General features: G+C 70.1%; 39 protein-coding genes, 2 pseudogenes and 2 riboswitches (1 of these 43 only partly in view). Of the genes and pseudogenes, 27 read left to right on the forward strand and 14 right to left on the reverse strand.

Features of this window, described 5'->3' with window-relative positions; translation table 11 throughout:
- On the reverse strand, positions 1-352 hold the 5' portion of the coding sequence (locus tag FPZ47_RS02185) for a nitroreductase family deazaflavin-dependent oxidoreductase (protein WP_144947374.1). The gene continues 110 nt to the left of window position 1, outside the view; 352 of the gene's 462 nt are visible here — the first part of the coding sequence; the start codon lies at positions 350-352; its stop codon lies beyond the left edge, outside the window.
- Between the two features lie 124 nt (positions 353-476).
- Here FPZ47_RS02185 and FPZ47_RS02190 point away from each other — a divergent pair, with 124 nt between their 5' ends.
- The 4 genes and pseudogenes from FPZ47_RS02190 (at position 477) to FPZ47_RS02210 (ending at position 3,505) form a co-directional block, all read left to right on the forward strand.
- Entirely contained in the window at positions 477-1,160 is a 684-nt protein-coding gene (locus tag FPZ47_RS02190) for a TetR/AcrR family transcriptional regulator (RefSeq protein ID WP_210419810.1), read from the forward strand.
- 136 nt (positions 1,161-1,296) lie between these two features.
- On the forward strand, positions 1,297-1,797 hold the full coding sequence (locus FPZ47_RS02195) for a VOC family protein (protein WP_144947379.1): 501 nt from the start codon (positions 1,297-1,299) through the stop codon (positions 1,795-1,797).
- A gap of 15 nt (positions 1,798-1,812) precedes the next feature.
- A pseudogene (locus tag FPZ47_RS30550) lies at positions 1,813-1,886 on the forward strand (hypothetical protein); the annotation flags it as partial.
- A gap of 119 nt (positions 1,887-2,005) precedes the next feature.
- On the forward strand, positions 2,006-3,505 hold the full coding sequence (locus FPZ47_RS02210) for an FAD-binding protein (RefSeq protein ID WP_144947382.1): 1,500 nt from the start codon (positions 2,006-2,008) through the stop codon (positions 3,503-3,505).
- Between the two features lie 58 nt (positions 3,506-3,563).
- Here FPZ47_RS02210 and bacA read toward each other — a convergent pair whose 3' ends face one another.
- Positions 3,564-5,483, reverse strand: a complete 1,920-nt coding sequence (gene bacA, locus FPZ47_RS02215; RefSeq protein WP_144947385.1) for a vitamin B12 ABC transporter pemease/ATP-binding protein BacA — start codon at positions 5,481-5,483, stop codon at positions 3,564-3,566.
- Between the two features lie 47 nt (positions 5,484-5,530).
- Between bacA and FPZ47_RS02220 the strand changes: the two genes are divergently transcribed.
- The 12 genes from FPZ47_RS02220 (at position 5,531) to gcvP (ending at position 19,192) form a co-directional block, all read left to right on the forward strand.
- Positions 5,531-7,186, forward strand: a complete 1,656-nt coding sequence (locus FPZ47_RS02220; RefSeq protein WP_144947388.1) for an acetolactate synthase — start codon at positions 5,531-5,533, stop codon at positions 7,184-7,186.
- Between the two features lie 105 nt (positions 7,187-7,291).
- On the forward strand, positions 7,292-9,616 hold the full coding sequence (gene secA2 / locus FPZ47_RS02225) for an accessory Sec system translocase SecA2 (RefSeq protein ID WP_144947390.1): 2,325 nt from the start codon (positions 7,292-7,294) through the stop codon (positions 9,614-9,616).
- A gap of 68 nt (positions 9,617-9,684) precedes the next feature.
- Positions 9,685-10,320 carry a CDP-alcohol phosphatidyltransferase family protein gene (locus tag FPZ47_RS02230; protein WP_144947393.1) on the forward strand — a complete coding sequence of 212 codons (636 nt, stop codon included), beginning with the start codon at positions 9,685-9,687 and terminating at the stop codon, positions 10,318-10,320.
- Entirely contained in the window at positions 10,307-11,233 is a 927-nt protein-coding gene (locus FPZ47_RS02235; RefSeq protein WP_144947396.1) for a DUF881 domain-containing protein, read from the forward strand. The genes FPZ47_RS02230 and FPZ47_RS02235 overlap by 14 nt, the downstream gene beginning before the upstream one ends.
- Positions 11,234-11,288: 55 nt before the next feature.
- On the forward strand, positions 11,289-11,621 hold the full coding sequence (locus FPZ47_RS02240) for a small basic family protein (protein WP_144947400.1): 333 nt from the start codon (positions 11,289-11,291) through the stop codon (positions 11,619-11,621).
- Positions 11,622-11,637: 16 nt separating this feature from the next.
- Positions 11,638-12,480: a DUF881 domain-containing protein gene (locus FPZ47_RS02245; protein ID WP_210419811.1), complete on the forward strand. Its 843-nt coding sequence runs from the start codon at positions 11,638-11,640 to the stop codon at positions 12,478-12,480.
- Positions 12,481-12,502: 22 nt separating this feature from the next.
- On the forward strand, positions 12,503-12,901 hold the full coding sequence (gene gcvH, locus FPZ47_RS02250; protein ID WP_144947405.1) for a glycine cleavage system protein GcvH: 399 nt from the start codon (positions 12,503-12,505) through the stop codon (positions 12,899-12,901).
- Positions 12,902-13,197: 296 nt separating this feature from the next.
- Positions 13,198-13,677 carry a glycogen accumulation regulator GarA gene (gene garA / locus FPZ47_RS02255; RefSeq protein WP_425461732.1) on the forward strand — a complete coding sequence of 160 codons (480 nt, stop codon included), beginning with the start codon at positions 13,198-13,200 and terminating at the stop codon, positions 13,675-13,677.
- Positions 13,674-14,414: a transcriptional regulator FtsR gene (gene ftsR / locus FPZ47_RS02260; protein ID WP_144947409.1), complete on the forward strand. Its 741-nt coding sequence runs from the start codon at positions 13,674-13,676 to the stop codon at positions 14,412-14,414. The genes garA and ftsR overlap by 4 nt, the downstream gene beginning before the upstream one ends.
- A 92-nt stretch (positions 14,415-14,506) precedes the next feature.
- Complete coding sequence (locus FPZ47_RS02265) at positions 14,507-15,001, forward strand: bifunctional nuclease family protein (protein WP_144947411.1); 495 nt, start codon at positions 14,507-14,509, stop codon at positions 14,999-15,001.
- 297 nt (positions 15,002-15,298) lie between these two features.
- Positions 15,299-15,931, forward strand: a complete 633-nt coding sequence (locus tag FPZ47_RS02270; protein ID WP_168209334.1) for a MerR family transcriptional regulator — start codon at positions 15,299-15,301, stop codon at positions 15,929-15,931.
- A gap of 135 nt (positions 15,932-16,066) precedes the next feature.
- Positions 16,067-16,164: riboswitch (glycine riboswitch) on the forward strand.
- A riboswitch (glycine riboswitch) is annotated at positions 16,165-16,291 on the forward strand.
- Positions 16,292-16,354: 63 nt separating this feature from the next.
- Positions 16,355-19,192, forward strand: coding sequence for an aminomethyl-transferring glycine dehydrogenase (gene gcvP, locus FPZ47_RS02275; protein ID WP_144947415.1), 2,838 nt, complete (start codon positions 16,355-16,357; stop codon positions 19,190-19,192).
- Positions 19,193-19,210: 18 nt separating this feature from the next.
- Here gcvP and FPZ47_RS02280 read toward each other — a convergent pair whose 3' ends face one another.
- From FPZ47_RS02280 to FPZ47_RS02315, 8 genes are all read right to left on the reverse strand, one after another.
- Positions 19,211-21,301 carry a substrate-binding domain-containing protein gene (locus tag FPZ47_RS02280; RefSeq protein WP_144947417.1) on the reverse strand — a complete coding sequence of 697 codons (2,091 nt, stop codon included), beginning with the start codon at positions 21,299-21,301 and terminating at the stop codon, positions 19,211-19,213.
- A 77-nt stretch (positions 21,302-21,378) separates the two neighbouring features.
- The gene (locus tag FPZ47_RS02285; RefSeq protein WP_144947419.1) at positions 21,379-23,565 is read right to left on the reverse strand and encodes a malate synthase G; all 2,187 of its coding nucleotides are present in this window, start codon (positions 23,563-23,565) and stop codon (positions 21,379-21,381) included.
- Between the two features lie 312 nt (positions 23,566-23,877).
- The gene (locus FPZ47_RS02290; RefSeq protein WP_144947421.1) at positions 23,878-24,930 is read right to left on the reverse strand and encodes a hemolysin family protein; all 1,053 of its coding nucleotides are present in this window, start codon (positions 24,928-24,930) and stop codon (positions 23,878-23,880) included.
- Entirely contained in the window at positions 24,927-26,294 is a 1,368-nt protein-coding gene (locus tag FPZ47_RS02295) for a hemolysin family protein (RefSeq protein ID WP_144947423.1), read from the reverse strand. Before FPZ47_RS02295 ends, FPZ47_RS02290 begins: the two co-directional genes overlap by 4 nt.
- Positions 26,295-26,465: 171 nt before the next feature.
- Complete coding sequence (locus FPZ47_RS02300; protein ID WP_144947425.1) at positions 26,466-27,914, reverse strand: GuaB1 family IMP dehydrogenase-related protein; 1,449 nt, start codon at positions 27,912-27,914, stop codon at positions 26,466-26,468.
- Positions 27,915-27,973: 59 nt separating this feature from the next.
- Positions 27,974-29,437, reverse strand: coding sequence for an NADP-dependent phosphogluconate dehydrogenase (gene gndA, locus FPZ47_RS02305; RefSeq protein ID WP_144947428.1), 1,464 nt, complete (start codon positions 29,435-29,437; stop codon positions 27,974-27,976).
- Between the two features lie 104 nt (positions 29,438-29,541).
- Entirely contained in the window at positions 29,542-30,492 is a 951-nt protein-coding gene (locus FPZ47_RS02310; RefSeq protein ID WP_144947431.1) for a M56 family metallopeptidase, read from the reverse strand.
- 14 nt (positions 30,493-30,506) lie between these two features.
- Positions 30,507-30,923, reverse strand: coding sequence for a BlaI/MecI/CopY family transcriptional regulator (locus FPZ47_RS02315; protein WP_144947434.1), 417 nt, complete (start codon positions 30,921-30,923; stop codon positions 30,507-30,509).
- A 299-nt stretch (positions 30,924-31,222) separates the two neighbouring features.
- On the opposite strand from FPZ47_RS02315, the gene FPZ47_RS02320 reads away from it, so the two are divergent.
- The 7 genes from FPZ47_RS02320 to FPZ47_RS02350 all read left to right on the forward strand — a co-directional run bounded on the left by FPZ47_RS02320 (position 31,223) and on the right by FPZ47_RS02350 (position 36,294).
- Positions 31,223-31,657 (forward strand): PaaI family thioesterase, encoded by a 435-nt coding sequence (locus FPZ47_RS02320; RefSeq protein ID WP_425461731.1) that lies wholly within the window; start codon positions 31,223-31,225, stop codon positions 31,655-31,657.
- Between the two features lie 72 nt (positions 31,658-31,729).
- Positions 31,730-32,032 carry an urease subunit gamma gene (locus tag FPZ47_RS02325; RefSeq protein ID WP_144947440.1) on the forward strand — a complete coding sequence of 101 codons (303 nt, stop codon included), beginning with the start codon at positions 31,730-31,732 and terminating at the stop codon, positions 32,030-32,032.
- On the forward strand, positions 32,029-32,340 hold the full coding sequence (locus tag FPZ47_RS02330; RefSeq protein ID WP_144947444.1) for an urease subunit beta: 312 nt from the start codon (positions 32,029-32,031) through the stop codon (positions 32,338-32,340). The genes FPZ47_RS02325 and FPZ47_RS02330 overlap by 4 nt, the downstream gene beginning before the upstream one ends.
- Positions 32,340-34,073, forward strand: a complete 1,734-nt coding sequence (locus FPZ47_RS02335; protein WP_144947447.1) for an urease subunit alpha — start codon at positions 32,340-32,342, stop codon at positions 34,071-34,073. The genes FPZ47_RS02330 and FPZ47_RS02335 overlap by 1 nt, the downstream gene beginning before the upstream one ends.
- A 250-nt stretch (positions 34,074-34,323) precedes the next feature.
- Positions 34,324-34,959, forward strand: a complete 636-nt coding sequence (locus tag FPZ47_RS02340) for an urease accessory protein UreF (protein WP_144947449.1) — start codon at positions 34,324-34,326, stop codon at positions 34,957-34,959.
- Between the two features lie 10 nt (positions 34,960-34,969).
- Entirely contained in the window at positions 34,970-35,647 is a 678-nt protein-coding gene (ureG, locus tag FPZ47_RS02345; protein WP_144947452.1) for an urease accessory protein UreG, read from the forward strand.
- The gene (locus FPZ47_RS02350) at positions 35,647-36,294 is read left to right on the forward strand and encodes an urease accessory protein UreD (protein ID WP_144947455.1); all 648 of its coding nucleotides are present in this window, start codon (positions 35,647-35,649) and stop codon (positions 36,292-36,294) included. The genes ureG and FPZ47_RS02350 overlap by 1 nt, the downstream gene beginning before the upstream one ends.
- A gap of 23 nt (positions 36,295-36,317) precedes the next feature.
- Here FPZ47_RS02350 and FPZ47_RS02355 read toward each other — a convergent pair whose 3' ends face one another.
- From FPZ47_RS02355 to FPZ47_RS02370, 4 genes are all read right to left on the reverse strand, one after another.
- Positions 36,318-36,599 (reverse strand): hypothetical protein, encoded by a 282-nt coding sequence (locus FPZ47_RS02355; protein WP_210419812.1) that lies wholly within the window; start codon positions 36,597-36,599, stop codon positions 36,318-36,320.
- A gap of 93 nt (positions 36,600-36,692) precedes the next feature.
- Positions 36,693-38,081: an NAD(P)/FAD-dependent oxidoreductase gene (locus tag FPZ47_RS02360; RefSeq protein ID WP_144947458.1), complete on the reverse strand. Its 1,389-nt coding sequence runs from the start codon at positions 38,079-38,081 to the stop codon at positions 36,693-36,695.
- Positions 38,082-38,286: 205 nt separating this feature from the next.
- Positions 38,287-39,204 carry an LLM class F420-dependent oxidoreductase gene (locus tag FPZ47_RS02365; protein WP_144947461.1) on the reverse strand — a complete coding sequence of 306 codons (918 nt, stop codon included), beginning with the start codon at positions 39,202-39,204 and terminating at the stop codon, positions 38,287-38,289.
- A gap of 64 nt (positions 39,205-39,268) precedes the next feature.
- Positions 39,269-39,946 (reverse strand): SDR family oxidoreductase, encoded by a 678-nt coding sequence (locus FPZ47_RS02370; RefSeq protein ID WP_144947464.1) that lies wholly within the window; start codon positions 39,944-39,946, stop codon positions 39,269-39,271.
- Positions 39,947-40,197: 251 nt separating this feature from the next.
- On the opposite strand from FPZ47_RS02370, the gene FPZ47_RS02380 reads away from it, so the two are divergent.
- The 4 genes and pseudogenes from FPZ47_RS02380 to FPZ47_RS02395 form a co-directional block, all read left to right on the forward strand.
- A complete protein-coding gene (locus FPZ47_RS02380; RefSeq protein ID WP_281291736.1) occupies positions 40,198-42,000 on the forward strand; it encodes an NAD(P)/FAD-dependent oxidoreductase in 1,803 nt (600 codons plus the stop codon).
- Between the two features lie 11 nt (positions 42,001-42,011).
- A complete protein-coding gene (locus FPZ47_RS02385) occupies positions 42,012-42,197 on the forward strand; it encodes a hypothetical protein (protein ID WP_144947473.1) in 186 nt (61 codons plus the stop codon).
- Between the two features lie 13 nt (positions 42,198-42,210).
- Positions 42,211-42,405: a hypothetical protein gene (locus FPZ47_RS02390; protein WP_144947476.1), complete on the forward strand. Its 195-nt coding sequence runs from the start codon at positions 42,211-42,213 to the stop codon at positions 42,403-42,405.
- Between the two features lie 109 nt (positions 42,406-42,514).
- Positions 42,515-42,696 (forward strand): annotated as a pseudogene (locus tag FPZ47_RS02395) (alanine and proline-rich secreted protein Apa); the annotation flags it as partial.

Here is a 42,696-nt window from a genome sequence, read left to right on the forward strand (position 1 = left end):
CCCTGACCTGCCAGTACCACCTGGCCAGGTAGCTCCGCAGGACGTCGGGCTTGGCCGCGTCGTCCAACTCGCGCGCAAGGGCGCGCTCCCGGTGCCAGCGCGGGCCCACCTCGACGACGCCCGCGGCCCGGATGTTGCGCGCCCACTGCGTGTTTCCACGCGGTGAGACGAGATAATCCACGCCGTCGACGGTCAAAAGATTGACCACCACCGACCGTGGCCGTCCGGTCTTGCGGCCCCGGATCCGCAGCGCGCGGGTCCCGGCGATGCTGATCCCCATCTCGGCCAGCCAGCGGATCGCAGCGTTGGCGGCGCGGGCGGCCCGGTTCGGCTGCTGGTATTGCGTGACCATGGTGGGTCCTTTCGGCCGGGGTGCCCGGCATTCCCTTGAGAGCACCGCTCTCGGTGTTCGACACGCTGCCACATCCAACGTCGAGAATCAAGAGCGGTGATCTCGGTTGTGCGAGACTGGTCGCGTGGGCAAACGCCAGGAGTCGCGGGAACAGATCGAGGCGCGGATCGTCGAGCTGGGACGCCGCCACCTGGTGGACCGCGGCGCGGCCGGCCTGTCGCTGCGCGCGATAGCGCGCGACCTGGGCATGGTGTCGTCGGCGGTATACCGCTACGTGTCCAGCCGCGACGAGCTGCTGACGTTGCTGCTGGTCGACGCCTACTCCGACCTGGCCGACACCGTGGACCGGGCCCGCGAGACGGGCGGCGAGCTCTGGAGCGACGACGTCGTCACGATCGCGCGGGCCGTGCGGGGCTGGGCGATCACCCACCCGTCCCGCTGGGCCCTGCTGTACGGCAGCCCGGTCCCCGGGTATCACGCCCCGGCGCAGCGTACGGCTGCGGCCGGCACCAGGGTCGCCGGTGCGTTCCTCGACGCCGTGTCCGCCGGCATCGCGACCGGGGACATCCGCCTGACCAATGATGTTGCCTCACAACCGACGTCGGCCGACTTCCAGCGGCTCCGCCAGGAATTCGGCTTTCCCGGCGACGATCGCGTTGTCACCAAATGCTTTTTGCTGTGGGCGGGGGTGCTGGGCGCGATCAGTCTGGAGGTGTTCGGCCAGTACGGCACCGACACCCTGACCGAACCCGAGGCGGTTTTCGACGCTCAGCTTCAGTTGCTTGTCGACGTGCTGGGCCGGCCCTGACCGGCGGCCATCGCGCCCGTCACCGCAGCTGAATTAGAACGTGTTCATCCGGCACCGGAGGACTCGACTAGGCGGGCCGCGGCAAATGCCCCGCGCCCTTTCTGGCGGTCGGCACGCTGGGCTATCCTGCGAGACGATGACCCCCTCCGTTTCAGCGCCCACGCAGATCGCCTGGGTCACCTCGGACCTGGACGCCACCGAAACGGCCCTTACCGGCCTGTTGGGCGCCCGGAAATGGATCCGGATTCCGGACGTACACTTTGCCCCGGACAGCTGCAGCTACCTCGGCGCGCCGGCAGATTTCGTCGCCAGCATTTCCCTGAGCTATCTCGGGGACATGCAGCTGGAGTTGATTTCACCGGTCCGCGGCCCGAACATCTATAGTGACTTTTTGCGCGACTCCGGACCGGGACTGCACCACATCTGCACGGAGGCCGACAGCCCCGAGCAGTTCGACACGGCCCTGGCGCGGGCCGCCGACCGCGGCGCCGCCGTCGTGCAACAGGGCGTGATGCCCGGCGGCATTCGGTTCGCCTATCTGTCGGCACCCCGGGCGGGCGTGCCGTTTTTGGAGATCGCCTACATCTCACCCGAGATGCGGGCGTTCTACGACTACATCAAAGAGCAGCAGCGCTGAGCCGCGCCGGCGACGATGCAGAGCGCAGCGATGAGGAGGAGCGGCGCCAATGAGCAGCGCCGGCGACGATGCAGAGCGCAGCGATGAGGAGGAGCGGCGCCAATGAGCAGCGCCGGCGACGATGCAGAGCGCAGCGATGAGGAGGAGCGGCGCCAATGAGCAGCGCCGGCGACGATGCAGAGCGCAGCGATGAGGAGGAGTGGCGCCAATGAGCAGCAAGACACCGGCAACGATCAGCGCGGACGACGTGACGTCGTGGTCGGATGACGTCGACGTCATCGTGATCGGATTCGGCATCGGGGGCGGTTGCGCCGCGGTCAGCGCGGCGGCCGCCGGCGCGCGGGTGCTGGTGCTCGAGCGCGCCGCCGCGGCGGGCGGCACCACTTCCCTTGCCGGAGGGCACTTTTACCTCGGCGGGGGAACAGCGGTGCAGCAGGCCACCGGTCATGCCGATTCGCCCGAGGAAATGTACAAGTACCTCGTCGCGGTGTCACGCGAACCCGAACTCGACAAGATCCGCGCCTACTGCGACGGGAGCGTCGAGCACTTCAACTGGCTGGAGGACCTGGGTTTCCAGTTCGAGCGAAGCTACTACCCGGGCAAGGTCGTGGTCCCGCCGGGCACCGAGGGCCTGAGCTACACGGGCAACGAAAAGGTGTGGCCCTTCTGCGAACAGGCCATGCCGGCACCGCGCGGGCATTCCGTGCCGGTGCCCGGCGAGTTGGGCGGTGCGTCCATGGTGGTGGACCTGCTGGTCAAGCGTGCCGACGCGTTGGGAGTGCGGGTCCAGTACGAGACCGGGGCCACCAACCTGGTCGTGGACGACGGGGCGGTGGTCGGCGTCGCCTGGAAGCATTTCACCGAAACGGGCGCCGTCAAGGCCAAAGCGGTCGTCATCGCGGCGGGGGGTTTCGCGATGAACCCGGACATGGTGGCCGAGCACACGCCCGCCCTGGGCCAGCCGCGCCGCACCAAACACCACGGGCTCGTGGCGCCCTACATCCTGGGCAACCCCAACGACGACGGGCTGGGCATCCGACTGGGTGTCTCGGCGGGCGGGGCCACCAAATACATGGACGAGCTGTTCATCACCGCGGCGGCCTATCCGCCGGAAGTCCTGCTGACCGGCCTGATCGTCAACAAGGAGGGCAAGCGGTTCGTCGCCGAGGACTCCTACCACTCGCGCACCTCGGCGTTCGTGCTGGAACAGCCGGACCACACCGCATACCTGATCGTCGACGAAGGGCACACCGAGATGCCCGAGATGCCGCTTATCCGGTTCCTCGACGGCTACGAGACGATCGCCGAGTTGGAGACCGCGCTGGGCATCCCCGCCGGCAACGTCGCGACCACGCTGGACCGCTACAACAAGTTCGCGGCCGCCGGCGAGGACCCCGATTTCCATAAGCAGCCGGAATACGTTGCGCCACAAGACAACGGCCCGTGGGCGGTGTTCGACTTGTCGCTGGGCCGGGCGATGTACTCGGGGTTCACCGTGGGCGGCCTGGCGGTGACCGTCGACGGGGAGGTGCGACGCGGCGACGGCACGGTGATTCCGGGGCTGTACGCGGTCGGGGCGTGCGCGTCCAACATCGCGCAGGACGGCAAGGGCTATGCCAGCGGCACGCAGCTGGGTGAGGGTTCGTTCTTCGGGCGCCGCGCCGGAGCGCACGCGGCCCACGGGGCGCTGGGCGCGCAGGAGCGTTGAAACCCCGCGCCGAGACTGTGATTCTGCAGAGCAAATACAAGCAGAGGTCTGCAGCCGGCTAGACCTGCGCGGGCTCCTTCTCCACCGGGCCCAACCGCCAGTCACCGCCGCCGAGCAGGTGCAGCTTTCTTTCGTGGTGCTGTTCGACGGCGGGCCGATGACTGACGCTGACCAGCACGCAGTCCGGCAACTCGGCGCGCACCAGCTGATACAACGCAAACTCCAGCCCCTCGTCGAGCGCCGAGGTCGCCTCGTCGAGGAAGACCGCCTTGGGCTTGGTCAGCAGGATGCGGGCAAAAGCGACGCGCTGCTGTTCGCCGGGGGAGAGCACCTTGGCCCAGTCCTGCTCCTCGTCGAGCCGGGCGATCAGTGGGCTCAGCGCGACTTTGCCCAGCACGTCGCGCAACTCGGCGTCGGAGACCTCCTCGGGCGAGTTCGGATAGCACACCACGCTGCGCAGGTCGCCCAGCGGCACATACGGCAACTGGGACAAGAACATCGTCGCGTTGGCCCCCTCAGGGCGGCACAGCGTCCCGGACGCGTACGGCCACAACTCGGCCAGGCTGCGCAGCAGCGTGGTCTTGCCGGACCCCGAGCGCCCGGTGATCACCAGCGACTCGCCCTGGTCCAGCTGCACGTCGAGCGGGTCGATCAGCTGGTCTCCGGCCGGGGTGCGCACTTCCAGGCCGCGGAGTTCGACCGCCGACTGCTCACTGTCTTTGACCAGGATCGTCGGCAGGGCCCGGCCCTGCGTGTTGGCGTCGACCAGCCCGTGCAATCGGATGATCGCGGCCCGGAAGGCCGCGAACGCGTCGTAGTTGTTGCGGAAGAACGACAACGAGTCCTGGATGTTGCCGAAGGCCGTCGCGCTCTGCCCGACATCTCCGAAGTCGATGCGGCCCGCGAACAGCCGCGGCGCCTGAATCACCCATGGCAGCGGCACGATCGCCTGCGACATCGAGAAGTTCCATCCGTTGAAGATGATGGTGCGGCGAACGAACCTGCGGTAGTTGTCGATGATCGGGGTGAAGCGCCGCCACAGTTGCACCCGCTCGATCCGCTCACCACGGTAGAAGCCCACCGCCTCGGCGGCGTCGCGCAACCGCACCAGACCGTAACGGAAGGCGGCGTTGAGTTTCTCGTTGTTGAAGCTGAGCCAGATCAGCGGATGACCCAGCCAGATCGCGACGACCGTCGCGATCAGCACGTAGACCAGGACGACCCAGAACATCGCGCGCGGGACGGTCACGCCCAGCACGTCGAGGTCTCCGGACAGATTCCACAGGATCGCGGCGAACGAGATCACCGAGGCCACCGCGTTGACGGCCCCGAACAACAACGTGCTTCCGGTCCCGTTGGACGGGACGTTCGGTGTGCCGCCGGCATTGGTGGTGAAGATGTCGACGTCCTGCTGGATGCGCTGGTCGGGGTTGTCGATGGTGTTGTCGATGAACAGGTCCCGGTAGTAGGCCTTGCCGGCGAGCCAGTCGTCGGTGAGGTGGGCGGTCAACCACACCCGCCAGGCGATGATGAAACGCTGCGTCAGATAGATGTCGGTCATGATGCGGATGACGTACAGCGACGCCAGCACGCTGAAGATCACCAGCGACATCCAGAAACCGTGCACCCCGGACTGCCGGACCCTGTCGTTGCCGGCCGCCAAGCCCTGAACCGCGATCTGCACGGACGTGTAGAGGTCGTTGCCCTGGTAGCTGAGCAGCACCATGATCCGCACGGACAGCACCACCGACAGCAACAGCACGCCGAGCATCGCCCAGACCCGAACGCTGCGCGCTCCGACGAAGTAGCCGCGGGTGATCCGCCAGAACTGCCGGCCCCAGGGCGTGAAGTACCTGAACGCGACCAGCACGAGCAGCACGCAGACGGCGCTGATCACCCAGGCCTCGGCGACCCAGTGCAACGACTCCACGGGTGCCGTCGACCAATTGATCGACGGCTTAAACGGTTTCGCGCCCAAGCTCGGAGTCTCCTTTGTATCCGGAAGGCGGCGGATAGGCTGCGGTGATGAGCACCGACGCCGTCTCCACCCAGACCATGCATGCCGGCCGGCTCGTCGCGCGGCGACTCAAGGCCAGCGGTGTCGACACCATCTTCACGCTATCCGGCGGCCACCTTTTCTCCATCTACGACGGCTGCCACGACGAGGGTATCCGGCTGATCGACACCCGCCACGAGCAGACGGCGACCTTCGCGGCCGAGGGCTGGTCCAAGGTCACGAGGGTGCCGGGCGTGGCCGCGCTGACCGCCGGGCCGGGCGTCACCAACGGGATGAGCGCGATGGCGGCGGCACAGCAGAATCAGTCGCCCCTGGTCGTGCTCGCCGGCCGGGCCCCGGCCGGGCGCTGGGGGATGGGTTCGCTGCAGGAGATCGACCACGTGCCCTTCGTGGCGCCGCTGGCCCGCTTCGCCGCCACCGCGCAGTCCGCCGACGCGGCCGGCCGACTCGTCGACGAGGCGTTGCGCGCCGCGGTGACCGCCCCGTCGGGCGTGGCCTTCGTCGATTTCCCGATGGACCACGTGTTTTCGATGACCGAGGACGACGGCAGGCCCGGGGCTCTCGCCGACGGGGCATCCGCAACCGCGCCGGCGCACACGGACACCCGGGCGCTGGACCGTGCCGCGACGCTGCTGTCCGCGGCGCGCCGGCCGGTGATCATGGCGGGCACCAACGTGTGGTGGGGGCACGCGGAGGCGGCACTGCTCCGTCTGGCCGAGGAACGGCAGATTCCGGTGCTGATGAACGGCATGGCCCGCGGCGTGGTGCCCGCCGACCACCCGATGGCATTCTCGCGGGCGCGGGCGAAAGCACTGGGCGAGGCCGACGTGGCCCTGGTCGTCGGGGTACCGATGGATTTCCGGCTCGGCTTCGGCGGGGTGTTCGGACCGCAGACCCAGCTCGTCGTGGCGGACCGTGCCGAACCCGGGCGCGAGCACCCGCGTCCCGTCGCCGCCGCGCTCTACGGCGACCTCACCTCGATCCTCTCGGCCCTCGCCCGGGGGGCGGGCGGACCCGACCGCCACGATTGGATCGGGCAGCTGCGCGCGACCGAGACCGCCGCCCGCCATGCGGAAAAGGCCGACCTGGGCGACGACAGGGTCCCGCTGCACCCGATGCGCGTGTACGCCGAGCTGGCGCCGATGCTGGACCGCGACGCGATCGTCGTCATCGACGCCGGCGATTTCGGCTCCTATGCCGGTCGGCTGATCGACAGCTATCTGCCCGGCTGCTGGCTGGACAGCGGACCGTTCGGGTGCCTGGGTTCGGGCCCGGGTTACGCCATGGCCGCCAAGCTGGCCCGCCCGGACCGTCAGGTCGTCCTGCTGCAGGGCGACGGCGCGTTCGGCTTCAGCGGCATGGAATGGGACACCCTGGTCCGGCACAACGTGCCGGTCGTGTCGGTGGTCGGCAACAACGGAATCTGGGCGCTCGAGAAGCACCCCATGGAGGCGTTGTACGGCTACTCGGTGGCCGCCGAGTTGCGTCCGGGCACGCGGTACGACGAGGTGGCGCGCGCCCTGGGCGGCCACGGCGAGCTGGTGTCCGCGCCCGCCGAACTGCGGCCCGCTCTGGACCGCGCCTTCGCCAGCGGCCTGCCCGCCGTCGTCAACGTCCTGACCGACCCCGCCGTCGCCTATCCGCGCCGCTCCAACCTGGCCTGACGGGGCCGCCGGGCCGCGATGGTGCGCAGATTGCCAGGGATTACGGCGTGTCGCAGTACAGACACGCACCCTCGCGCCCGGCGTCGGCCCGCGTACGGTTGTGCTGTGCCCAAGACCAGCCGCGCCCAGCCGGGGCGCCTGACCAGCCGGTTCTGGCGACTGCTCGGCGCCAGCACGGAAAAGGACCGCAGCCGCTCCCTCTCCGCGGTCACCTCCTCGTCCGAGTACGACGAGGAAGCCGCCGGTCTCACCGACGAGCAGCTCCGCAAGGCCGCAGGGCTGCTCAAACTCGACGACCTCGCCGAGTCCGACGACATCGCGCAGTTCCTCGCGATCGCCCGGGAGACGGCCGAGCGGGCGACCGGGCTGCGTCCCTTCGACGTGCAGTTGCTGGGGGCGCTGCGGATGCTTGCCGGCGACGTGATCGAGATGGCCACCGGTGAGGGCAAGACCCTCGCCGGGGCGATCGCGGCGGCCGGGTACGCGCTGGCCGGCCGACACGTGCACGTGGTCACCATCAACGACTATCTGGCCCGCCGCGACGCGGAGTGGATGGGCGCCCTGCTCAAGGCCATGGGCCTCACCGTCGGCTGGATCACCGCGGAGTCGACGCGGGAGGATCGCCGGGCCGCCTACGACTGTGACGTCACCTACGCCTCGGTCAACGAGATCGGCTTCGACGTGCTGCGCGACCAGTTGGTGACCGACGTCGCCGACCTGGTCTCGCCCAACCCCGATGTCGCCCTGATCGATGAGGCCGACTCCGTGCTCGTCGACGAGGCGCTGGTGCCGCTCGTGCTGGCCGGCACCACGCACCGGGAGACGCCGCGGCTGGAGATCATCAAGCTCGTCGGCGAACTCGTCGCCGGCACCGATTACGACACCGACGCCGACAGCCGCAACGTCCATCTGACCGAAGCGGGTGCGCACAAGGTCGAAAAGGCGCTCGGCGGCATCGACCTGTACTCCGAGGAACACGTGGGCACCACGCTGACCGAGGTCAACGTCGCCCTGCACGCCCATGTGCTGCTGCAGCGCGACGTCCACTACATCGTCCGCGACGACGCGGTGCACCTGATCAACTCCTCCCGCGGCCGCATCGCCCAACTGCAGCGCTGGCCCGACGGCCTGCAGGCCGCCGTGGAGGCCAAGGAGGGCATCGAGACCACCGAGACCGGCGAGGTGCTCGACACCATCACGGTGCAGGCGCTGATCAACCGCTACGCGACCGTGTGCGGCATGACGGGGACCGCGCTGGCCGCCGGCGAGCAACTGCGCCAGTTCTACAAGCTGGGCGTGTCGCCGATCCCGCCCAACAAACCGAATATCCGCGAGGACGAGTCCGACCGCGTCTACATCACCGCCGCCGCCAAGAACGACGCGATCGTCGCGCACATCAGCGAGGTGCACGCGACCGGCCAGCCGGTGCTGGTCGGCACCCGCGACGTGGCCGAGTCCGAGGAGCTGCACGAACGCCTGCTGCGCCGCGACATACCGGCGGTGGTGCTCAACGCGAAGAACGACGCCGAGGAAGCGCAGGTGATCGCCGAGGCGGGCAAATACGGGGTGGTGACGGTGTCCACCCAGATGGCGGGGCGGGGCACCGACATCCGGCTCGGCGGGTCCGATGAGGCCGACCACGACAAGGTCGCCGAACTGGGCGGGCTGCACGTGGTGGGCACCGGCCGCCACCACACCGAGCGGCTGGACAACCAGCTGCGCGGGCGCGCCGGACGCCAGGGCGACCCGGGGTCGACGGTGTTCTTCTCCAGTTGGGAGGACGACGTCGTGGTGGCCAACCTGGACCGCAATAAGCTGCCCACCCAGACCGACGAAGACGGCCGAATCCTCGGCCCGAAGGCGGCCGGCCTGCTCGACCACGCCCAACGCGTCGCCGAGGGCCGGATGCTGGACGTGCACGCCAACACCTGGCGCTACAACCAGCTGATAGCCCAGCAGCGCGCCATCATCGTCGATCGGCGAAACACGTTGCTGCGCTCCGTGACCGCGCGCGAGGAGCTGGCCGAGCTGGCGCCCGGGCGCTACGCGGAGCTGTCGGAGAAGATCTCCGAGGAACGCCTCGAGACGATCTGCCGGCAGATCATGCTCTACCACCTGGACCGGGGCTGGGCCGATCACCTGGCGTACCTGGCCGACATCCGCGAAAGCATCCACCTGCGTGCGCTGGGCCGGCAGAACCCGCTGGACGAGTTCCACCGGTTGGCGGTCGACGCGTTCGCGTCGCTGGCCGCCGACGCGATCGAGGCGGCCCAGCAGACGTTCGAGACCGCCAACGTCCTGGAGGAGGAGCCGGGGCTGGACCTGTCCAAGCTCGCGCGGCCGACGTCGACGTGGACCTACATGGTCAACGACAACCCGCTGTCCGACGACACGTTGTCGACCCTGAGCCTGCCCGGGGTGTTCCGCTAAGGACGGCCGCACGCCCGGGCATCGGCTCGCGGACGTCGGCCCTCGAGTGTCGGCTAAGGTCACGGCTCATGGAGCCGCTGCCTCCGCCCGACCGGGTGCTGACAGTGCCGAACGCGCTGAGCGTTCTCCGCCTGGCGCTGATCCCGGCGTTCGTCTACGTCCTGCTGTTCGCGCACGCCAACGGTTGGGCGGTGGCGATCCTGATGTTCAGCGGCGCCTCGGACTGGGCCGACGGCAAGATCGCGCGGCTGCTCGACCAGTCCTCGCGCCTGGGCGTCCTGCTCGACCCGGCGGTCGACCGCCTCTACATGGTCAGCGTGCCGATCGTGCTGGCCTTCGGCGGCATCGTGCCCTGGTGGTTCGTGATCGTCCTGCTGGCGCGCGACGGGCTGCTGGCCGCGACGTTGCCGTCGCTGCGCAGCCGTGGACTGTCCGCGCTGCCGGTGACCTACCTCGGCAAAGCCGCGACCTTCGCGCTGATGGCTGGCTTTCCGCTGGTTCTGCTGGGAACCTGGGACGCGTTATGGAGCCGGGTGGTGTGGGCCTGCGGATGGGCGTTTCTGCTCTGGGGCATGTACCTGTACCTGTGGGCGTTCGTGCTCTACGCGGTGCAGGTGACCCTGGTGGTGCGCCGGATGCCCAGGCTCGCCCGGCCCGCCCGTCAAGCGGTCGCGCAGGAGCGGGGTGACCATGGCAGAGGCTGACCGCAGGCTCGGGGGCTACGACCCCAACGCCGGCCGCAGCGCCCACGCGGCCGCGCGGCCGCAACACATCCCGGTGCCCTCCCTGCTGCGCGCCCTGCTGTCCGAGCACCTGGACCCCGGGTACGCCGCGGCGGCCGCCGAACGCGGCCGCTCGACCACGCCGCGCACCGCCCGCGAGCGCGCCGTCGGCTGGATCTGGCAGACCCTGGCCGCGCTGTTGATCGCGACGGTGTTCGCGCTCGCGGTCACCCAGGCCCGCTCCGTTGCGCCCGGCGTCCGCAGCGAGCAGCAGCTGCTGGTCCGGGGCGTACGTTCGGCGGAGACCACCGCCGGCGAGCTGGCACAGCGACGCGGCGCCCTGTCGACGCGGGTCGACGACGTGCAGCGCCGGGCGCTGGCCGACGACGCCGCGGGGCAGCGGCTGCTGGCCCGCCTCGACGCGCTGAGCCTGGCCGCCGCCAGCACACCGGTCATCGGGCCGGGCCTGAAGGTGACCGTGACCGACCCGGGTGTCAGCCCGAACCTGTCCGACGTGTCCAAACAACGGGTCAGCGGCAGCACCCAGATCATCCTGGACCGCGACCTGCAGCTGGTCGTGAACTCGCTGTGGGAGAGCGGCGCCGAGGCCATCTCGGTCGGCGGGGTGCGGATCGGTCCGAACGCGACCATCCGGCAGGCCGGCGGGGCGATTCTCGTCAACAACAATCCCACCAGCAGCCCCTACACGATCCTGGCGGTCGGGGCGCCGCACGCGATGCGCGACGTGTTCGACCACAGCCCCGGGTTGCAGCGTCTGAGGCTGCTCGAGGTGTCCTACGGTGTGGACGTCGCGGTCGACGTCGCCGACGGCCTCTCGCTGCCCGCCGGATCGATCCGGGACGTCAAGTTCGCCAAGCAGATTGGGTCGCAGTGAGCGGAGTCCTCGTGGCACACCACCCCCGAGAGCGGCTGCGGGCGGGAACCCGCGCATGATCGGTATCGCGGCGCTCGCCGCCGGCATCCTGCTGGGCCTGGTTTTCCACCCCGCGGTGCCCGAGGCGATCCAGCCCTACCTGCCGATCGCCGTGGTCGCAGCGCTGGACTCGGTGTTCGGCGGGATGCGTGCCTACCTCGAGCGGATCTTCGACTCGAAGGTGTTCGTGGTGTCCTTCGTCTTCAACGTGTTCGTGGCCGCGCTGATCGTCTATGTCGGCGACCAGCTCGGCGTCGGCACCCAGTTGTCCACGGCGATCATCGTCGTGCTGGGCATCCGTATCTTCGGCAATGCCGCTGCGCTGCGCCGCCGGTTGTTCGGTGCGTGACGGGGAGGGGACCGGCGTGAACCAGGACCCTCCCGAGCGCGCCGCCGAGGAACCCCACGGCTCCGGGGCGGAGCAGCGGGGCGGCCGCCACGAGTTACCGGCCCACCGTCCGCGGCCCGAGATCGGGGTGGTGCACCGTAGCGGGTGGTCCGGATTCCTGCGCGGTGACCGCAGCAGTCCGGCCTTCGGGACGCTGGCCATCGTGTTGTGCCTGCTCCTGGGGATCGCCATCGTCACACAGGTCCGCCAGACCAAGACGGGCGACTCCCTGGATACGGCCCGCCCCGCGGACCTGCTCGTGCTGCTGGACTCGCTGCGGCAGCGCGAAGCCACACTCAACACCGAAGTGAGCGAGCTACAGAACACCCTGAATTCGTTGCAGGCGTCGGGAAACACCGACCAGGCCGCGATCCAGAGCGCGCAGGCCCGACTCGCCGCGTTGTCCATCCTCGCCGGCGCCGTGGGGGCCACGGGGCCGGGCGTCACCGTCACCATCGAGGATCCCGGGCCCGGGGTGTCGCCGGAGGCGATGCTCGACGTCATTAACGAGTTGCGTGCCGCCGGCGCCGAGGCGATCGAGGTCAACGACGCGCGCCAGTCGGTGCGGGTAGGTGTGGATACCTGGGTAGCGGGTGTGCCCGGCTCGCTGACCGTCGACAACAAGACGCTGTCGCCGCCGTATTCGGTTCTGGCGATTGGTGATCCGCCGACGCTGGCCGCAGCGATGAACATTCCGGGCGGCGCAGAGGACAGCATCAAGCGCGTCGGTGCGCGGATGTCGGTGCAGCAGGCCGACAGGGTCGAGGTGGCCACCTTGCGGCAACCAAAACCGCACCAATACGCTCAGCCCGTCAAGTGAACCCGACCAGAACAGGATTACCGTGAGCGATATCCCGCCCGATCTGCACTACACCGCCGAACACGAGTGGGTTCGCCGCAGCGGGGACGACACCGCGCGGATCGGGATCACCGACTTTGCCCAGGCGGCGTTGGGGGACGTCGTTTTCGTCCAGTTGCCGGAAGTCGGAACCGAACTCACCGCCGGCGAGCCCTTCGGTGAGGTGGAGTCGACGAAATCGGTGTCGGACCTCTACGCCCCGGTCTCGGGCAAAGTGTCCGCGGTCAACGGCGACCTGGACGGCAGCCCGCAACTGGTCAACTCCGATCCCTACGGCGCCGGTTGGCTGCTGGATGTTCAGGCCTCGGACGTGGCCGGGCTGGAGTCGGCGATTTCGGGGTTGCTCGACGCGCAGGCGTACCGCGGCACGCTGACCGAATGACGATTGCTAAGGTGCCTGCCAGCCGTGCGCGGCGACCAAGCGTGCGGCGCGGCGAGCTCGATCATGGGGGTGTCACTCCCGCTTGCGGGGGTAGGTCTGGGCAGGGGCTGCCAATCCCGCGGCGGTGGGCCCATTGTCACGCGGCGCGCGGTACGGTCGACACATCAGGATAAGCAGGCAGTGCCGAGCAGGCAGTGACAAGCAGTACGGGGCGAACAGAAACAAGTGGGTGACCGGCCCGAGCGGCCCGGTCAGACAACGCCACAGCGGCCAGTGAGGAGCAGCGCGTGACGGACATGGACTCCGGTATGGGCAAAGACCAGACTTCTGACGAAGTCACTGTGGAGACGACCTCCGTCTTCCGGGCCGACTTCCTCAACGAGCTCGACGCCCCCACGCAGGCGGGGGGCGAGAGTGCGGTGTCCGGGGTGGAGGGTCTCCCGGCGGGCTCGGCGTTGCTGGTCGTCAAGCGCGGACCGAACGCGGGATCCCGCTTCCTGCTCGACCAGCCGACCACGTCCGCCGGCCGGCATCCCGACAGCGACATCTTCCTCGACGACGTCACCGTCAGCCGCCGCCACGCCGAATTCCGGCTGGAGAACCACGAATTCCATGTCGTCGACGTCGGCAGCCTCAACGGGACCTATGTCAATCGCGAGCCCGTCGATTCGGCGGTGCTGGCGAACGGCGACGAGGTGCAAATCGGCAAATTCCGCCTGGTGTTTCTGACCGGGCCCAAGCAAGGCGACGGCGACGGAGGTTCTTCAGGACAGTGAGCGCGCCCGATAGCCCGGCTCTGGCCGGGATGTCGATCGGGGCGGTACTGGATCTGCTGAGGCCGGACTTCCCCGATGTCACGATCTCCAAGATCAGGTTCTTAGAGGCCGAGGGACTGGTGACGCCGCAGCGCGCCGCGTCGGGATATCGCAGGTTCACCGCCTACGACTGCGCGCGGTTGCGGTTCATCCTGACCGCCCAGCGCGACCACTACCTACCGCTGAAGGTGATCAGGGCGCAACTGGACGCCCAGCCCGACGGCGAGCTGCCCGCCGCCGGATCGCCCTACGGCGTCCCGCGGTTGGTGTCGGTGACCGACGACGGGGAGGTCGCCGGATCCGACACGGCCGCGGTGGCTCCGACTCGCGTGCGGCTGAGTCGCGAGGACCTCCTGGAGCGCTCGGGGGTCGACGACGGCCTTCTGACGGCGCTCCTGAAAGCCGGGGTGGTCACCACCGGCCCGGGCGGATTCTTCGACGAGCACGCCGTCGTGATCCTGCAGTGCGCCAAGGCGCTGTCCGAATACGGTGTCGAGCCGCGGCATTTGCGGGCTTTTCGCTCCGCGGCCGACCGGCAGTCCGACCTGATCGCGCAGATCGCCGGCCCGGTGGTCAAGGCCGGCAAGGCCGGCGCCCGCGACCGCGCCGACGATCTCGCCCGTGAGGTCGCGGCGCTCGCGATCACGTTGCACACAGCGCTGATCAAGTCCGCCGTTCGCGACGTTCTGCGCCGCTGAGGACTAGACTTCTAGCGAAACTTGGTGTTCGGGCGCTACGTCGCGCCGAGTATGGGTTGTAGACGGCGGCAGGTTGCGGAGGTCAGACACAAATGGGCGAAGTTCGTGTTGTCGGCATTCGCGTGGAGCAACCGCAGAACCAGCCGGTGCTGTTGCTCCGCGAAGCCGACGGCGACCGGTACCTGCCGATCTGGATCGGCCAGTCCGAGGCCGCGGCCATTGCGCTCGAGCAGCAAGGCGTGGAGCCGCCCCGCCCGTTGACGCACGACCTCATCAGGGATGTGATTGCGGCGCTTGGACATTCGCTGAAAGAAGTGCGGATAGTCGACCTGCAGGAAGGCACCTTCTACGCCGACCTGGTGTTCGACCGCAACATCACCGTGTCGGCGCGCCCGTCGGACTCGGTGGCCATAGCGCTGCGGGTCGGCGTTCCGATCTACGTGGAGGAAGCCGTGCTCGCCCAGGCGGGGTTGCTCATCCCCGACGAGAGCGACGAGGACGCCAACGCCCCTGTCCGCGAGGACGAAGTGGAGAAGTTCAAGGAGTTTCTCGACAGCGTGTCTCCCGACGACTTCAAGGCCTCCTAGCCTGCGGGATCGATTCCCCCGTCACCGCGGGTCGCACCCGGTCCCGGAAACGTTCGCACGGTTGACCGCCACCCGGATGGGGACGTCACGGACGGGTCTCAACTCGCCGCGATCTCGACACGCCTGGCGGATAGCACACCTACTCACCGTTGCGGCGGCCATACTTTGAGGACCAGACAGGGCACGGCGGCGACCGAACAGCGTAAGCTCTCTAGCACTCGGGCCCGAGCAGGCGTGGCTGCCGGTGCAGCCAGTGACGAAGCTAGTACGAGAGCGCGATCGGCGAGAGGAAGCACCGTGAGCGAGCAGCCACGTCAAGGACAGCTGGACCTAGCCGACCACGCGGACGCCGCAAGCAAGGGGAATCAGAGCGCGACCGGGCCGTACGAGCCCGTGCAGCCCGGATTGTTTCCCGACGACTCGGTGCCCGACGCCCTCGTGGGCTATCGCGGGCCGAGCGCCTGCCAGATCGCCGGCATCACCTACCGCCAGCTGGACTACTGGGCGCGGACCTCGCTCGTCGTCCCGTCGATCCGCGGCGCGGCCGGCTCGGGCAGTCAGCGCCTGTACTCGTTCAAGGACATCCTGGTTCTCAAGATCGTCAAGCGGCTGCTGGACACCGGCATCTCGCTGCACAACATCCGGGTCGCGGTCGACCATCTGCGCCAGCGCGGCGTCGAGGACCTGGCCAACATCACCCTGTTCTCCGACGGCACCACCGTCTACGAGTGCACCTCGGCCGAAGAGGTGGTCGACCTGCTGCAGGGCGGCCAAGGGGTGTTCGGCATCGCGGTATCCGGTGCGATGCGCGAGCTGACCGGCGTCATCGCCGACTTCCCCGGCGAGCGCGCCGACGGCGGCGAGTCGATTGCCGCCCCGGAAGACGAGCTGGCGTCCCGGCGCAAGCACCGCGACCGCAAGATCGGTTAGCCGCGCCTTTTTCCCGGCGCGAGCCCGCTCGCGTCGGCGCGAGGGTGCGCAATTGCACACGCTCTACGGCGTGTCGCCGTACGGACACGCACGCTCGCGGCGGGGACGCCCGCGCGAGTAAGCTGGACGACGCGTCGCACTCGGGCGGGAGAGTTCCGTGGCTGCCAGTCACGGGCGCCGAAGGAGCAAGACCTCTCCACCAACCTCTCAGGCACCCGGACCGCGCGAGTTTACGACGTCTCTGGAAAGCGGTGCGGACCCGGATCGGTCCGCACCCGCCGATGGGGAAAGGCGCTCCGAGCATCAGCGGCGCCGAATCTCTCAGGCGCCTGGCGAACGGGCGAAGACAGAGGGAGAGGGCCGCATTCCTCTTCCTCCGATGCCTCCGATGCCTCTGCAGGCCGTCCAGTCAGGAGTTCGCCAGTGCCAGACCACGCACCCTTCGCAACGCGCCACATCGGTCCCGACGGCCGGGCCGTCGCCGCCATGCTCGCGGTCATCGGTGTCGACTCGCTCGACGAGTTGGCCGCCCGGGCGGTGCCGAGCCGCATCCTCGACAAGCTCACCGACAGCGGTGCCGCGCCCGGTCTCGACGGGTTGCCGTCGCCGGCCGGCGAGGCCGAGGCGCTGACCGAGCTGCGGGCGCTGGCCGACGCGAACACCGTGGCCGTGTCGATGATCGGGCAGGGCTACTACGACACGCTCACCCCACCGGTGTTGGTGCGCAACATCATGGAGAACCCGGCGTGGTACACCGCGTACACGCCGTATCAGCCCGAGATCAGTCAGGGCCGCCTGGAGGCGCTGCTGAACTTCCAGACGATGGTGGCCGACCTCACCGGGCTCGAGATCGCCAACGCGTCGATGCTCGACGAGGGCACCGCGGCCGCCGAGGCGATGACGCTGATGCACCGCGCGGCCCGGGGCGCGTCGAACCGGCTGGCCGTCGACGTCGACGTCTTCACCCAGACCGCCGCGGTGCTGACCACGCGGGCCCGGCCGCTGGGCATCGAGATCGTCACCGCCGACCTGCGCGAGGGATTGCCGGACGGCGAGTTCTTCGGGGTCCTCGCCCAGCTGCCCGGCGCCAGCGGCCGGATCACCGACTGGGCGGCCCTGGTGACGCAGGCCCACGACCGCGGGGCGCTGGCCGCCGTCGGCGCCGACCTGCTGGCGTGCACGCTGATCACCCCGCCCGGCGAGATCGGCGCCGACGTGGCGTTCGGCAGCAGCCAAAGGTTCGGCGTCCCAATGGGATTCGGCGGACCTCATGCCGGTTATCTCGCGGTGCACCCCCAGCATGCGCGCCAACTGCCGGGCCGGCTGGTCGGCGTGTCCGTCGACGACGACGGCACCCCGGCGTACCGCCTGGCGCTGCAGACGCGCGAGCAGCACATCCGCCGCGACAAGGCGACCAGCAACATCTGCACCGCGCAGGTGCTGCTGGCGGTGATGGCCGCCATGTACGCCGCCTACCACGGCGCCGAAGGGCTGACCGCGATCGCCCGCCGGGTGCACGGTCACGCCGAGGCGATCGCCGCCGGGCTGGGCGATGCGACCGTGCACGACACGTACTTCGACACCGTCCTGGCCCGGGTGCCCGGACGCGCGGACGCCGTCGTCGCCACGGCGAAGGCCAAGGGCGTCAACCTGTGGCGCGTCGACGCCGACCACGTGTCGGTGGCGTGCGACGAAGCAACCACAGCCGACCACGTGGCCGCGGTGCTGGAGGCGTTCGGGGCGTTGCCCGCCGAACCGGTGTCCGCCGATATCGCCACCCGCACATCGCAGTTCCTGACCCACCCGGCCTTCACGCAGCACCGGACCGAGACGGCGATGATGCGCTACCTGCGCACCCTGGCGGACAAGGACATCGCCCTGGACCGCAGCATGATCCCGCTCGGCTCGTGCACGATGAAGCTCAATGCGGCCGCCGAGATGGAGCCGGTCACCTGGCCGGAATTCGCCCGCCAGCATCCGTTCGCCCCGGCCTCCGACACTCCGGGGCTGCGGCGCCTCATCGCCGACCTGGAGAGCTGGCTGGTGCAGATCACCGGGTACGACGCGGTCTCGCTGCAACCCAACGCCGGCTCGCAGGGCGAGTACGCCGGCTTGCTGGCGATCCGCGGCTACCACGCCAGCCGGGGCGAACCGCACCGCGACGTCTGCCTGATCCCGTCCAGCGCGCACGGCACCAACGCCGCGTCGGCGGCGCTGGCCGGCATGCGGGTGGTCGTGGTGGCCTGCCGCGACAAGGGTGGTCAGGCAGGTGACGTCGACCTGGACGACCTGCGCGCCAAGGTGGCCGAGCACGCCGACCGGCTGGCGGCGCTGATGATCACCTACCCCTCCACGCACGGGGTGTTCGAGCACGACGTCGCCGACATCTGCGCGGCCGTACACGACGCCGGCGGCCAGGTCTACATCGACGGCGCCAACCTCAACGCGCTCGTGGGACTGGCCCGGCCCGGCAGGTTCGGCGGCGACGTCAGCCACCTCAACCTGCACAAGACGTTCTGCATCCCGCACGGGGGCGGCGGCCCGGGCGTCGGGCCGGTGGCGGCGCGATCGCACCTCGCGCCGTTCCTGCCGGGGCACCCGTTCGCCCCCGAACTGCCCGGGGGCCACCCGGTGGCGTCGGCGCCCTACGGCTCGGCCTCGATCCTGCCGATCACCTGGGCCTACATCAGGATGATGGGCGCCGAAGGACTGCGCGCGGCCTCGCTGACCGCGATCGCCTCGGCCAACTACATCGCGCGGCGTCTCGACGAGTACTTCCCGGTGCTCTACACCGGCGAGAACGGCATGGTCGCCCACGAGTGCATCCTCGACCTGCGGGGCATCACCAAGGCGACCGGCGTGACCGTCGACGACGTCGCGAAGCGGCTGGCCGACTACGGTTTTCACGCGCCCACGATGAGCTTTCCGGTGGCCGGCACGCTGATGGTGGAACCCACCGAGAGCGAGACGCTGACCGAAGTCGACGCGTTCTGCGACGCGATGATCGCCATCCGACGCGAGATCGACCGGGTCGGCGCGGGGGAGTGGACTGTCGACGACAATCCGCTGCGGGGCGCACCGCACACGGCCGAGTGCCTGCTGGTGGCCAACTGGGACCACCCGTACACCCGGGAGGAGGCCGCCTACCCGCTCGGCAAGAACTTCCGGCCCAAGGTGTGGCCACCGGTGCGCCGCATCGACGGCGCCTACGGCGACCGCAACCTGGTCTGCTCGTGCCCGCCGGTGGAGTCGTTCGCCTAACCCGGCGACGAGGCCGGCTCAGCCCAAGAACGTGTTGACCGCGGCGGCGAGGTCGGGGGAGGCCGACGTCGCCAGGTTCTGGTAGCCGCCACCGCTGAGCCGGGCGACGGCCTCCCAGGTCGCGCGGTCCGGGTCGGCGCCGAAGTCGATGACGTTGACCGCGATGGGCCTGGCCGGATCGGCGCCGGTGCGGATGAATTCCTGCAGCCCGGCACCGTCGAGCGTCTGGTCGGTGTGCGGCCCGGCGGTGATGACCAGGATCGAGTTCGTCTGGCCGACAAGGTAGTTGGCCTGCCTCTGCTGGTAGAGCATGCGCAGGGTCGTGAACGACACCGCACCCCCCGGCGAGGAGTACTGCTTGTCCAGCGCGGCCAGCAGCGCCGCCGTCCGCGGCCGGCCGTCGACCGGGTCGGACAGCGGGCCGGTCGTCACCTCGGCGCGGCCCTCGTGGCCGTCGAAGGTCCAGAGCCCCAGGACATCGGAGGGCGGCAGCGACGTGATCTTGCCCGTGAGCGCCGCGATGACGTTGGCCAGCCGGGTCTTGCCGCCGTCGTCGGCGGGCATCGACTGGTCGAGCATGATCGTCGCGGCCAGCCCGTTGGACGGTGCGGCCATCGCCTCGGCCAGCGTGGCGCGCAGCCCGTCATCAACCAGCGACAGGGCGGCCGGAAGCGCGGGGAAGCTCGTCACCGGGCTGCTCGGCGGCTTGACGCCGTTGACCCGGAACCCGGCCGCGGCCAGCTTCTCGAGTTGCTCGGGCTTGCGCATGAAGTGGGCGAACTCGCTGCCCGCGGCAACCTGCTCCTGTGTCAGCCACTCGCCGCTGAGCAGCACCGTGGGATAGTCGGCGACCGGCGGCGGCCCGGGCGGCAGCCAGGCGCCCAGCTTGCCCTTGGCATCCGGCAGCGACTCGCCGCGCCGGAACACCTGCTGTTCGGTGGTGATCACCGCGTGCACCGGCGCGGACGCGGCGTCACCGGCGCCCAGCAGCGCGTTCATCGCCTCCACCACCGAGTTGTCCGCCAGTTTGGGCTGGGAGCCAACCAGTGTGTGGACCGCGCCGATCCCCTGGGTGGCCGGGGCACCGGCAGGCGCCGAGGCGACCGCGACCGCCTCTCCGGCCAGGAACGAGGCGTCACCGTTGCCGCTCGTCGGCAACGCCAGCCGCAGCGACCCCCAGCCCGGCAGCTTCAGCCCGTCCAGGGCGTTCGGGTCGGTCTGCAGGCCGGGCAGCGCGGCCCAGGTCTGGTTGCCCAGGGCCTGCTCGAGTTCGGGACGGACGGCGACCACCACCGGCGACGTGACCAGCGACCGGCTGTCGCTGATCGTCTTCGGGCCCGTGGCCGCGGCGAGCCGCGCCACGGACACCGAGCTACCCGGGAGCCACAGCGCCGGCCGCTCGCCCAAATCGGCCGGCCACTGGCCGATGAAGCCGGTGAGGACGGCGTCGCCGTTGGCCGCCTTGATCTTCACCACCATGCAGTGGTCACCGACCGGACCGGCCGACGAGTTGTAGCTATCCGCCAGCTGCTGCACCGGATCGGCGATCGACGGGTCGACGATGACCGCGACGTCCTCCTTGCCGCCCACGCAGCGGACCGCGGCGCGGTGCGAGCGGTTGGACAACGCGTCGCCGAAGAAGCTCCACAGGATCACCGTCCCGACGACCAGGATGACGGCCACGAGCGCGACGATCACGCCGACGCTGACGCCCCGGCGCCCGCCGACGCTGCGGTGGCCGCCGCGCCAGTCGCCGAGGCCCCGGTGCCCGCCCCGGAACACCGACGGTGCCGGGCCGCGCGGCCCGGCGCCGTCCTCATCCGCAGGGCGCGGCGCGAACTCCGGATACTCGTCGGGCGTGCCCGCGCCGAACGCGCCGTCGGCCGGGTAGCGATCTTCGGCGTCGGGCAAGTCGTCCTCGTCGGCGCCGGCCTCCGCCGCCGCCTCGCCGCCGGGCTCGCGCGGCGAGAACTCCGGCGTGGGGTGGCCGAGGCCGCCCCAGGGGTCGGTCGTCCACGGCCCGCCCGTCGCGAACCCGTCGCCCGGGCCGGGCTCGCCGGAGGGTTGGTCGACGGGTTCGTCGGGGCCGGGCCTGCTGTGCCTACCCATACCGGCGTCCGCCGCCTTTCCGTCGACTGGTCACGTGGGTCATCGCATGGGGCGCCCGGTCTCGGGCAACGGCGATTTTACTGCGCGTCGCGGGCCTTGAGCTCCCGCCGGCGCCGATGCAGGATCGGCTCGGTGTAGCCGTTGGGCTGCTGCGCGCCCGACAGGATCAGGTCCTGGGCGGCCAGGAATGCGATGCTGTCATCGAAGTGGGGCGCCATGGGCCGGTAAGCCTTGTCGCCGGCGTTCTGCTGGTCGACCAGCGGGGCCATCCGCTCCAGCCCGGCCCGGACGTCCTCGCTGGTGATGATGCCGTGACGCAACCAGTTCGCGAGCAACTGACTGGCAATCCGCAGGGTGGCGCGGTCCTCCATGAGGTCCACGTTGTGGATGTCGGGCACCTTCGAGGACCCGACTCCCTGGTCGATCCAGCGCACCACGTAGCCGAGGATGCCCTGGCAGTTGTTGTCCACCTCCTCGCGGATCTCCTCGGGAGCCCAGGCGAGTTCCTTGGACAGCGGGATGGTCAGCAGCTGGTCGACGGTGGCGCGCCGCTTGCCCGCCAGTTCCCGCTGCACCGCCGCCACGTCGACCTTGTGGTAGTGCATCGCGTGCAGCGTCGCCGCCGTCGGCGAGGGCACCCAGGCGGTGCTGGCACCGGCGCGGGGCTGGGCGATCTTCTGCTCGACCATGTCGGCCATGAGCTCCGTCATCGTCCACATGCCCTTGCCGATCTGGGCGTGGCCTTCGAAGCCCGCCGCCAGGCCGACGTCGACGTTGTTGTCCTCGTAGGCCAGGATCCACGGCTGACTCTTCATGGTGCCCTTGCGCACCATGGGGCCGGCCTCCATCGACGTGTGGATCTCGTCCCCGGTGCGGTCCAGGAAGCCGGTGTTGATGAACACGACCCGGTCGGCGACGGCCTTGATGCACGCCTTCAGGTTCAGCGTCGTGCGCCGCTCCTCGTCCATCACGCCGACCTTGAGGGTCTTCTGCGGCAGCCCGAGCACCTCCTCGACCCGGCTGAACAGCTCGGCGGTGAAGGCGACCTCATCGGGGCCGTGCATCTTGGGCTTGACGATGTAGACCGAGCCGGTGCGGCTGTTGACCAGCGCGCCGTGGGAGTCGCCGGCCGTCAGTCCGTGGACCGCGCACAGCCCGGTGAACAACGCGTCCTGGATGCCCTCGAAAACCTCGTTACCGTCCGCGTCGACGATCGCGTCGTTGGTCATCAGGTGGCCGACGTTGCGCACGAACATCAGGCTGCGGCCCGGCAGGGTGAGCTCGCCGCCGTCGGGGGTGGTGTAGCTGCGGTCCTGGTTGAGGACGCGGGTGAACGTCTTGCCGTCTTTGCTCACCTCGGCGGCCAGGTCGCCCTTGTTCAGGCCCAGCCAGTTGCGGTAAGCGCCGACCTTGTCGTCGGCGTCGACGGCGGACACGGCGTCCTCGAAGTCGATGATCGTGGTGACCGCCGACTCCAGCACCACGTCCTTGACGCCGGCGGCGTCGGTCTTGCCGATCGGCGACTCCGGGTCGATCTGGATCTCGACGTGCAGGCCGTTGTTGACCAGCAGCACCGACCAGTTGGGGGAGCCCAGCTCGCCGCTGTATCCGACGAACTTCTCCGGGCTCGCCAATCCGGTGGACTCCGAACCGAGGTCGATCCGCAGCCGGCCGTCGGCGATGCTCAGCCCCGTCGCGTCCGTCCACGAGCCCGACGCCAGGGGCGCCGCCTCGTCCAGGAACTTGCGCGCGTAGGCGATCACCTTGTCGCCGCGGACCCTGTTGTAGCTGCTGCCCTGCTCGGCGCCGTCGCTCTCCGGGATGACGTCGGTGCCGTACAGGGCGTCGTAGAGGGAACCCCAGCGGGCGTTGGCCGCGTTGAGCGCGAACCGGGCGTTGGTCACCGGGACCACGAGCTGCGGCCCGGCCGTCGTGGTGATCTCGGGGTCGACGTTGGCGGTGGTGATGGTGAAGTCGTCGGGTTCCGGCAGCAGGTAGCCGATCTCGGTGAGGAACTCGCGGTAGGCGTCCGGGTCGAGGGGCTGGATGACGCGTTGCCGGTGCCACTTGTCGATCTGGGCCTGCAGCTCGTCGCGGCGGACGAGCAGGTCCCGGTTCCGCGGGCTGAGGTCGGTGACGACCTTGTCGACGCCCGCCCAGAAGCTGTCCGGGTCGATGTCGGTGCCAGGCAGGGCCTCGTTGTTCACGAAGTCGTAGAGCACTCGGGCGACCCGCAAGTTCCCCACCGACACGCGATCAGTCATTTCTCTCCTCCGTAACGGGCCTGCTCGCACCTCCGGCCCTCAGCTGGCAATGGCGTCAGCCTACCGACAAGCAGCCTGACGATCGTTCTCCGGCCGACCCGCAGCAGCAGGTCACGCCCCGCTGACCGCCTCGCCGATGACACCGCGGCGGGCGTCGAGCACCGCTCGACGGCAACGCTCGCACCGCGGCGCGGAAACCTCGGCCCTCCAGCACGTTTCTTCACTGGCAGCCGTAGCGATCATACGGGTCCGGACCGGTCTACCCGCCGGCCACTCCCACCGCGCCGGCAGGGGCCCCGCCGAGGCTTCCCGCTACGCCTCGTTCATGGCGCCGACCAGGTCTTCGACCAGATCTTCCATGGCCACCATGCCGATCACCCCGCCGGCGCCGGAGCCGTCGGCGCCGGTCACCAGGGCCAGGTGGCTGTTGCTGCGGCGCATCCGGGACAGGGCGTCGGCCAGCGGCAACGAGGCGGGCACCCGCGGCAGCGGCCGCACCACCGCCAGGTCGATCGCGGTCCCGGGATCGCCGCCGAGGGTGAGCACGTCCTTGATGTGCAGGTAGCCGATGAAGTGGCCGTCGGGGCCCGCGACCGGGTACCGGGAGTACCCCGTCTCGGCCAGGGCCTGTTCGACGCTGCCGACGGTGGGCCCGGAGCCCGTGGCGGCCACCGGCACCGCCCGGATCGCGCCCAGCGGAACGACCACGTCCCCGACCACCCGGGTACGCACCTGCAGCGCCCGGGTCAGCCGGGAGTGCTCCTCGGGATCCAGCAGCCCTTCCGAGACGGACTCGGCGATCATCTCGCTGAGCTCCACGGTGCTGACCGCGATCTCGAGTTCGTCCTTCGGCTCGACGCCCAGCATCCGCAGGACGGCGTTGGCGCAGCGGTTGTAGAACGCGATGAACGGCCGGGCGATCCGCACGTAGGCCAGGTACGGCGGGACCAACAGCATGGCCGTGCGCTCCGGACCGGCCAGTGCGATGTTCTTCGGCACCATCTCGCCGAGCAGCACGTGCAGCGTCACCACGATCGCCAGCGCGATGGCGAACGCCACGGTGTGCAACGCCGTCGGGGGCAGACCGGTCAGCCCGAAGCCCGTCGCCAGCAGGTCGAACACCGCCGGCTCGCCGATCCGGCCGAGCAGCAGCGAGGCGGCCGTGACGCCCAACTGGGCGCCGGCCAGCATCGACGGCAGCTGCTCACCGGCGCGGATCACGGTGACCGCCCTGGTCCTGCCCTGCTCGGTCAGCGCCTCGAGGCGGTCGCGGCGCACCGAGATCAGCGAGAACTCCGCCCCGACGAAAAAGGCGTTCACCCCGATCAGCAGGACCGCCAGCAGCAGTCTCATCGTCTCGCTCATCGGCGTCCCCGCCCGGGGGGGCCGCCGTGGCCGCCCAGCTCGGTCAGCTCGAGCTGGTCGATGCGGCGCCCGTCCATCCGGACCACCGTCGCCTGCCAGCGCCCCGGCGTGTCCGACAGCCCGTCGGAGTCCAGCGACGTCAGCTCCACGGTCTCGCCGGCCGTCGGGATGTGGCCGAGCTCGCGCAGCACCAGCCCGCCGATCGTCTCGTAGGGCCCCTCGGGCCCGCGATAGCCGGTGGCGGTGGCGACCTCGTCGATGCGCAGCAGGCCCGCCACCCGCCAGCCGCGACCGGCCGCCATCACGTCCGGGGTCGCGTCGTCGTGCTCGTCGCGGACGTCGCCGACGATCTCCTCGATCAGGTCCTCGAGGGTGACCATCCCGGCGGTGCCGCCGTACTCGTCGACGACCATCGCGGTCTGCAGGTCGCTGGTGCGGATCAGCGACATCACCGCGTCGCCGTCCAGCGTCGACGGCACCACCGGAACCGGCCGGGCCAGCGCGGTCAGCGGCGTGTGCGCGCGGTCGGCCGACGGGACCGCGAACACCTGTTTGACGTGCACGATGCCGACGGTTTCGTCGAGGTCGCCGTCGACGATGGGGAAGCGGGAGAATCCGGACTCGGCGGCCGCCGCAGTCAGGTCGGCGACGCTGTCGCCGCTCTGCAGGGCCACGATCTTCGACCTCGGCGTCATCAGCTCCTCGGCGGTGCGCGTGCCGAACTGCAACGATCGCCGCACCAGCGAGGCGGTGGCCGCGTCCAGGGCGCCGCTGCGCGCCGAGGTGCGCACCAGCGACAGCAGCTCCTGCGGCGAGCGCGCCGACCGCAGGTCCTCGGCCGGTTCGATGCCCAGCTTGCGGACGATCCAGTTTGCCGCGCCGTTGGTCAACCGGATGGCGGGGGTGAGCAGCAGTGAGAACAGCAGCTGCACGCTCACGACGGCGCGCGCGGTCGCCAGCGGGCGGGCCACCGCGAGGTATTTGGGGACCAGCTCGCCGAACACCATCGACACCGACGTCACGACCACCATCACCAAAAACGCCATGATCGCGTCGCCCGCCGGATCGGACACCCCGAGCGCGTCCAGCCACGGGTGCGGCAGGTCGGCGAGCATGGGCTCGGTCAGGTAGCCGGTCGCCAGCGTCGTGATGGAGATGCCGAGCTGGGCACCCGAGAGCTGGAACGACAGCTTGTTCTGGGCGCGCTGGATGAACCGGTCGCGGCGCGCCCCGGCGCGGGCGTTGGCTTCGACGGTGCTGCGGTCCAGCGCGGTCAGGGAGAACTCGGCCGCGACGAAGACCGCGTTGGCGATGATCAGCACGGCGATGGCCAGCACGCCGACCAGGCTGGCGGTGAGGTTCACGGTGTTCCCGGTGTCCCCGGGAACGTCGCGGGCGGCGGCTTCACCCGCGGGTAAGCGGCCTTGAGGCGTGCCTGCGGCACGTCATCCCCTTCGCTCGATGCCGCGCGGCGGTTTGCTGCGGGCGGGAATCACAGGAATTGCCATGGTAGCGAACGTCCCGCCCCGCCCGGGTCACCAGCCCTGGGGCAGCGGATGGCCCTCGGCGAACCCCGCGGCCGACTGCACGCCGACGACGGCCCGCTGGTGCAGTTCGGCCAGGTTGGCGGCGCCGACATAGGTGCAGGTGCTGCGGACGCCCGCGGTGATGTGGTCGATCAGGTCCTCGACGCCGCCGCGGGCGGGGTCCAGCCCCATCCGCGACGTCGAGATGCCTTCCTCGAACAACGCCTTGCGGGCCCGTTCGAAGGCCGTGTCGGCGCCGCTGCGGGCGACGACGGCCCGCTTGGACGCCATCCCGTAGCTCTCCTTGTACGGCTGGTTGTCGCGGTCCCGCATCAGGTCGCCGGGCGATTCGTAGGTGCCGGCGAACCACGAGCCGATCATGACGTTGGACGCGCCGGCGGCCAGCGCCAGCGCCACGTCGCGCGGGTGGCGGATCCCGCCGTCGGCCCACACGCGGCCGCCCAGTGCCCTGGCGGCGGCGGCGCATTCGACGACCGCGGAGAACTGCGGGCGGCCCACCCCGGTCATCATCCGGGTGGTGCACATCGCGCCGGGCCCGACACCGACCTTGACGATGCCCGCCCCCGCCTCGAGCAGGTCCCGGGTACCCTCCGCCGACACCACGTTGCCCGCCACCAGCGGCAGGTCCAGGTCCAGTTCGGAGACCACCTCGGCGACCGCCGCGACCGCCTCCAGCGTCTTGACCTGATGCCCGTGCGCGGTGTCGATGACCAGCACGTCGACGCCGGCCTCGGCCAGCGAGCGGGCCCGGGCCCCGACGTCGCCGTTGATGCCGACGGCGGCGCCGATGCGCAGCCGCCCGCGCGCGTCGGTGGCCGGGGTGTAGAGCCCGGCGCGGATCGCGCCGGTGCGGGTCAGCACTCCGGCCAGCGTGCCGTCCGCATTCGTCACCACGGCGACCCCGATCGGGGCGTGCTCGAGCAGGTCGAAGACCTTGCGCATGTCGGTGCCGACCGGTGCGGCGACGAAGTCGCTGACGGCGACGTCACGCACGCGGGCGAAGCGGTCCACGCCCACGCAGGACGCTTCGCTGACCACGCCGATGGGGCGGCCCTCGAAGACCACGACCGCGACCCCGTGGGCGCGCTTGTGGATCAGCGCGACCGCGTCGGACACCGAATCGTCGGACTCGAGCACGACCGGCGTGTCCAGCACCAGGTCGCGGCTCTTGACGAACTCCACGGTCTGCTGCGCCGCCGGGATCGGCAGGTCCTGCGGCAGGATCACGAGGCCGCCGCGCCGCGCGACCGTCTCGGCCATGCGCCGCCCGGCGACCGCGGTCATGTTGGCGACCACGACGGGGATGGTGGTGCCCGAGCCGTCGTCGGTGGACAGGTCGACGTCGAAGCGCGACGCGACCTCCGAGCGGTTCGGCACGATGAAGACGTCGTCGTAGGTCAGGTCATACCCGGGTCGATGCCCGTCCAGAAACCTCATCGTCGCCCCACTTCACCGTCGCCCCACTTCGTCACGCGATCCGTCCGGCCCGGTACGGGCTAGGCGGGTACCTCGGTGCGGTCGCCGCTCCACAGTGTGTGGAACTTGCCCGGCTCGTCGATCCGCCCGTAGGTGTGGGCGCCGAAGAAGTCGCGCAGACCCTGGGTCAGCGCGGCCGGCAGCCGCTCGGCGCGCAGCGCGTCGTAGTACGACAGCGCCGACGCGAAGCCCGGAATCGGGATACCCAGCCGGGTGGCGCTCACCACGACGCGGCGCCACCCGTCGATTGCCGCTTCGATCGCGCTGCGGAAGTAGGGGGCCACGATCAGGGTGGGCAGGTCGGGCTCGGCGTCGAACGCCTCCTTGATGCGGTTGAGGAACTTCGCCCGGATGATGCAGCCGCCGCGCCAGATGGTCGCCAGGTCGCCGGGGGCGATGTCCCAGTCGTATTCGGTGCTGCCGGCCTGGATCTGGTTGAAGCCCTGCGCGTAGGCGATGATCTTCGACGCGTACAGGGCCTGCCGGATGTCTTCGACGAATTGCTCTGCATCGGACGGCTTTGCGCCCAGCTCGCCGGAGGCCAGCCCGATGGTGGCCGTGCGCTGGGTCACCGAACCCGACAGCGCCCGGGCGAACACGGCCTCGGCGATGCCGGTGACCGGGACCCCGAGATCCAGCGCCGACTTCACCGTCCAGCGTCCGGTGCCCTTCTGCTCGGCCTCGTCCAGGATGACGTCGACGAGCGGCTTGCCGGTCTTGGCGTCCGTCTGGCGCAACACCTGCGCGGTGATCTCGACCAGGTAACTGTCCAGCTCGCCGGAGTTCCACTCGTCGAACACGTCGGCGATCTGAGCGGCGTTCTTGCCGAGCCCGTCGCGCAGCAGCTGGTAGGCCTCGCCGATCAGCTGCATGTCGGAGTACTCGATGCCGTTGTGCACCATCTTGACGAAGTGACCGGCGCCGTCGGGGCCGATGTGGGTGCAGCACGGGACGCCGTCGACGTGCGCGGAGATCTCCTCGAGCAGCGGGCCCAGGGATTTGTACGACTCGGCCGGACCGCCCGGCATGATCGACGGACCGTTGAGCGCGCCCTCCTCGCCGCCGGAGATGCCGGCGCCGACGAAGTGCAGGCCGCGCTCCCGCATCGCCTTCTCGCGGCGGATGGTGTCGGTGTAGAGGGCGTTGCCCCCGTCGATGATGATGTCGCCGTGCTCCATGGCGTCGGCGAGCTCGTTGATGACCGCGTCGGTCGCCTCGCCGGCCTTGACCATGATGAGCACCCGGCGTGGCTTCTCCAGCGCGTCCAGGAATTCCGGGATGGTCTGGCAGCGCACGAATTCGCCGTCGCCGCCGTGCTCGGCGAGCAGCGCGTCGGTCTTGGCGACCGACCGGTTGTGCAGCGCCACCGTGTAGCCGTGACGGGCGAAGTTGCGCGCGATGTTCGAGCCCATCACGGCAAGGCCGGTGACGCCGATCTGCGCGGTACCGGTCGTGGAATTCGGATTGGCATCCGACGAACTCATGTCTTCGCGCCTCTCAGTTTGGAGAACTTCTGTTGCAAGCCTTTCCGACACACTGTGGCACAGCGGCGTATCGGCGCTCCGGGGAGTTTCGGTTTGGCCGCCCGCTACAGATCGAACAGTCGCCGCAGTTCGGTGAGCCACGGCACGGCCAGGGCGACGGTGGGAACCACCAGGATGGCGGCCGCGGCCAGGTAGGCGACCGCCGACAAGGTCAGGCTGTTGCCGCGCCCCGCCAGCCGGCGCACCCGCACCACCGTGCTCGGCCCGCCGACGGCCAGCGCGCCCGAGGGCGCCCGCCCCGACGCGCAGGCGACAAGCGCCCGGGCCAGGGGAGCGCGCCCGGCGGCGCGCACCGCGGCGTCGTCGGCCAGCAGTTCGACGAGCAGCGCCACCGCGCGCAGCGCGCTGGAGCTCCGCACGAGCCGGGGAAAGGCGGCGTGCACGGCGGTGAACGCCTCGAGCACCAGATCGTGGCGGGCCCGAAGGTGCGCCCGCTCGTGGGTGAGCACGGCCGCGACCTCGTCACCGGTGAGCGCGGTCAGCGCCCCTTCGCTGACGACCACGCGGCTGCGCACTCCGGGCAGGCAGTAGGCCAGCGGCTGCGCCACCCCCAGCACGCGCAGGTCGCGGGTCCGCGCGCACGGCTGGACGCGGGCGGCGTCGTGGTCGACCCCGACGAGGTCGACCACCATCCGGTGGTGCGCCCGCCGGCGCCGGTTGGGGATCACGACGCGCACCACGGCGACCGTCAACCGGGCACCCACCAGCACGGTCAGCGCGAAGGCGGCGATGCACGCCGTCCACAGCGGCCAGCCCAGCGTGCCCTCGGCTGCGACGACGCCGGCCGTGGGCCGCCCGTCGGGACCGGGCATGAGCAGCCGGCTGGCGATCGCGATGCCCGCACTGAAGGTGGAGAGGACCGCGGCCAGGGCGATGGCCTGCCACAACACCATCGCCGCCCGCGGGGCGCGCAACGGCCACGTCGCGCGTGCCAGGACGGCGGGCGCCGGACCGACCAGCAGCACCGCGAGCAGAGTGAAGGCCAGCGCGGACACGCTGCCAGTCTCCCTCAGGCCTCCGCTGGCACGCCAGCAGGTGGCGCGGGGCGTTGGTTTGCTTGCAATTCGGCGAGCGCACGCCGCAGGGCCTGCGCCTCGTCCGCGCCGACACGCTCGACGAAATGCACGAGCGCCGCCTGCCGGCCCCCGGAGTCCTCGGCCTGCGCCAGCGCGTCGACCATCAGCCCGGCGACCAGTTCGTCGCGGCCGTGCACGGCCGCGTACCGGTGGGCCCGGTCATCGCGGATCTGCGACACCAGGTTCTTCTTTGCCAGCCGCTGCAGCACGGTCATCACCGTCGTGTACGCGAGGTCGCGGCGCGCCGACAGCGCCTCATGGACCTGGCGCACGGTCTGGGGTTCCGGCGCGGACCACAAGTGGTCCATCACGGCGCGCTCCAGTTCTCCCAACCTGGTCAGCTTGGCCATAGTCTGCTCATCTCCTCAAGAGTAAGGACAAGCGTACCCCGGCGTACTACCGGCCGTCGTACCGAAAGCCGGCCGCGTCGCCCGCCGGGCTTGCGAATTTAGGGCAGCCTTGCCTATGCTAGCCCGTGATCGAGCGACAACGGACCGTGACGGAGTCCTGAGGGCTGCAGTGACCCCCGGTCCACTCGATCGGCGAGCCCCGTGCCCTGCGCACGGGGCTCGCCCGTTTCCGGGACGGGATCCGGCGCCGGCCGCCGCGCGCGCCGATGGTGTGGACACCATGGTGTAGACACAAGGACGTGCAACCGCCAGACACGGTCACCCCCGGCAACATCCCGGACTTCACCGCGCCGTTCGACACCGAATTGGGCCTGCGCTACACCGAACTCGGCCCGGACGGCGTCCGGGCGCAACTCGAGGTCACGCCGAAGCTGCTGCAGCCGATGGGTCTCGTGCACGGCGGCGTCTACTGCTCGATGGTCGAGAGCATGGCCAGTGTGGCGGCCTACACCTGGCTCGCCACCCAGGGCGGCGGGAATGTCGTCGGCGTCAACAACAACACCGATTTCCTGCGTTCCATCGGGTCGGGAACCGTGTACGGCCGGGCCGAGCCGATCCACCGCGGCCGCCGCCAGCAGCTGTGGCTGGTCACGATCACCGACGCCACCGACCGGGTCGTGGCGCGGGGCCAGGTGCGGCTGCAGAACCTCCAGACGGCGGCGGACACGGGCTGAACGGCGCCCCGGGGTGTCGGCGGCCCGGGGTGTCGGCGGCCCCGGCACCGCGGCGTGGCAGGATCACCAGACATGCGCCTGACGCCACACGAGCAGGACCGCCTGTTGGTGTCCTACGCCGCCGAGCTCGCCCGGCGCCGCCGTTCCCGGGGGTTGCGGCTCAATCATCCCGAGTCGGTTGCGATCATCAGCGACCACATCCTCGAGGGCGCCCGTGACGGCCGCACGGTGGCCGAGCTGATGGCCAGCGGCTGCCAGGTCCTGACCCGCGATGACGTGATGGAGGGAGTGCCCGAGATGCTCGCCGACGTGCAGGTGGAAGCGACGTTCCCGGACGGCACCAAACTGGTCACCGTCCACCACCCGATCGCATGATTCCCGGCGAAATCCTCTACGGCAGCGGCGACATCGAGATCAACGAGGGCGCCCCGCGCCTCGAGATGGAGATCGTCAACACCGGTGACCGTCCGATACAGGTCGGCAGTCACGTTCACATTCCGCAGGCCAACAGGGCGTTGTCCTTCGACCGCGAGGCGGCCCACGGCTATCGGCTGGACGTCCCGGCCGCGACCGCCGTGCGCTTCGAACCCGGTGTGCCCCAGCAGGTGCGCCTGGTCCCGCTGCGCGGACGGCGCCAGGTGCACGGGCTGACACTGAATCCCCCCGGAAGGCTGGACGACTGATGGCGCCACTGTCCCGTGACCGCTACGCCCTGGTGTACGGGCCCACCACCGGCGACCGGGTCCGGCTCGCCGACACCGATTTGCTGGTCGAGATCACCGAGGACCGCAGCGGCGGGCCGGGTCTGGCCGGCGACGAGGCGGTGTTCGGCGGCGGCAAGGTGCTGCGCGAGTCGATGGGCCAGGGGCGCGCCACCCGGGCCGAGGGCGCGCCCGACACCGTGATCACCGGCGCGATCGTCCTCGATTACTGGGGAATCATCAAGGCCGACATCGGGATTCGCGACGGCCGCATCACCGCGCTGGGCAAGGCCGGCAACCCCGACATCATGTCGGGGGTGCACCCGGACCTGGTGGTCGGGCCGTCCACCGAGGTCATCGGGGGCAACGGCCTGATCGTGACCGCGGGGGCGATCGACAGCCACGTGCATCTGATCTGCCCGCAACTCATGCCCGAGGCGATCGGCGCCGGCGTCACCACCATCGTCGGGGGTGGCACGGGGCCCGCCGAGGGCAGCAAGGCCACGACCGTCACCCCGGGCGCCTGGCACCTGGGCCGCATGCTGGAAGCGCTGGACGGCTGGCCGGTCAACTTCGCGCTGCTGGGCAAGGGCAACACCGTCAGCGCCGAGGGCTTGTGGGAGCAATTGCGCGGCGGCGCTTCGGGTTTCAAACTACACGAGGACTGGGGATCGACCCCGGCGGCCATCGACGCCTGCCTGACGGTCGCCGACGCCGCCGGTGTGCAGGTGGCGCTGCACACCGACACGCTCAACGAGATGGGGTTCGTCGAGGACACCCTGGCCGCGATCGCCGGCCGCTCGATCCACACCTACCACACCGAGGGCGCCGGCGGTGGCCATGCGCCCGACATCATCAGGGTCGCCGGCCAACCCAATGTGCTGCCCAGCTCCACCAACCCGACCCGCCCGTACACGGTGAACACCCTCGACGAGCACCTGGACATGCTGATGGTCTGCCATCATCTGAACCCCGCGGTGCCCGGGGATCTGGCGTTCGCCGAAAGCCGGATCCGGCCGTCGACGATGGCGGCCGAAGACGTACTGCACGACATGGGCGCCATCTCGATCATGGGCAGCGACTCGCAGGCCATGGGCCGCATCGGCGAGACGGTGATGCGGACCTGGCAGACCGCGCACGTGATGAAGCGCCGCCGCGGCGCGCTGCCCGGGGACCCCTCGGGCAGTCAAGCCGCCGACAACAACCGGGCGCGCCGCTACGTCGCGAAGTACACCATCTGCCCGGCGGTCGCCCACGGCCTCGACCACGAGATCGGTTCGGTGGAGCCGGGCAAGCTCGCCGACCTGGTGTTGTGGGAGCCGGCGTTCTTCGGGGTGCGCCCGCACATGGTCATCAAGGGCGGCATGATCGCCTGGGCGGCGATGGGCGACGCGAACGCCTCCATCCCCACCCCGCAGCCCGTGTTGCCGCGGCCGATGTTCGGCGCCGCCCCGTCCACCACGAAGGCGACCTCCGTGCATTTCGTCGCGCCCCAGGCCATCGACGCGGGCCTGGCGGACAGGCTCGCGGTCGGCAGGCCGCTGGTGCCGGTCAGGGATGTGCGCGCCGTGGGCAAGGCGCAGCTGCCGCTCAACGACGCCCTGCCCGACATCAAAGTCGACCCCGACACCTTCACCGTGCGCATCGACGGCGAGGTCTGGCCGGAACAACCTCCGGCCGAACTGCCGATGGCACAACGTTATTTCCTGTTCTGACACCCGCGACCGTTCGGCTCAGCTACTACCACGGCCGCGACGGGGCCATCGTCGGCTCGCTGATCTCCACCCATCCGCTCGACCGGCTCATCGGGCCGGCGCAGCCGCCGATCCCGCAGCGCTGAGCCCCCGGGCGTCGACAGCGGTGGCACCGGGGCGTGGCAGGATCGACGAATATGTCCACCCTCCTCATGCCGAGCCCGCGGGCGCGGCCGCCGTCGACCGATGCCGCGGGAACGACCGTCGCCCGATGATGTCCCTCGCGGTGCTACTGACCCTGGCGGACTCGCGGCTGCCCACCGGCGCGCACGTACACTCCGGCGGCGTCGAAGAGGCCGTCACCAGCGGCCTGGTGACCAACATGGAGACGCTGGAAGCCTTCCTGCGCAGGAGGATTCGCAGCCACGGGCTGGTCGCCGCATCGATCGCGGCGGCGGTGCACCGCGGCGAGCTCACCCCGGACGACGCCGACCGGGAGGCCGACGCGCGCACCCCGTCCCCGGCGGCGCGCCGGGCCTCGCGCAGCCAGGGCCGGGGGCTGACCCGGCTGGCGCGACGGGTCTGGGCGGACGCGGACTGGGACGCCATCGGCTCCCACCCGCACCTCGCCGTGGCGGCGGGCCGGGTCGGTGCCGCCGGCGGGCTGAGCCCCGAGCAGGGCGCGGTGAGCGTCGTCTACACCACGATGACCGGCTCCGCGACGGCCGCGCAGCGGCTGCTGGCGCTGGACCCGGCCGACGTGGCGGCGTGCACGTTCCGGCTCGCGGAGCTGTGCGAGCACACCGCCGCCGAAGCGACCAAGGGACTGGCCGACCTGTCCGACCCGCTGCTCGACACGCTCGCAGAGCGGCACGCCGAACGCGAGCGGCCTTTGTTCGCATCCTGAAAGGCTCTACATGACAACGCATTCTCACACCCACACCCACGCCCCCATCGACCGGCCCCGGCGCGTCCGCGGACCCGGTGAGCCGCTGCGCATCGGGATCGGGGGACCGGTCGGCTCGGGTAAGACGGCGCTGGTTGCCGCGCTGTGCCGGCAGTTGCGCGACGAGCTGTCGCTGGCGGTGGTGACCAACGACATCTACACCACCGAGGACGCCGACTTCCTGCGCAGGCACGCGGTGCTGCCGGACGACCGGATCGCGGCCGTGCAGACCGGCGGCTGCCCGCACACCGCGATCCGCGACGACATCACCGCGAACCTCGATGCGATCGACGACCTGGTCGCCGCCCACGACGCGCTGGACCTGATCCTGGTCGAGTCCGGCGGCGACAACCTCACCGCCACGTTCTCGTCGGGACTGGTCGACGTGCAGATCTTCGTCGTCGACGTGGCCGGCGGCGACAAGGTGCCCCGCAAGGGTGGGCCGGGGGTGACCTTCTCGGACCTGTTGGTGGTCAACAAAACCGACCTGGCACCGCTGGTGGGCGCCAGCCTGCAGGTGATGGCCCGCGACGCCGACGCGGTGCGCGAGGGCCGTCCGACGGTGTTGCAGTCCCTGACCGAGGACCCGGCCGCGACCGGGGTGCTGGCGTGGGTCCGGACGCAACTGCGCGAGGCGGCCCGCCGCTGATGCGTTCCGAGCTCCTGCTGGTCGCCGCCCCGAACCGGTTGCCGCGCATCGAATGCCGGGGCGGCGGTGTGACCGCCCGCTGCACCAGACCGGACACGGTGCACCTGGTTTCCACAGCCGCGACCCCGCTGGGCGGCGACGCCATCGACATTCGCGTGGTCGTCGAGCCGGGAGCCCGGCTGAAAATCCGCAGCGCCGCGGCCACCGTCGCGCTGCCGGGACCGGCGACCCCGACCTCACACGCACGGTGGGCCATGGAGGTGGCCGGTGACCTGGACGTCGACGTCGAGCCGACGGTCGTCGCCGCCACTGCGCGTCACCTGTCCGGCATCTCGTTGCGGCTGCACGACGAGGCATCGATCCGGCTGCGTGAGCGGGTCCAGATCGGCAGATTCGGTGAGCGGGAAGGGTTCTGGTCGGGGGCGCTGTGCGCCGACCGCAACGACCGGCCGTTGACGCGACACCGGGTGGAGTTGGGCGCCGGATCCCTGGCCGACGACGCGCTGTGCGCCCCGCGCGCCAACGTCAGCGAATTGCGTTATCCGGCAATCGCTTCCGCTGCGCCAGCCGACTCCCGCACGACGGTGCTGGCCTTGGCCGACGGCGGGACGCTGAGCACCTGGCAGGGCGACCGGCTGTCCTGCTAGCCGGTCCCCGCCCGGTGCGTCGCTCAGCGTGCGGGAATGGCGTCGTTGTATGGGGCGTCGCTGTTCTGGTCGGCCCGGGTGAGCACCAGGTACACGGCGCCGAGCCCGACGACGGCCACCGACAGAATCGCGATGATGTAGTCGTCATACCAGGGCTTGTAGGGCTCCCGGGGCCAGGCGAGGTTGACGATGGCCGCGACACCGTGGATCAGCGCACCGATGTTGACGGGTAGTCCCCAGCGGCCCAGCTTGTACTTCCCGGGCGCGCAGGTCCCGAACAGATTGGTCGAGGACCGTATCCCCATCGGACCGACGTCGTCGGGGCTAACCGGGGCTAACCGCGAGGGCGAAGGAATCGGCCCGGCTCAGCCCGCGGCAAGCCCCCGGCTTACTGTCGGCTAACTGGCGACCCGGGTGTTTTCCGAGCGGTGCGCCTCGGCTGCCAGTTCGGCCAGCTGTTCGAGCCGCGTGCGCGCAAAGGCCTGCTGCTCGGTGATGGTCAGCTGGCCGCGCCGGTTACTCAGGAAGGTCACCGCCCACGACACCAGCGTGGTGAACTGATTCTTGAAACCGACCAGGTACACCAGGTGCAGCGCCAGCCAGGCCAGCCAGGCGATGAATCCGCTGAACTCGAGCGGGCCGACCTTGGCCACCGCGGAGAATCGGGACACCGTGGCCATCGAACCCTTGTCGAAGTACTGGAAGGGCTCCCGCTGCGCCGGGTCGGCCCCGCCCAGTTCGGCCTTGATCGTGCGGGCGACGTACTTGGCGCCTTGGATCGCGCCCTGCGCCACGCCCGGCACGCCCTCGACGGCGGCCATGTCGCCGATGACGAACACGTTCGGGTGTCCGGGAATGGACAGGTCGGGCAGCACCTTGACCCGGCCGGCGCGATCCAGTTCGACCGCCGACTGCTCGGCGAGGTCCCTGCCGAGCCCGCTGGCCGAGACCCCGGCCGACCAGACTTTGCACTGGGACTCGATGCGCCGGACGGTGCCGTCGGCGTCCTTGACCGTGATGCCGTTGCGGTCCACGTCGGTGACCATCGCACCCAGCTGGATCTCCACGCCCATCTTTTCCAGCCGCGCGGCCGCCCGCCGTCCCAGCTTGTCCCCGAACGGCGGCAGCACCGCGGGGGCGGCGTCGAGCAGAATCACCCGGGCCTTGGTCGAGTCGATGTGCCGGAACGCGCCCTTCAACGTGTGTTCGGCCAATTCGGCGATCTGACCGGCCATTTCGACGCCGGTGGGACCGGCCCCGACGACGGTGAACGTGAGCAGCTTCTTGCGGCGCTCCGGATCCCGGGAACGCTCGGCCTGTTCGAAGGCGCTCAGAATGCGCCCGCGCAGCTCCAAAGCGTCGTCGATCGACTTCATGCCGGGCGCGAACTCGGCGAAGTGGTCGTTGCCGAAGTAGGACTGGCCCGCGCCGGCGGCGACGATGAGGCTGTCGTAGGGGGTTTCGTAGGTGTGGCCCAGCAAGTCGGAGACGACCCGTTTGTTGGCCAGATCGATGTGGGTGACGTTGCCCAGCAGCACCTGCAGGTTGTGCTGGTCGCGCAGCACCACCCGGGTGGCCGGGGCGATCTCTCCTTCCGAGATGATCCCCGTGGCCACCTGGTACAGCAACGGCTGGAACAGGTGATGGCTTGTGCGGGCGATCATCTTGATGTCGACGTCGGCTCGCTTCAGCTTCTTTGCCGCGTTGAGTCCGCCGAATCCCGATCCGATGATGACGACTCGGTGCCGACGATTGGCTCCAGCTGTACCTTCTGGCTGGGGGCTCATATGTATCCGCTGCTCCTGAGGGGCTCCTTGACGCGCAATTCCGGTTCGCTGAACACGGTAGTCACAGGAGTACCCCCAAACCCAAACCGCAAGCGTGTGCGATCAACCACACGAAGCGCATTTCCTCAGGTTACGGGACGTGATACTCGTCATGCCGGGCGCCGGCGGCGCGACCGTTCCGGCAGGCCCTCTACAGGCAGGACCTCTACAGGCCCAAGATCGGGCGCAGCGCCTCGCCGGCCGCGGCGATCACGCCGGGTGAGCAGAACGGCATGTTGATGATCAGGCTGTCGATGCCCGCGTCGAGCACGTTCGTCTTGAGTTGCTCGGCGACCGATTCGGCACCGCCGACCACCATCCGCCGGCTCATCTCCGGGGGAATCTGGTCGGGTTTGGCATTCTTGTCGACGAGCGCCGTGACCAGCGTGCTGGTTTCCAGCGTGGCGGGGTCGCGCCCGATCTCCTCGCACCGCTGGCGCACCACCTGCACCTTGCGCGGCAGCTCGTCGAACCCGGCGATCACGTTGAGGTGGTCGAAATGGCGCGCGGCCAACGGGATCGTCTTCTTCTCGCCGCTGCCGCCGATCATCAGCGGGATGTGGTCGCGATAGCGGGGATTGGCCAGCGCCTCGGTGGCGCGATACCAGGTGCCCGAGAAGGTCGGTCGCTCGCCCTTGAGCATCGGCAGGATGATCTGCAGCGCCTCGTCGAGCCGGTCGAACCTGTCGGTGAAGGTGCCGAACTCGAAGCCCAGCTGGTCATGCTCGAGTTCGAACCAGCCGGTGCCGATGCCCAGGATGGCCCGGCCCCGGCTCACCACGTCCAGCGTGGTGATGGTCTTGGCCAGCAGGGTGGGATTGCGGTAGGTGTTGCCGGTCACCAGGGTGCCCAGTTGCACGCGCTCGGTGGCGGTGGCCAGCGCCCCCAGGGCGGTGTAGGCCTCCAGCATCGGCTGGTCGGGCGAGCCCAGCATGGGCAGTTGGTAGAAGTGGTCCATCACGAACACTGAGTCGAAGCCGGCCGATTCGGCCTCGCGGGCCTGGGCGATCACGGTGGGAAAGAGCTGATCCACCCCGGTGCCGTAGGAGAAGTTGGGAATCTGCAGACCCAGTCGTATAGCCACGCCAGTTACCGTAGCGATCTACCCGCGGTGGGGAGACCGGCGGGTCGCACCAACCCCAACGGGCTCAGACGAACTGGGTCAACGCGCCGTGACTCACGTGCAGGGTCTGGCCGGTGATGTGGCGGGCCGCCGGGGTGGTGAGGAACAACGCCAGGCGACCGAACTCCGCCGCGACCGGCGGGGGCGTGCGCGACAGGCCGTCGTAACCGGCCTGGGCGCTGCGCCCGCACGCGACGGCGTTGACCGTGATGCCGCGCGTGCCGAAGATGCCGGCCTGCCCGGCGACCCAGCTCGACAGCGCGGCCTTGATCGCGGCGTCGATGCTGCCGGCCGGGGGGTTCTCCGTCACCATGCCGACGATGGAGCCGCCGGAGCGCAGGTGGTCGCCGACGGCCTGCACGGTCAGCACCGCCGACAGCACCGTCGCGTCGAGGGCGGCGCGCCACGCGTGCGCGGTGTCGGCGATCGAATAGGTGCGCGGGTCGGCGGCGTCGTAGGACGGCACGGGCACGTTGACGATGGTGTCCAGGTGCTGGGGGAAGAGCCCGCGGGCCTCGTCGAGGCTGGCGGGGTCGGTGGTGTCGCAGACGATCGCGTCCACGTCGAGTTCCTTGGCGGCGATCTCGACGTCGCTGCGGCGTGCGCCCACCAGCGTCACCTTGTGTCCGGCGTCGCGGAAACCCTCGGCGACTGTGCGCCCCAACTCGGTGTCCCCGCCGGTGACCAGCACGTCCACTGGCATGACCTCCTCGTGTTCACCGTCGAACCCAGATCCGGAGCCCGTGCCCGCAGCCCTGGTTCCGGCGCCTGAGATTCAGCCTATGTTACTGGACGGTAGCTAGCCAGTGAAATCCCCGACGCCGCGACGCGCGGGCAATTTCGGTAACTATGCGGCCATCACGGCAACCCCGCCCGGACGCGCGCCGCCGCTTTTGGTTCACCCGTACGTCCGGTCGGCTTCACGGCTTGTCTGGTGTCGGCGGCGCCGCTCGGATGCGGGGTGAGATCGGCCTCGGGTCCGTCGGCGACGCCGCCGGTCTCGAGTTCGCCGGTTCCTCGGAACCGGCGACGCAGCCGACCCGGGCCGCCACCGCCGACGCCTGCGCCGCGGCGGCCGCCACGCAGATACACACGGTCGCCAACGCGGGACTGCTGGCCGGCGCCGCGAGAAACTTCGCCGCGAACACGCTGGTGCCCGCCGGGTTACCAGGTGCTCCCACCAAGAGCAGCCCGCTGAACCAGGATGAGCCGAGCCGCCTTTCGGACTTGATACCCCCAGGGGTACCCTGGGAAACGTCGCGCCGCAGCACCGTTGTGGCCTGGTCCGACCGAGGAGCATCAATGGCACGAGTCGTCATCCTGGGCGCTGGTATCGCGGGACACACCGCCGCGCTGCACCTGCGTCGGTGGCTGCCCCGCAAGCACGAGGTCGTCGTGATTTCCCCCAACGCCGACTGGAACTGGATCCCGTCGAACATCTGGGTCGGCGTCGGCCGCATGGAAGCGGACAAGGTGCTGATTCCGCTGAAACCGATCTACGACCGCAAGGGCATCATCTTCCATCAGGCCCGCGCGACCGCGATCCGTCCCGAGGGGACGGGCGGCGAGGCGGCGCCGACGGTGGACTTCACCTATACCGACGCCGAGCGCAACGGCCAGACCGGCTCCGTGGTGTATCACTACCTGATCAACGCCACGGGCCCGCAGCTGAACTTCGCGGCCACGCCCGGCCTGGGCCCCGACGGGCACTCGTACTCCGTGTGCACGGCCGACCACGCGATCGAGGCGTCCGCGGCGTTGCACAAGGTCATGGCCAAGATGCGGGCCGGCGAGAAACAGCGCCTGGTCATCGGCGTGGGGCACGGCACCTGCACCTGCGAGGGAGCGGCGTTCGAATACGCCTTCAACGTCGAACACACGCTGCGGACGGCCGGTCTGCGCGACATGGCCGAGATTTTCTACCTCACCAACGAATACGAGCTCGGCGACTTCGGCGTCGACGGCATGCAGTTCGAGGAGCAGGGCTTTCTCCAGTCCAGCCGGATGTGGACCGAGTCGCTGTTCCGTGAGCGCGGCGTCAACGCCATCACCCAGGCGGCCGTGCACGAGGTGATGGAAGGCAAGCTGCGCTACGAACAGCTCGACGGCAAGGAGCACGACCTGGACTTCGACTTCGCGATGCTGCTGCCGCCGTTCAAGGGCGTTCCCCTCGCCGCCTACGACAATGCCGGCAACGACATCACGTCCAAGCTGTTCGCGCCGTCGGGGTTCCTCAAGGTCGACGCCGACTACTCGGGCAAGCCGTACGACGAGTGGTCCGCCGAGGACTGGCCCCACACCTACGAGTCCCCGGCGTACCGGAACATCTTCGCCCCGGGCATCGCGTTCGCACCGCCGCACCCGATCTCCCGGCCGCGCAAGAGCCCCAACGGCACGGTGATCACCCCGAGCCCGCCGCGCACCGGCATGCCGTCGGGGATCATGGCCAAGACGGTCGCCGAAACCATCCGGGACCGCATCAAGCACCCCGACGCCGCCGCCCACCGCGCCTCGATGGCGACCATGGGCGCGGCGTGCGTCGCCTCCGCCGGGTCCGGACTGCGCGAGGGGTCGGCCGCCGCGATGACGATGTTCCCGGTCGTCCCGGACCCGAAGAAGTACCCGCAGACCGGCCGCGACATCGCCGGCACGTCCGGCGAGCTCGGTCTGGCCGGGCACTGGATCAAATTGTTGCTGCACTACATGTTCATCTACAAGGCCAAGGCGAGGCCGTTCTGGTGGTTGATCCCCGAGTGAAAGGCGGTCCGATGACTTCCATGGACAGTGAGAGCGTCGACTCAGAGGTGAACGTACGGACCGCCGAACGGATCGCCGGTGCGCCGCTGCCCACCAGGTCGAAGCTGCGCATGCGGCAGAACCTGCTCGTGCAGTTCTGGCGTTTCACCAGCATCAATCTCAAGATGATGCGGATCATCTTCAGCGGTCACCACTGACCCGTCGCCGGCGTTGAGCCGGCTGCAGCTTCGCGCGGCGGTGCCGGTGCGCGGTCGGGACCAGCCCGACGGCGCGCCCGGCCTGACCGCTCGGGTCACCGTCGCGGCCGCCGCGGAATCGGGGCTGACCCCCTGGGAACGGGTGTGGTCCGGCGTCAAGGCCGACGAGGTGGCGCCATACCCGGCGCCGCAGCGACGTGCCGGGTGAGCGGGCCGGCGCGCTGGTCGGTTGTCGCATCGGCAACAGGCGAAAAGCCGCACCACATTGTCAGCAAGCCACACTTGCGTCACAGCCGTAACGCGGTAGGTTCGTCGCCATGGATCGGGAGGACCTGAACTCAACGCGTCGCGGGGGACTGTGGGCCACGCTGGCGATCGCGGCCGTGACCAGCGCCGTCACGATCGCGTTGCCGGCGACGTCGCACGCCGATCCGGAGCCCGTGCCCCCGGCCCCGGCCACCACCGCCGCGCCCGCACCCGCGCCGGGGGACCCCAATGC

It is taken from the genome of Mycobacterium helveticum, from assembly GCF_007714205.1.
In the GTDB taxonomy this organism is placed as follows: Bacteria; Actinomycetota; Actinomycetes; order Mycobacteriales; family Mycobacteriaceae; genus Mycobacterium; species Mycobacterium helveticum.

What these genes read in the sequence shown, in the direction of transcription:
- garA (WP_425461732.1), top strand. Translation starts at nt 13,198, where the DNA reads ATGGACTCCGGTATGGGCAAAGACCAGACTTCTGACGAAGTCACTGTG.
- FPZ47_RS02340 (WP_144947449.1), top strand. Translation starts at nt 34,324, where the DNA reads ATGATGTCCCTCGCGGTGCTACTGACCCTGGCGGACTCGCGGCTGCCC.
- FPZ47_RS02380 (WP_281291736.1), top strand. Translation starts at nt 40,198, where the DNA reads ATGCGGGGTGAGATCGGCCTCGGGTCCGTCGGCGACGCCGCCGGTCTC.
- FPZ47_RS02265 (WP_144947411.1), top strand. Translation starts at nt 14,507, where the DNA reads ATGGGCGAAGTTCGTGTTGTCGGCATTCGCGTGGAGCAACCGCAGAAC.
- FPZ47_RS02210 (WP_144947382.1), top strand. Translation starts at nt 2,006, where the DNA reads ATGAGCAGCAAGACACCGGCAACGATCAGCGCGGACGACGTGACGTCG.
- FPZ47_RS02360 (WP_144947458.1), bottom strand. Translation starts at nt 38,081, where the DNA reads ATGAGCCCCCAGCCAGAAGGTACAGCTGGAGCCAATCGTCGGCACCGA.
- FPZ47_RS02385 (WP_144947473.1), top strand. Translation starts at nt 42,012, where the DNA reads ATGACTTCCATGGACAGTGAGAGCGTCGACTCAGAGGTGAACGTACGG.
- FPZ47_RS02315 (WP_144947434.1), bottom strand. Translation starts at nt 30,923, where the DNA reads ATGGCCAAGCTGACCAGGTTGGGAGAACTGGAGCGCGCCGTGATGGAC.
- FPZ47_RS02325 (WP_144947440.1), top strand. Translation starts at nt 31,730, where the DNA reads ATGCGCCTGACGCCACACGAGCAGGACCGCCTGTTGGTGTCCTACGCC.
- FPZ47_RS02335 (WP_144947447.1), top strand. Translation starts at nt 32,340, where the DNA reads ATGGCGCCACTGTCCCGTGACCGCTACGCCCTGGTGTACGGGCCCACC.
- FPZ47_RS02350 (WP_144947455.1), top strand. Translation starts at nt 35,647, where the DNA reads ATGCGTTCCGAGCTCCTGCTGGTCGCCGCCCCGAACCGGTTGCCGCGC.
- FPZ47_RS02290 (WP_144947421.1), bottom strand. Translation starts at nt 24,930, where the DNA reads ATGAGCGAGACGATGAGACTGCTGCTGGCGGTCCTGCTGATCGGGGTG.
- FPZ47_RS02230 (WP_144947393.1), top strand. Translation starts at nt 9,685, where the DNA reads ATGGAGCCGCTGCCTCCGCCCGACCGGGTGCTGACAGTGCCGAACGCG.
- ureG (WP_144947452.1), top strand. Translation starts at nt 34,970, where the DNA reads ATGACAACGCATTCTCACACCCACACCCACGCCCCCATCGACCGGCCC.
- gndA (WP_144947428.1), bottom strand. Translation starts at nt 29,437, where the DNA reads ATGAGTTCGTCGGATGCCAATCCGAATTCCACGACCGGTACCGCGCAG.
- FPZ47_RS02355 (WP_210419812.1), bottom strand. Translation starts at nt 36,599, where the DNA reads ATGGGGATACGGTCCTCGACCAATCTGTTCGGGACCTGCGCGCCCGGG.
- FPZ47_RS02285 (WP_144947419.1), bottom strand. Translation starts at nt 23,565, where the DNA reads ATGACTGATCGCGTGTCGGTGGGGAACTTGCGGGTCGCCCGAGTGCTC.
- FPZ47_RS02220 (WP_144947388.1), top strand. Translation starts at nt 5,531, where the DNA reads ATGAGCACCGACGCCGTCTCCACCCAGACCATGCATGCCGGCCGGCTC.
- FPZ47_RS02280 (WP_144947417.1), bottom strand. Translation starts at nt 21,301, where the DNA reads ATGGGTAGGCACAGCAGGCCCGGCCCCGACGAACCCGTCGACCAACCC.
- FPZ47_RS02300 (WP_144947425.1), bottom strand. Translation starts at nt 27,914, where the DNA reads ATGAGGTTTCTGGACGGGCATCGACCCGGGTATGACCTGACCTACGAC.
- FPZ47_RS02235 (WP_144947396.1), top strand. Translation starts at nt 10,307, where the DNA reads ATGGCAGAGGCTGACCGCAGGCTCGGGGGCTACGACCCCAACGCCGGC.
- FPZ47_RS02195 (WP_144947379.1), top strand. Translation starts at nt 1,297, where the DNA reads ATGACCCCCTCCGTTTCAGCGCCCACGCAGATCGCCTGGGTCACCTCG.
- FPZ47_RS02240 (WP_144947400.1), top strand. Translation starts at nt 11,289, where the DNA reads ATGATCGGTATCGCGGCGCTCGCCGCCGGCATCCTGCTGGGCCTGGTT.
- FPZ47_RS02330 (WP_144947444.1), top strand. Translation starts at nt 32,029, where the DNA reads ATGATTCCCGGCGAAATCCTCTACGGCAGCGGCGACATCGAGATCAAC.
- FPZ47_RS02370 (WP_144947464.1), bottom strand. Translation starts at nt 39,946, where the DNA reads ATGCCAGTGGACGTGCTGGTCACCGGCGGGGACACCGAGTTGGGGCGC.